This window comes from Legionella taurinensis (genome assembly GCF_900452865.1).
In the GTDB taxonomy this organism is placed as follows: Bacteria; Pseudomonadota; Gammaproteobacteria; order Legionellales; family Legionellaceae; genus Legionella_C; species Legionella_C taurinensis.
Genome location: NZ_UGOZ01000001.1, coordinates 57672 through 114652, shown reverse-complemented (window position 1 = coordinate 114652; position 56981 = coordinate 57672). Strand labels below are relative to the sequence as shown.

Sequence of the window (56981 nt, the reverse complement as noted above, 5' to 3'; positions counted from 1 at the left end):
CTTTAACATTGATTACTCCTTTATTATTTTTGGCTCAAAGCGGGAGCCATCATAGCAGCATTCACCCATGCATGAAACAAAAATGTGCAGTATGTTGTAACGTTTCTGTAAAGGAGCAATTTTTTTACTTTATTCATCCGCTTACATAACGCGTAGGGTCGATAATGCCCGCTTCATTGAAGCCTTTCCTGCGGTAGGTGCAACTGTCGCAGCGACCGCAGGCCACCCCTTCAGGCGTAGCCTGATAACAGGAAACAGTCAGACTGTAATCCGCGCCACAGGCCACTCCCTGGCGAATCGTTTCCGCCTTGCTCCAGGCAATTAACGGGGTGTGAATCACCGTTTTACGGCCCTCTATCCCGGCTTTGGTGGCGAGATTGGCCATGGTTTCAAAGGCGGCAATGTATTCCGGCCGGCAATCGGGATAACCGGAATAGTCAATCTGGCTGACACCGATGAACAGATTAAAGGCCGCAAGCGTTTCGGCAAACCCCAAGGCCACCGATAAAAAAATGGTGTTGCGTGCCGGCACGTAAGTGACCGGGATTTTGCCGTCACCGCAATAATCCGGCACAGCCACCGACGCGTCCGTTAAAGCAGACCCTTTGAATTGACCGATATCCAGAGTAAACACGTGATGCTCGATGGCTCCTAACTGGCGGGCTACGCGCTTGGCTGCCTCAAGCTCAGCGTTATGGCGTTGGCCATAATCAAAACTCAGGGCATAACAGGCGTAACCCTGCGATTTGGCGATAGCAAGGCAAGTGGTGGAATCCAAACCGCCGGACAATAAAACAATGGCCTTTTTCATGATTGCTTACCCGAAAAACCAACAAGGGCGGCCATCATAGCATACTCTGAGGCAAACCCGGGCTTAAATCCCTGATGGCCGGTGATTGCCAATTTCAGCCGGATACTGCTAAAATTCGCGCAATTTGCATGTCCATTGGATGAAGATGTCAGCACTGTATCCTGTTATCCTGGCCGGAGGGTCAGGTACCCGTTTGTGGCCCTTATCCCGTAAAAACTTCCCCAAACAGTTTTTATGTCTGCAGGGGCAACACTCCTTATTACAGGAAACCATGAAGCGGGTGACAAGCCTTGCCTGCGAGCAGATTCTGGTGGTCAGCAACGACGCACATTATTTTCTTTGCCAGGAGCAACTGGAGCAATTGCAATTGGCTCAAACGCCGCAATTGACCTACCTGCTTGAGCCCTGCGCCCGCAATACGGCACCGGCCATTACTGTCGCCGCTCGTCATCTGGTCGATCAGGCCGGTCGTGAGGCCCTGATGCTGGTTTTGCCTTCCGACCACTGGATAGCCGATGCCTCCGCCTGGCAAAAAGCCATGACCCAGGGTTGTCGCTATGCGGCGGAAGAAGACGTTATCATTACCTTTGGCATCCGTCCTGACAGTCCTAAAACCGGCTATGGTTACATCGAGGCCGGCAATGAATTGGCACCGGGTGTTTTCGCATTGCAATGCTTCCGTGAGAAACCGGATGCCGCTCTGGCCGCCTCCTTTGTAGAGGAGGGGCATTATTACTGGAACAGCGGCATGTTTGTCTGCCGCGCCGGCGTGTACTTGGATGAAATTGAACGGCATGCGCCGGATATCGCCAGCCAAAGCCAGCAGGCTTTGAGCAAGGCCCATCATCACCAGGATTTTATTCGCCTGGATGACGAATCGTTTTCCCAATGCCGCAGTGATTCCATCGATTACGCGGTCATGGAAAAAACCAGCAGGGCGGTGGTTATTCCTGTCGACATTCAGTGGAGCGACCTGGGCTGCTGGACGTCGGTCGCTGAAGCCAATACCCTGGATGAGCAGGGCAATGTCCTGCACGGCAACGTCATTGCCAAAGAAAGCCACAATTCCCTCATCAGCAGCAGCAGTGCCTTGATCACGACCTTAGGCATTAAAAACCAGATCATTGTCGCCACGCCCGATGCCGTGCTGGTTGCCGACAAGAGTTATTCGCAACAGGTGAAGGATCTGGTGAACTCCCTCACCGGCGACAATCAGCAGCTGGTGGATGATCACCAGCGCGTCATGCGCCCCTGGGGCTATTATGAAATTTTAGCGGAGGGCCCTGCCTTCAAGGTCAAACGCCTGATGGTTAAACCGGGCGCCCGCCTCTCCCTGCAGAAACACCAGCATCGCGCTGAACATTGGGTCGTAGTCGGCGGTGAGGCTGAGGTTGTAAATGATGAAAAAATCATGCACTTGGAGGCCAATCAATCCACCTACATCCCGCCCAAGACCCGCCATCGACTTTCAAACCCCGGAAAACAACCGCTTTTTGTCATTGAAGTGCAAAGTGGCCATTACCTCGGCGAAGACGACATCGAACGCTTTGATGATATTTATCAGCGCAAATTGGTTGATTCTTAGTAATTTAACCGCGTTTTACAGTAAATAATTTTTCAACAGTGTAAATTTCATATTCACAGCTTGTGCACCAAACATCTGCTATGTTATAAAATAGTACAGATTGCGCGATTAATTGTGTGCTTTTAATCACCAGTCTTCTGATTATGAGGTGATACATGAGTGCAAAATCTAACGAACTGTTATTAACCCCCCAGGCCTTATTAAGCCAGTCAGGCATTGCCGCCGCCGGTGATTTTTATAAATTCCGCACTCAAGTTAATCTTCTCACTCGTGAAGAATTAGAAAAATTACAGGATTACGTTCCTGCGCTTTTACCGTTCTACCTTACCGAACTGGCCACCATTAATTCGGCCAGCTTTAAATATCTCAACAAGACCCAAAAAAAGGTTCAACTCGACAAACTGAGGCTGATTTATTTTTTGCTTTATGCCCAATATCAACTCGACTCCGTGCAGGGCAGACAATATAAACTGCGAGGATACAAAGAGTCCATGGATGTATGCGCAGGTTTTATTGATCACTTGACAACGCTTTCTGAGACAAAAAACGACCCGCTTGAGCAGCAGCATCAGGTTGAACAGGGGTATAGCGAGAAATACCTCAAATTCAGCGGCAGACTCGTCGGCTATTGGCTTGCCGAACGCCTCCAGGAACTCTACGGTCTAAAAGATATTGAAGAGGACTTAGACAGTAACAAAGTCAACGAACTGCAAGAAAACAAAAAGCAAAAATACAAGGCAGATAGAGAAGCCTTTGCCGCTCTCGAAGGCATTGAGGCTGAGAAAGTAGAGCAAGGCGAGTTCAGAAGTGGGGTAACTGCCTACATCAAAAAACAGATGCGAGCCATTAACGAGCGTCGCCTGTATTGGGTATGGGGAGGCGGCATGCTCGCCAGCGTGCTTGACTTGTTGTCGGATGACTTCTTCAACAAACAACAAACGCAGGCCGCGGTCTCCTACCCATCACCCTTTACCGGCTACATGAGTTGGCTGCTCTACTATGCCCGCTTTGCTCTCAACATGACCTTAGTATTGAAACATACCTTTGTTGGTCCGTGGATGACTAAGGAAGAGAAAGAAGCCGCCAAGTTCAGCACCCCCTGGCAACGGTTTACAGGCGAACTCAAAGAACGCAAATATGCTTTGCTGAATGATTCCATCTGGGCAACGGCCAATCTGGTGTGTTTCTTCTGGTTAAAAGGACCCGGGGTTTTGGGTTGGGGGGGTAATATAGCCACTGCCGCCCTGCTGGCTATGGATTTAGTTCTCACGGTGATCCGTTATTTTGAAGAAGAAGCCGATCACAAAAAGCATATCATCATGCTTAATGAAGCCATTATCCAGCTTCAATTAGCGCCCGGAAATGAAGCACGGATTAAAGAACTTGAAAAAGCCATCGTCCAGGCGGAGTTTGACTGGAAATATAAAAAATACGGTACACTCACCGACATTGCCTATGCTGCCGGCTTAATGGTCGTATTTACTGCTTTCTTTTGCTGTGTTGCCTTTCCGGGACTAGTGGCGGCGCCTACCTTAATGATTCTCTCCGCGGTTGGAGCCGCTTTGTGCTTTGCCTTGACTGTAGCCTATTCCGCAGTCTCCAGCGGCATTGAGATTGCCAAAACCAAAGGAACAGCGGAGCAGATTAAAAAACAATACAATGAATCGTTTGAAGAATTTAACCGCCTGAAAAAAGATTACGATGAAAAATCTGCGCATTTACTTGATGTTGACGACAAGGAACTCGATGAATTGTGCAATAATTTACGGGTTCACTATCTGGTTCTTCGCGATCTCGAGGCGGATGTCGATTATCAGAACCGTACGGCTCGTTTCCAAAGTGTGAAACTGGTTCACTCCATTTTTGTCGATGCCTGTATACCGACATTGATTTTTGCAAGCTTCACGTTCATGCCTCTGCCCATTGCTATTGCTGTTCTGGCGGCGGGCTTGTTGTTGGCGGGATTGTCTTATCTGCTGATTAACCAGTTTAAGCCTGAACCGTCTGAAAAAGCAGTTTTAGGAGACCAGGATAAGGACTTTTGGAGCTTCCTGGAGGAACCGGTCAACCCCTTCAATAAACCAAAAACAGCAAATGCACGCGGCTTTTTCAGCCATCCTGAGGCGGTGGAAGACGAGAAAGCGCCGTTAATTGATGCTGGTAGCGAATCGAAGCCCGACCCTGACTCACCCGCCCCCGATTTATTAACCTTTTAAATCATCTCCACCTCATCCTGCCCAATAAGGAAGTTGGGTATGATGATAAAAAAGTGTATAATTGCACAATTTGTTGTTCAATTTCCTTGCGACCATGAATCTTGATAAACACTATGACGTGATTGTTATCGGCGGCGGCCATGCCGGCACTGAAGCCGCTATGGCAGCGGCACGCCTCGGGTGCCAAACCCTGCTTTTAACCCATAACATGGATTTACTGGGGCAGATGTCCTGTAATCCGGCCATAGGCGGCATAGGCAAAGGCCATCTGGTTAAGGAAATTGACGCGATGGACGGTGTCATGGCCTTAGCTGCCGATGAGGCGGGGATTCAATTTCGCACCTTGAATGCATCCAAAGGCCCGGCTGTGCGGGCAACCCGTGTTCAGGCGGATCGGGTGCTTTACCGTCAAGCCATACGTCAACGTCTGCAACGGCAAGCGAACCTCACTCTTTTTCAACAAGCCGTGGATGATTTGATTATTGAACAGGGACGCGTCACCGGGGTAGTCACCCAACTGGGTTTAACCCTGCGTGCCAAAGCCGTGGTACTGACTGTCGGCACGTTTCTTGGCGGGAAGATTCATGTCGGCATGAATAATTATGCCGGCGGCCGCGCAGGGGATCCGCCAGCCATTGCCCTGGCCCAGCGGTTACGCGAACTGGAGTTACCCGTCGGCCGCTTGAAAACCGGCACACCGCCGCGCATCGACAGCCGTTCGCTTGATTACTCCCAGATGGAAGAACAGCCTGGCGACACGCCGGTCCCTGTCTTCTCGTTCCTTGGTCATGCCGGCATGCACCCCCAGCAATTGCCCTGTTACATTACGCATACCACCGCAAAGACCCATGAAATTATCCAGGCCAACCTGCATCAATCCCCCATGTACGCCGGGGTCATTGAAGGCGTGGGCCCGCGTTACTGCCCTTCCATTGAAGACAAAGTCGTGCGTTTTGCCGACAAATCCTCCCATCAGATTTTTGTTGAACCGGAAGGGCTGACCAGCGATGAGATTTACCCCAACGGCATTTCGACCAGCCTGCCTTTTGAGGTGCAGGTCGCCTTCGTCCGAACCATTAAAGGCTTTGAAAATGCACACATCACCCGCCCCGGTTATGCCATCGAATACGATTATTTTGACCCGCGCGGTTTAACCCCCTATCTGCAGACTAAACCCTTGGCCAACCTGTTTTTCGCCGGTCAGATTAACGGCACCACCGGCTATGAAGAAGCCGCAGCACAAGGCATCATTGCCGGCATGAATGCGGCATTGCAGGTTCAGGAAAAGGCATTGTGGTGTCCCCGCCGCGATGAGGCTTATATTGGCGTCCTTATCGATGATCTGATTACCTGCGGTACTCAGGAACCGTATCGTATGTTCACGTCCCGCGCGGAATACCGTCTGTTACTGCGCGAAGACAATGCCGATTTACGCCTGACCGAAAAAGCGTATCAATTGGGCATGGTGTCACACCATCGCTGGCAGGCGTTTTGTGAGAAGCGGGAAGCCATTGAGCGGGCACAGGCCGCATTGAAAGACACACTTATTCGCGTCAGTCACAATGACCTGCTTCAGCCCCTGCTTGAAAAACCCCTGCAGCAGGATTGCCGTGCCGCCGAATTGTTGAAACGACCGGAAATCACTTATCACCAATTGCAGAGCATTGCTGCCTTTAATCTGCCTGTTTTGCCGGCGGAGGTATCCGAGCAGGTTGAAATTCAAAGCAAGTACGCAGGCTACATTGAACGTCAGCAATTGGAGATTGAACGTCTGCGCAAACATGATAATACCCAGTTGCCGGCCGACTTCGATTACAGTCAGGTAACCGGATTATCGACGGAAGTCATGCAAAAACTAACGCGCATTAAACCCGTCACTCTGGCACAGGCCGGGCGCATTTCCGGCGTGACGCCTGCCGCGTTGTCGTTGCTGTTAATTCATCTTAAAAAACAACGGACACCCGCATGAAAGCACTAAGACCACCGGCCCCTCTTCTGCGCCAGGGACTAGAACAATTGGGATTGCCTGATTTCAGTGAACCCCTGCTGGCTTATCTGGTATTGCTGGAAAAATGGAATCATGTTTACAATTTGACAGCCATCCGCGATGTGCCGGCGATGGTAACCCGCCATGCGCTGGACAGTCTGGCCATTTTGCCTTTTCTGCGCGGCCAATCCCTGATTGATGTCGGCACCGGACCGGGCTTGCCGGGAATCCCGCTGGCCATTGCCCGCCCCGACTTAAACCTCGTCTTGCTCGACAGCAATGGCAAAAAAACCCGCTTTCTTGAGGAAGTTAAAAGGCAATTGCAGCTCGATAACATTGAAATCGTACAATCCCGGGCAGAAAACTACCACCCTTCCCCTGCTTTTGATACAGTAATAAGTCGGGCATTTAGCGATTTGTCGCAAATGATTGGCTGGACTAAGCATCTGGTGGCAAAAGACGGTCTCTGGCTCGCGATGAAGGGCCGTTACCCTGAGACTGAATTGGCCATGATTGAGTTCCCATACCAGGTCCATCCTTACACAGTTCCCGGTCTTGACGGGGAACGATGCGCGGTCGTTATCAACAATCACTAATCAAGGATACAACACCATGGCGAAAGTCATTGCCATTGCTAACCAGAAAGGTGGCGTAGGAAAAACGACGACCGCCATCAATTTGTCTGCGTCCATCGCAGCGAACCGCCAGGCGGTACTGCTCATTGATCTCGATCCCCAGGGCAATGCCACCATGGGCTCAGGCGTTAACAAGAATGAACTGGTTCACAGCAGCAACGATGTGATTCTTAGGGATTGTCTGGCGGAGCAAGCCTGTTTAAAAACAGTCTACGGATACGATTTAATTCCCGCCAATGGCGATTTGACAGTGGCAGAGGTCAGCCTCATGGAAAGAAACCATCGTGAAACATTCCTTTTCAAAGCCCTGCAGCCGTTATTAAGCAACTATGATTTTATTTTGATTGACTGCCCCCCGGCTCTCAACACATTGACCATCAATGCGCTGGTGGCTGCAGATTCGGTGCTGATTCCCATGCAATGTGAATATTACGCGCTCGAGGGTCTGGCCGCCCTGATGTCAACCATTGAACAAATTAAAGCGGCAGTTAATCCCCGCCTGCACATTGAAGGTCTGCTGCGGACTATGTATGATGCGCGCAATCGTCTGTGTGCCGAAGTATCCAAGCAATTACTGGAGCACTTTGGCAACAAAGTCTACCGCACGGTTGTACCGCGCAATGTGCGTCTTGCTGAGGCGCCAAGCCATGGCATGCCCGCCCTGCAATACGACAAATCGTCGCCTGGCGCTGCAGCCTACATGGTTTTAGCTTCAGAAGTCATCAGCAAGCAGACAGTAACCGGTTAAAATCAGAGGTGCATTATGGCAGTTAAACGTGGTGGTTTAGGTCGAAACTTATCGGTTCTCTTAGGGCAGACAGCGGCGCCTGAGACTAAGAACCCCGATTCGCCTTTGACCCTGTCACCGGCCTGTCTTAAGCCCGGGAAGTACCAGCCGCGTACTGATTTTTCCGAGGACACACTCGCCGAATTGGCCGAGTCAATCCGTCAGCAGGGACTGCTACAGCCGTTAATTGTGAGGCCCCTTAACGACCAATGCTATGAAATCATTGCCGGTGAACGCCGCTGGCGTGCCTCGCAACTGGCGGGATTGACCGAGGTGCCGGTCATTGTCCGCACGGTTGATGATGAAACAGCCATGGCCATTGCCCTGATCGAAAACCTGCAGCGCGAAGATTTAAATGCACTCGACCAAGCCAGGGCCATGCACCGCCTGACCCATGAATTTGCTCTGACGCATCAACAAGTGGCTGATTTACTCGCTAAATCAAGAACCGCCGTCAGTAATTTTCTCCGTCTTTTAACCTTATCAGATGAAGTGAAACGTTTATTGGAGCATGGCGATTTAGACATGGGCCATGCCCGCGCCCTGCTGATTCTTAGTGATGAGCAGCAAAATCAGGCAGCCCAGTTAATTGTGGCTAAAAATTTATCGGTTCGTGAAACAGAACAACTGGTCAAACGAATCAAAGAAGGAAAACCTCAACCGTCAGCCGTTGCCATTGACGTTCATCCCGAGGTCAAAAATCAGTTGCACCATCTTTCACAGCAGCTGAAAGCCAAAGTTAAACTCAAACAGGGCAAGTCAGGAAAGGGATCATTGGTGATTCATTACAATTCAGATCATGAGTTGCAGGCAGTTTTACAGCAAATGTTGGGGTAGTTATGGACCTATTGGGGGTATTACTCTTCTCAGCATGACCAACCATGGCTTTTACCAATGACCCTGTATAAAAGGTAGAATCTCTGTTTTTTGCATTGGCTTTTGACCAGTCTTCATAAAAAAAGTTCTATACTCACAAGATAGGAAGAATGGTCAATCAGGGAAAGACGATGCCTTGTCAAAAATGTGATTCCACAGCAACCTATCAACTGTCTGGAAACTACCAGCTGCTCGTTTCGCCTCCACGCGGTCATTGTTATTCAAAATTAATCAATCACCTGACTCAGTGTCATTATAAATTCAGCACCAGGGAAGGGGGAATTATTGAGTTATTTTTTTCGTCCGAAGAAGCCAAAGACTTAGGCCATGCCCTGGAGTGCTGTTTTTCACAGGCAGAACTGGAAGACAGCAAGGCCGTTTTGATGCCCATGGATGCTCCCGACCGCTGTATAGAACGGGTACTGAATCACACGCACTCATTAAAAAAGGTGGTCGGTCTATGTCTGTCTCAATGGCTGGTCGAACTCATCACCAATAAGGGATTAACCACCTTCTGCCAACCCATTTTACACAGTGACACCCTTAAACCTTACGGTTTTGAGTGCCTGCTGCGAGGAAAACAAGGCGATACGGCTATTGTCTCCCCGGCAGATCTGTTTGGGGCGGCAAAATCCAGCGAGTTGCTTTTCTTATTGGATAAAAACGCCCGCATCTGCCATATAGAAAACATGAGTAAGATTGATATCTCTGAAAAGAAATTATTCATTAACTTCAACCCAACTGCCATTTACGATCCACTTTTTTGCCTGACGACAACAAATCAATCATTAAAGAAAACCGGCATTCGCCCATCCCAGATTGTATTTGAAGTCACAGAAAGTGATGAAGTGAAGGATAAAAAGCATTTATTAAAAATAATCGATTATTACAGAAACCAAGGTTATGGCGTGGCGCTTGATGATTTAGGCTCAGGTTACAGCTCCTTAAATTTACTCACGGAGTTACAACCGGACTACATCAAACTGGATTATGAATTGGTTCATCAGATTCATACCAATGAATTCAAGCAAATCATACTGGAAAAAATTGGTGAGATGGCCACAAAACTTAGGATAAAAATGATCTGCGAAGGGATAGAAAGCGACGACGAACTGCAGATAATAAAACAGTATAGCATTGATTTTTATCAAGGATTTTTATTTGCAAAACCCATGCCCTACGAACATATTCCTGATTATATCCAGACGATTGACGGATAGGCTGGCTGTCAAAAGAAACTCTTATGGGTAAATTTATCAGGTCCCAGTCGATACTCGTACAATGGCCTACCTATAAAAAAATGCCCTGACTGTTTATTTATTTTTCACACTCATTTTGGTATAATTTTGCGCATTTTATATGAATGCGATAATTATTGATGAAAATAAGCCACCGAATAGCAATCACTGCGTCTATTTCTACCTATAATTAACAATGAAGGGAGATGTAGATGCAAATTCAACCCATTCATGAAGTGAAAGTTACAATTAAGTTTGAAAATAGGGAAGTTTCATGCAGTCTTGTTGTATTGTCAGAAAACGAACTGGTCGTTACCACCACAGAGTATATTGACAAGGGAAGTCCTGTGGCCTTCATTTCTCAGTTTTTCCGTGGCGAGGCCCAGATCATTCATACCCGCTACAGCCATTACCAGTTTACCTACACCTTTGAAATTCTTCACATTAATTACCAGCCGGGCTTTCTGGTCAACACCAAACTTTAGGCGCACAGTGAGCTTGCTGCGCGCCTGGCAGGCTGCCTAGAGCCAGTAGACAAAGATGAACAGAAAAAGCCATACCACATCCACAAAGTGCCAGTACCAGGCAACCGCCTCAAAAGCGAAATGCCGTTCAGGGGTAAAATGGCCTTTGATGCACCGGATAAGAATGACAATCAGCATGATGGTTCCGATGGTCACGTGCAAGCCATGGAAACCAGTCAGCATAAAGAAGGTGGTACCATAAATCCCAGCATCCAGAGTCAGGTTCATCTCGGTGTATGCTTCATGGTACTCGTAGGATTGTAAGCCAAGGAACAGCATACCGAGTAAAATGGTTAAGACCATGCCCGCAATCAGTTGCTTGCGCTTATTGAGTTTTAATGCCCAATGCGCCCAGGTGATGGTCGCACCGGAAGTAAGCAGGATTAAGGTATTAATCGCGGCAAGCCCCCACGCCCCCATCGCTTCAGTAGCCCCGACAAAGGTTTGGTTATTGGGATTTTGCAAAAGCGGCCATTGAGCCACAAAGTCAGACCACAAGGTGTAGTGCGTAATCGGGTGCATTTCTCCGCCGAGCAGCGGAACTGACCAATAGCGGCAAAAAAACAACGCGCCGAAAAAAGCGCCGAAGAAACACACTTCTGAGAAAATGAACCAGCACATCCCCCAACGGAAGGAACGATCAACCTGGAGGTCATAAAGTCCTTTTTGATTTTCATAAATGACCTGGCCAAACCACCCGACCATCATGCCCACTAGAATGCAAAGCCCGGCAAAGAAAATATAAGGGCCATACCAGTCATCATGCAGCCATGATGCAGCGCCGACCAGCGTTGTGGTCAGGCCAATGGAGCCGACCAGCGGCCAATGGCTAGGCTTAGGGACGTAATAAGTACCGTGCGCTCCCATGGGTTTCTTTCTCCTCTTTATTATTCGCCTGGATAACCACAGTCAATCCAGAGTCAATTAATTACACGATTTGTCACATCGAATAATGTATACGACAAAGTGATTGTTTTTATTTCCGCCGGCAAGTCATTATCCAGATGAAACAGCAAAGGCATATCCATGGCTTCGTGTCCATTCAAGGTTTGCTGGGTAAAACAAAAACACTCTGTCTTTTTTAAGTATTTCGCGGCAATTCCCGGCGTAACGCTGGGTATTGCCTGCACAGTCATCCGGAAATTGCTTTTATTCTCTGCATAAAATGCAAGTTTGGCAATTTCGCCGGGGTGCACGTTAATCCGGGTTACCTTGGGGTAAAAGGCCCAGGGTAAACTGCTGTTACTGGTTGAGACAAATTGAACCGTCACGACCCTGTTTTTATCCACAAAAGCCTGTGCGCTATTATAAGCCGCTGCCTTACTATTGGTTTTGCCATTGATCCCCAACGTTTGGCAAAGGCTGTTATAAATGGGCACCAGAGCAAAGCCAAAACCAAACATGCCAAGCACAATGAGTGACAATAACAACACAATTCTTTTATGACCTTTCACTGCATTACCTGCCTGCTCGTTCATTCAACACATGGAGCGGTTAATGCCCCGTCCACACTCTAGGGAACCGTTGGCGGCGTGGTGAAGCTGTGGTACGGAGGCGGTGACGACAATGTCCACTCCAAACCATGAGCCCCTTCCCATACCCGTGCATCCAGGCGTTTGCCTTCATGGCGGCGCTTAACCGTCATGAACACGTTGTATAAAAACAGCAGCTGTGAGAAACCAAAAATGAAGGCACCCACGGTAGATACCATGTTGAAGTTGGTAAACTGCAAAGCATAGTCCGGAATACGTCTTGGCATACCCGCCAGCCCTAGGAAATGCATGGGGAAAAAGGCAATATTCACTGAAATGGCTGACAGCCAGAAATGCCATTTACCCAAACACTCGTTGTACATGTGGCCCGTCCATTTCGGCAGCCAATAGTACGTGGCTGCCATTAAGGAGAAGATGGCGCCGGGAACCAGAACATAATGGAAATGAGCGACAACAAAATAGGTATCCTGGTATTGATAATCCGCAGGCACCAGTGCAAGCATTAACCCGGTAAAGCCGCCGATAGTGAACAGAAACACAAACGCTATCGCAAACAGCATGGGCGTTTCAAACGTCATGGCGCCTTTAAACATGGTGCTGACCCAGTTAAATACTTTAATGCCTGTGGGAACCGAAATCAGCATGGTCGCATACATAAAGAACAATTCAGCACCAAGCGGTACACCGGTGGTGAACATATGATGGACCCAGACAATGAATGAAAGCAACGCAATACTGACCGTTGCATACACCATGAAATGATAACCAAACAATGGCTTACGGCTAAAGGTTGGAATAATTTCAGAGATCACTCCAAAAGCCGGCAATATCAGAACGTACACCTCCGGATGTCCAAAAAACCAGAAAACATGCTGGAATAAAATCGGATCACCACCACCTGCCGCGTCAAAAAAGCTGGTACCGAAATGTCGATCAGCCAGCATCATGGTGACTGCACCGGCCAGAACGGGCATGATCGCAATCAGTAGAAACGCCGTGATCAACCAGGTCCAGACGAACATGGGCATTTTCATCAAGGTCATGCCGGGGGCCCGCATGTTCAGAATGGTGGCAATGATGTTGATAGAACCCATGATTGAAGACAGACCCATCATATGCACTGCAAAGATCATGAAGTCTGTGCTGGGCGGAGCATATTTGGTTGATAAGGGAGCATACATGGTCCAACCGAAATTAGGACCGCCGCCACTGTGAAACATGGTTGAAAACAACAAGGCAAATGCAAAGGGCAGGATCCAGAAGCTCCAGTTATTTAACCGTGGCAGAGCCATATCTGGCGCACCAATCATCATTGGGATTTGCCAGTTCGCCATCCCGGTGAACGCAGGCATTACTACCCCAAAGAGCATGATGAGGCCGTGCATGGTGGTCATCTGGTTAAAGAAATTGGGGTCGACAAAACGATGGCCGGGCTGAAATAATTCCGCACGAATGATTAATGCCATACCACCGGCTAAAAAGAAACTCAACATCGCTATCCAAAGATAAAGCGAGCCAATGTCTTTGTGGTTGGTGGTAAATAACCATCGCTTAGCGAAACCGATAAACCCTTTACCTTGTTCTGGTCCATGATCATGGTCATCATGGTGATCGAGTTCATGTGCCAATGTTTGACTCATCGTAAACCTCCAGCTTGCGCTTTTTTCACTATTTTAGGTGCCTGAACCTCACCGGATCGTACCTTAGCCACATTGGCAGGCTGCACTTCGTCATTGGTATTATTTTCCCAGGCATTTCGCTCGTAGGTCACTACGGCCGCGATTTCCTGATCCGTCAATTGGTCTTTGTAAGCCTGCATGGCTGATCCTGGAACGCCATCAAGCACCAGAGCAATGTGTCGGCTGATGGGTTTACCGACGGCAATCGAACTGCCCTTCAACGGCGGGAACATCGGCGGCAACCCCTTGCCATCTGCTTTATGGCAGGCCGCACAGATGGCTTCGTACTTGGTTTTACCGAGAGTCATCAGTTCTTCACGGGTCATTTTAACCTGTTCTTTGGGTTTGCCCGCCCCGGCAGCATAAATATCTTCCACTTTCACCTGAGCATCGACCCATTGCTTGAACTCGTCATCGCTCACAGCCTGCACTACAATCGGCATGTAAGCATGGTTAATACCGCATAATTCAGTACATTGGCCGCGATAAACCCCCGGTTTTTCGATACGGGCCCAAGCCTCGTGCATGAATCCTGGCATGGCATCGCGCTTGATACCCAGTTCAGGTACCCACCAGGAATGAATCACATCGGTTGAGGTCACTAAAAACCTGATTTTACGGTTCACAGGAACCACCAGCGGCTTATCCACCTCCAGTAGATACCACTGTCCTTTTTTCTGTTTATTTTGAATTTGATCGTAGGGTGTGGCGAGGTTGCTGAAAAAACTAATCCCCTGATCCAGGTATTGGTATTGCCATTTCCATTGAGACCCAACGACCTTGATGGTGACGTCAGAATCACTGCTGTCTTCAAGCCGCATCAGGATAGTGGTGGCGGGAATGGCTAAGGCAATAAGAATCAGGAAAGGAATCACTGACCAGACTATTTCAAGGCGCGGGTTATCATGAAAGGCCGCTGGTTTATAACCTACGGATTTGCGATGATGAATGAGCGAATAAATCATCACGCCAAACACCACGATTCCAATCAACGCACACACAATCATCGATGTTGTGTGCAGGAAATACATGTCATGGCTTAAAGGCGTTACACCTTTGTACATATTTAACTGCCACGTATCAGCTGCAGCAGCGGCCGTTTGAGTTGTCAGTAGCCCGACTCCGGCAGCGGCAAGCAAACCGCCAGCCTTAAACCTGTTTCGCATCCCCATTCCTCACCTTATTCTTATTGGCTGGTTGCGGCAACCAGCCTGATGATTAATTTTTCTTAATAACCCTGTTTATCACCAATCGCCCTTACCACAAGGAATAGTTACCCTCTTCCTTCGATTGGCTCACCATGTATTTGATTGCTTCAATCACTTCACCTGTTGTGCAATGCTTGCAGCCCCCGTTTTTGGGATGGTATTCGCCACTTACCGTTTGCTTGATTAAGACATCCATGTTTTTCTGCAGCAGCGGTTTCCAGATGGCTTTGTCGCCGATTTTCGGTGCGCCTTGTTTGCCATCGTCATGGCACATGCCACAGTTTTCATTGTAAACATCCTTGCCGTTTGACGGGTATTTTTGTGAACCGGCATTGTCTAAATCCGTCCACTGGGATCGGGACAGCGATTTGTTTAAAATATAATCCGTGGCTGCCATGATGTCATTGTCGCTGCAGGTCACGCAGGCGCCTTTAACCGGCATGCTGTTATAGCCGTTAATGGCATGGCGATACAATCCGGTCAGGCCACTGTCTTTGAGGCGACGATACCAGTTTGCACCATCCCCAATGACGGGCGCGCCCATTTTATTATCCTGGTGGCAAATGATGCAGGCATTGACATAAACCTGCTTACCGCGTTTCAGCGTGGGTTGCTGCTCGGACGGTGAAACCCCCAGAGACTCTTCACTGACAACCGTCTTTAAATAGGTTGCAATCGCCAGACGATCCTCTTCCGTCAGATAACTTAGACTGTTGTGATTAACCTCGGCCATGGGGCCCGCGACAGGGCCGGCGCGATTGATGAGCTGCCCTTTCAGGAACACATCCGCCACTTCATAGCGGCTCGCTGAGCGCAAACCGAATTTGGTAATGTTGGGTGCCCAGTAACCATCAATGAAGCTGCCGGTCAAGTAATAACGATCCTTTGGTGCGCCAAAAATGTTGAGCGGTGTATGGCACATGCTGCAATGCCCCAAACTGTCAACAATGTATTTGCCGCGGTTCCAGGCCGGTGATTTGTCACTTTGGTAGTCAATGGTGTCTTCCTCCGGGAAGAAGAACAGCAAATTCCATCCCCATAATGAAAACCGGGCTCCTGGCACATTGAATGGGAAAGGAAGCGATTTATTTTCCTGCTTGACTGGCGGAAGACTCATGAAATAGGCATAAAGCGCGCGTAAATCGTCGTCGGTCGTCTTGGAGAAGTAAATGTAGGGGAAAACCGGGAAATAATTTCTGCCTTTGGGATCACGGCCTTCTCTCATGGCACGGATAAAATCGTCTTCAGTCCAGTTACCAATACCGGTTTCTTTATCCGGAGTGATATTAGGGCTGTAAAACGTGCCGAAAGGCGTATTGATGGGCAATCCCCCGGCAAACGCAGGCGTACCGCCCTTCACATTGGTATGGCAGGCGATGCAGTCACCCATTTTAGCCAGGTATTCGCCGTGCTCAATCAGTTTTTTCTGAACGTCATCCGCTGGTGCTTTGGTTTGGGGGTAGGCGGGGTAATACCCGTCGATCAGAGGCTCCGCGATTTTTTCCTGTTGCGTTGCTGTTTCTGTTGTCACGTCCTGCTTGGGAACCGGTTTCACTTCTTCCGGGACAATTGATTTTGCCTCGTTTGACTGTGGCTCGTTTGGCGTGGACACCGGTTCAGCCGCTGCTTTTGAGGTTTCATCATTGGCTTTCGCAGCGTACGATGCAGTGACGAATGAAATCACACTCATGAATAAAATCGCAAAAATTGCGTTGTTTTTCAACAAAGAGCGCACGCCCCCTCCTTAATATGCTTACCTTAAACAGCGACAGACAAGAAAAATAATCAAGCATTTTATACCCCTAGATGGAAAACTTGCAATGATGATTGCTGCAGTATTTATTAAATGGCATTAAATTGTTTTTTATTTACACAAAATGGTTTTTTTGACTGACTTCTTTATCCCTGGCTGGTATTCTGATGGCTTTCTTTGGAAGGAGAATCATCATGATCTGGAAGGAAGCACTCGCATTGGAGCAGTTGCAGAATCAACAACGGCATGTGGCAAGCATTGACGGCAACAAAATCCTGTTCCTGTGGCACAAGGACAAAGTCCATGCAATGTCATCGCAATGCCCGCATTTCAAACTGCCACTGACGAAAGGCAAAATCACCGAGCAAAACACCATTGTTTGTCCGTTTCATAAAAGTGAATTTGATTTAGACAGCGGCGAAGTTGCCTGCTGGTCCCCCTGGCCGCCCGCGATTGGCAAACTGTTAGGGAAAGTCAGCTCATCCAAGTCCTTAACGATTTATCCAACCCGTATTGAGGACGGGAAAATCATGGTTGGCTTTGAGTAAAGCGCTTCAAATGAGGTAGCGGCCGGCGCCCTGGATAATGGTCTCAATGAATTCCTGGTAATGGAGCGCTGGCAATTGCCAGTAATGCCAATACAGCGGCATAAGCCAGCGTTTGCCAGGGCAGATTTCCTTGAGAAGACCTTGTGCCAGTTCGCGGGTGATATCCAGGCTTGGAATAAGGCCAAAGCCATAGCCCTGGATCGCAAACTCCCTGAACCCCTGCACAGAAGGGACCATATTGTAACGCTTGGGCAACAGGGCTTTTTTAAAGAAGTGGGTAAAAAAGCGTTCATGCAGACGATCACGGCTGTCAAAAACCAGCAGAGGCGCATGGTGGAGATTGTCTTCCATTGCGGCACCATTCGCAAAGTAACGTTCGATAAACGCAGGCGAGGCAACCAGCAAATAATCCATGTGCCCTAACAGGACGCATTCACAACCGGGCAAGGCTTTATCATGGCTCGACACACAAGCAGAAACCGCCCCTTTGCGGAAATAATCCAGTGTTAATTCCTGATCATCGGTAATGATGTCAAGATTCACTTTTTCAAGAAAGCGCAAATCCGCCAGTAAATGAGTAAACCAGGTTTCCAAACTGTCACGGTTGAGGGCTACCGACAGACGAGCAGGCAAATCCTGTTCGATTTCCTGAAGAAAGTGCTCTTCCAGTAGATGGATGCGTCGAAGTAAACCCAGCATTTTTTCACCCAGGGGCGTCGCCCTGTAAGGATGAGTTCGAATCAGCAAAGGCTGCCCCATCATTACTTCCAGTTGTTTGATGCGCTGGCTTATCGCTGGCTGAGTAATAAACAATTGCTGGGCAGCGGCGGCAAAGCTTTGGGTTTGAATGACAGCGTCTAAAGCCTGCAACCCACGATGATCAAGTCTCATAAGCAAAATTTATCAATAATCAAAATTATTAATTTCTATAATAGCCTGCTTTCAGGGATAATGCCTAGATTCGCAATTTGAGGAGGAAATAATCATGTTGGTTTATTTTAATGGTTTAGTACTCGGCCTCTCCCTGATCATGGCCCTGGGCCCTCAAAATGTGTTCTTAATTCGCCAGGGCGCACAACGTCGCCATGCCGTTTTATCTGCGCTGGTGTGTTTCTGTTGCGACCTTATCTTAGTCTGCGGCAGCGTAGCAGGCTTATACCATGTCCTGGAATTGCACCCGCAACTCAAAGTAGGAATGACGTGGTTTGGTGTGGCTTTTTTAATGTATTACGGCAGTCAAGCGTTAAAAAATGCATTTCAATCACCATCGGCAACATCCGAGTTGCCCGAGAAGCAAGGCAGCAATCGCTTACAGATCATTCTCCTTGCCTTAGGATTCAGCCTGCTTAATCCTCATGCCATTATTGATTCCTTAGTCATTATCGGTACCAACAGCGCCCAATTTCCCGAACATCAAAAAGCCTTCATACTGGGAGTGGCCACCTCCAGCCTGTTATGGTTCAGTTCACTGACATTCACGACCCATTATTTTTCCGACGTGTTGTCCCGCACCGCCGTGTGGCGGCGCGTGGAATTGTGCAGCGGTTTATTGATGATCTGTTTAAGCCTTAAACTGGCGGCAAGCCAGTTTTAATCTAGGATTGTTTAGGACCCGTAGTCAGTTCGGTTATTTTTGCCATGGCATTGTCCTTGATGCTGCTCAGCAATGTATCCACACTTCCTTCACCGTAGAGACGGAATTGGGCTGAATTCATGTGTACACCTTCTGCAAGACGAAGCAATTGCCTCTCGGTTTCTTCCGAAATGTCAGTGCGCCGGCTGGTTGTGAGTTTAGCCAGCGTTGAGGGTTGCATATCCTCCTTTCTCCAGGTATGAATGGTGTCGGTATTCACCCAGGGGCCCAGTGTCACAATGAGATTCTGAAGTTCCCTGGTGCCGAGTTTGTACCACATCTTGTCGCTGTTTTTACCCATCGCCCATTGATAAACGGCAATCAAATCCTCAAGGGCTTCTTTGTAATCACTGGCATATTCTTTTCGAGAGTGGGCGCAATAACCAGCGTAAGCACTGGCCACCATTCCCACCGTCACCAGGGGGAGAAAACCGCAGGTCAACCACGAAAAGACGGCAGCCCCAGTGCCAACAAGGATATGAGCATCAACCGCCTGCAAATCGGCCAATGCTTTGCTGAAACGCTCCACCTGTTGATTGACGATTTTTATGTGTATGCTGGATTGATAATCAAAATCACTGTCCGGTTTGACAAACCGGCCGGTTTGCTGGCCAGAAACAGCCGAGTTAAAGAAGCCTGTAAAAAATCGCATGGGAATCTCCGTCCATTGAAAACCTCGATATAATCACATTATTCGGCTAAATTGAAGAATAAAGATACCAATGACGATGAGGATACGCAGAAAAATAGAAAGGGCCAATCAGTGTGTCGCCAATTGACCCAGTGGAATGACACATAGCAAGTCCAACCTCGCAGGCGAAACTATCTCACACGCAGCGCTTGATTGTCAACAATTCCAGCAGATTGCGTTTGTTGTTAACGATTCAATGCAGTAAACTCACCGTTTTGGCAAAACGAGGCAACCATGTTCTACGGCGACAATGTGAAAGACACCCGGCAGATGTTTTATTCAAGCTGGCATAAGTACCGCCATGCCCAGCCTTTACTTCCTGTGGAACAGCAGATAGTCAATGTCATTGCCGATCACCCTGAATACCAGACCATGCTGGAAAATTCCACCCCCGAAAACGAACAGGCTTATTTTCCCGAATTAGGCCAGACAAATCCCTTTCTGCACATGGGGCTTCATCTCGCAGTCCGTGATCAATTGGCCACCAATCGTCCAGCAGGCATTGTCGCGGTTTATCAGCAATTACTCACCAAATACCAGGATAGGCTGGCGGTTGAACACCTGCTGCTTGAGAAACTGGCTGAATGCCTCTGGCAGGCGCAACGCACCGCCAGTTATCCCGATGAAAACCAATACCTTCTTGCCGTCAAATTGCTGTTGTAAACTTAACTAATTGCTTGATAAAAAAGAAACTCTTGTCAAATTCAGCCATTAACCGCTATAGTGAGTCTGCCTCTTGATGTGCTGTATCGGTTAGAGGCATTCCCAATGAAAAATCGATGGAGAGATCATGAAAAAAGTAATTGCTTTATTGGCCGCTTTCGCTGCAACCGCTGTATCTGCCCAACCCAATGCTAATGCAGAAACCAGCGCTCAATCGCATGCGTCACAAACTCAGACTTACGCGGATGCCAATGCGGCGAATCCCAGTCAACCCAGTCAGCAGCAAACAACGGATACAACTCAAAATCAAGCCAATCCCAGCCAACAAAATGCACCGACCAATAACACCGGTTCAACGAATCCCAGTAATTCTGGCAATGCCAATCAGGCTCCCCAGTCTTAATCCCACCCGGTATCGGGAAACAGCCATCCGCTGTTTCCCCGCCCTCTGATTTCTTTCGAAACGCTCTTCGCTAACTTTTAACACATTGTCCATAACCTCTTTAAAACAGTCGCATTTTTTTATTGGGGAGGAAAGAAAATTTATTTTTTTTCTGCTACTCTTTAAGTGGCTTCATGTTCTTAACTTACTTTCAAGGAAGACTTATCATGAAAAAATCAACTGTTGCTGTTGCCGCTTTATTAACTGCGTTATCTGCTGCTACGGTCGCTCCTGCTGCCTATGCTAATGATACTGCAGGCACTCAAGTAACGGGTTGTAATGGTTGTAAAGGCTGCCATGGCTGTAATGGTTGCAAAGGCTGCAAAGGTTGCAAAGGTTGTAACGGCTGCAAAGGTTGCGGCGGTTGCAAAGGCTGTGGTGGTTGCAGCGGCAGTTGATTCAAGTCAGGGAAACAGTCATGGTGGCTGTTTCCCTGTGCCTATTCCCTTTTAAACGATACGACCCATGCCAAATTTTTCTCTTCCAGGCTTAAGTTCTTTTCAACAATCCCAATTGCTGCGTGCCGCAAGGCAGGTGCTTGAAACCCAGCAACAGATGACGACAGCCAGGGGCAGGAATATCATTCACTACACCCTTGAGAAAAAGCGTAAACACGTATCCATGAATCATTACCCCAAAGGTGATCGCATTGATCATCAAACGGGAGCGCAGTATTTCTACCACTGCCATCGTGAAAATTTTGAAAGCATGGAGCACGGTCATTTCCATTGTTTTCTGAGGTATAAAGGCATTCCGGCACGGATTAAACCCACCGCCTTGCCTGACTGGGATAAGTACATCGACAATCCCATGACCCATTTGGTCGCCATTGCCATGAATTGTTACGGACAACCCATCCGTCTGTTTACTGTTAACCGCTGGGTTTCTTCCGATATCATTTACGATGCCCGCCACGTCGCCGGTTTTATCCGACGGTTTAAAATGACGCTTAACGACAGCGAATACTGGCAGGTACTGGATCGCTGGGTGCAGGGCATGCTAAGGCTTTTCTCACCGCAAATTGTCTGGCTGCATGAGCAGCGGCAACAGCGGATGCGGGAATTTAGCAGCGCGTTTCCTGAGGAAAATGCTTACGAATCGAGAGACATCGAAGAACCCTCGCAAATAGAGATTGATCTTAATACACAGATTCAATGGCTGCTCAATCCGGCTTCTTTAAATCAAGCGGAAGACGCCCTGTCCTGATGAACTCGCGCGATTGAAGCCGTTCCCTTTTTTGCGCATAAATGGGTAGTGTTGCTGCACAAGCCACGATGCAGTAAATGAATAGCCCACGATTTCCCAGCTCCTGCATAAAAAATGAGGCAATAACCGGCCCCGCCATGGCTCCTACGCTGTAGGCCAGCAGCAGGGTTTGCGTTGCTGCCACAATGTCCTCCGGGGCCAATGCATCACAGGCGTCACTGACACTGATGGGATAGAGTGCAAAGGTAAGCCCGCCAAAAAGCATCATAAAACTAAACAGCCAGGCCGATGGGCCTTTAAAACCGATCAAACACAGCAGGGTCAGGATAGTCAGTACGGTAACTCGCATAAGGACCTGACGCCGATCGCCCTGATCAGACCATTTGCCTAACGGATACTGCAGCAACATACCGCCAAATATCACCGCGAACATGTAGGTCGCTACCAACGACACCCCGCCTGACAATGCACTGAGGTAAACCGGTAATAAGCCGTAGATAACACCCATAATCAGCCCTGAAACCAGCGCCCCGGTCAATCCTGGTATGGAGGCTTTCAACAACGCAATCCTGGGTACTGACGAAGACGAGGTTAACCTGGGAATACTGCGGGCTAAAAAGGCGATGGGCATGACCGAAATCACACTGAGCAGAGCCGCTAACTCATAAAGAAAAAAAGGCGATGTGTCCTTAAGACAGAGAATAAACTGGCTCACACTCTGAGCACTGTAAAACGCAATCATGTACCAGGCCATGATCTGACCGCGGTTGCGGCTCGAACTCACCGATAACAGCCAGCTTTCTATGACGACAAAAACACCAGCCGTCACAAAACCGGCAATAAAACGCAAAATCAGCCACAATAGTGGCTCATAAAAAAAACCGTGCAATAGACAGCACAGGGCCAGAATGAGCGAAAAAAGCCCATAAGCATGGCGATACCCCCACCGTAGAATCATCTGTTCCGTGCGAAGCGAACCCGCCACCACACCGATGTAAAACACACTGGTTATGGCCCCCATAAACCCGGTTGAAGCCTGCGCCAGCGTCATTTTTAAAATCAACAGGGTTGAAACAAAACCAGTGCCGAGAAGAAAAATAAACAGACTGAGCAAAGGTGCCAAAGCACACTTTATCAAGGGTGTCATTGTTTGCGCTTCAAGTGATTGCGGGACAGAATAATGAGCTTAACAAATTTGCTGAATTCAGACCACGCCTACCGGCTTGCAGGTCCATTAGTGGTCTTGAGCAAAGGATTAAATATCACTTTTATAGACTTTAACCCGATCTTTTCCGGTTTGTTTCGCTTCATACAATGCCTGATCGGCGGCTTTGATGATTTCGTCAATGGTCGCCCCATGCCGTGGCGCTTCAGCGACACCAATTGAAATGGTAATGCTGGACAACTGCTGGTTTTTATACACAATCGGCGTTTCTTTCAACACCTCACGGAACTGATCCAGCTTTTTAGCCGCTTGCACCAGTGTGGTGTTAAGTAAAGCCACCACAAATTCCTCGCCTCCAAAACGGAAAGCGATGTCCGTATCACGGAAGTTTTTCTTTAACAATTGCCCGGTTAATTTTAATACCTCGTCTCCCGCAAGATGACTGTAGGTGTCGTTGAATTTTTTAAAATTATCAAGGTCCAGCATGCCGACACACAATGTGCTTTTTTCACGGGCAAGGCGAATCAATTCCCGGGATAACAAATCGTTTAAATAACGGCGGTTGTATAAATTGGTCAGCGGATCATGCAGGGACAGTTCATTGAGTGAGGCTCGCAAATTAATGTTAGCTAACGCCAGTTTTACAATATTACCAAAGGAAATCGCCATATCCCGCTGGTGCTGAGTTAATTTTCGTTGATCAGGCGCAAACACGTGAATCACACCGATTAATTCATTTTGTACAATTAATGGCAACCCTATGGATCCGCCCCCGGGCAGGCTGATGTAATGATTGCAGGGAATGCTCTTCTGAGGATCATCCACCTCAATAATGTCTGCTTCCCGGATAACATAACAATCCAAAGGTAAGCACTGTTTCGTTAATATCTCCTGATCGCCCCATTGAATGACCGTTTCCAGCTGATTCGTGGCCTTAGTAAACACCATCAGGCCGCCGCTCAGTTCGGGAAATAATTCCTCTGCCACCAGACGAATTCGAGGATAGGCCTCCTCAACAGAAATACAGATCTGAAGGGAACGGTTAAGTTTATTTAAAAGGCTTTCGTCATGTTCCAGCAGCTTCAATTCGTTCAGGGTTTCCAGCGTTTTTTCATTAAGGAGCCGCATTTTTTCTTCATTTTGAATCCGATCGCTTACATCTTTCATCTGCAGAATAAAATTGAGCGGCTCGCCTTTGTCGTCGCGAATCAACGACAGGCTTACCATGGCCCAAATCACACTGCCGTCTTTGCGTATAAAGCGTTTCTCAAGATGGGAAATGCGCATGTCGCCGTTCATGATTTTAACCATCGATTCCTTGGTCATGCCTAAATCATCCTGATAAGTAATATCCAGAAGGTTTTTATTTTTCAACTCCTTATCGCTGTAACCCAAGATATCCTGAAGGGTACGGTTGGCGTGAATGCAGTGCCCTTCGGGCGACACCAGCGCCATGCCTATGGGCGCATTTTCAATGGTATTACGGAAATTTTCTTCACTGCGTTTTAAATCCAGCAACAGGGCGGAGCTGTAGAGTTCAAGGTAGATTGATTTCAGTAAAAACTGATTGGCACTGGTTGAGGCAAAAATAATGAGCGCAACGTAGAGGACAACGGCCAAAAAGAGCATGAGTGAAAAACTGGGAATGACTGAAACGGATAAAAAAAGCATGACCATTACGATGGGCGTCATAAAACCCAGGTAGGCGCCGAGATGGGTCAGTAATTTAGCCAGAGGGGCGCCTAACAAACCGGTTAAGTAAACGAAAATCACCATGCGGTAAAGCGCATCGTCAACGTAAAGAAACAGCAGTCCTCCCAGGGCCCATAAAATACCCGACAGGGTATTGTTTAACACAAAATAGGTTTTCCAGAATGCAGTGCTCTTCAGGCCGGACTGCGCCACCTCGCGGTTAAAATAGAAAACCATGAGGGCACGCAGGCCATGATTGACGATGATCATCAGTAAAACCCAGGCAAAGAGCAACCAGGGGCTTGTGATGACATGCCCCAGGATCAGGGAGTATAAAATAACGGCAAAAAAATCCGCTAGAATAATAAAATAAAAATCTTTATAGGACTCGCTGATTAATCTGTCTTCAAGCTGTGACTTGGCAACGCCTGGAAAGTCCATTCATTTTCCTCGCAGTGAAAGGCTTAAAAAAAACGGTAAAGCCTCATTCCAATGCCTTAGGCTTATTCTGCAGCCTCTAACTAACCGTTTTACAGACCTATCCTATTTAGTTTACACAATTTTTTTAAAAACGGGGTGTTCACGTAACAGGCACATGAAGTTAACACCAATTTACGGTAAACTTGTTTCTTTGTTTAATCGAAGGGCTTCTGATGACTCATGAGCAAAAAACCACGCATTTCGGCTTCCAGTCTGTAGCCTGGGACGAAAAGGAAAAAAAAGTCGGCGCGGTGTTCAAATCGGTGGCTAAAAATTACGATTTAATGAATGACCTCATGTCCCTTGGCATTCATCATGTGTGGAAACGCTTCGCCATTGAATTAAGCCAGGTTCGTGAAGGACAGGTTGTACTTGATTTGGCTGGCGGCAGCGGCGATTTAACCCGCCTGCTCAGCAAAAAGGCAGGGCCAAAAGGGCAGGTCATTCTCGCTGACATTAATGACGCCATGATTGACGTCGGCCGCAATCGGCTGCTGGATGAGGGTTTGTTTGATAATATTCATTATGTTCAGGCCAATGCCCAATACCTGCCTTTTGCCGACAACAGTTTTCATTGCATAGTCATGGGCTTTGGGCTTCGTAATGTCACGGATAAAAATGAAGCCCTGCGTTCGATGTTCAGAACCTGCAAACCGGGAGGCAAAGTGATGATTCTGGAGTTTTCCACTCCCACCCTGCCGGGCTTAAAACCAATTTATGATTGGTATTCCTTTGCCATACTGCCAAAACTGGGGCAGTGGTTTGCCGAAGACGCCGCCAGTTACCAGTACCTGGCGGAATCCATCCGGCAGCATCCGGATCAGGACACATTAAAAACCATGATTGAAACCGCGGGCTTTGAAGATTGTCATTATCACAATTTAAGCGGCGGCATTGTTGCCCTGCATATCGCCTACAAATACTGAGAGGGTTATGATAAAAAAATACTCGCTTAAAGCATTGCAGACGGCCATTAACGGCGCGCTGGCGCTGGATGATACCATGCCGGAAAAAATTGCCGCCCTGCATGGCAAACGGATAGAAGTGGTTGTTTCACCGCTCGACATCCATTTTTTTATTGCCTTTGAAAAGCAGCAACTCCTTCTGTTAGACAGCTGCTCAGAGCATCCCGACACGGTCATTCACAGTAATCCGTTAGGGTTAATCCGCTTGAGTTTCCTGCCGGCGTCCAAAGCCCGCTCCCTGTTTAATGATAAAATCAGGCTTTCAGGCGATACGGAATTGGGTTATCAGGTTAAGAAGCTGTTTGATGAACTGGACATCGACTGGGAAGGGCATCTTGCCCACTTTACCGGCGATGTGATCGCTCACCAGCTGGGCTCTTTAGTGAAACGCGGCCGGGACTTTACCAACCATTTTACGCAATCCATGCAGCATAATATGACCCATTACCTGCATGACGAATTAAGGCTTTTCCCCTCCCGGGAAGAAGTCGAGGATTTCTTCAAGGACATCGATGAGCTGGGACACGACGTGGAGCGCCTCATGGCACGGATTAACTTACTAGCGGCCGCGTATGAAATCGATTAAACAAATTTTTCGTCTGCTCTACATTAACTGGGTTTTGGCACGTAATGGCCTTGATCAACTCATCGTCTCCATTCATTTGTTTGCGCCGTTTCGCTTCATCGTCTACTTAAATCCCTGGACCTGGTGGCGCCGCCAGCCCTTAACGCGCGGGGAAGCCCTGCGTAAAACCCTCGAAGAGCTGGGGCCTATTTTTATTAAATTTGGTCAGGCGCTATCCACTCGGCCGGACATTTTACCGCCAGACATTGCTTTGGAGCTTTGCAAATTACAGGATAAAGTGCCGCCATTTCCCAGTGAACAGGCATTGGCCATCATTGCAGCCGCCTATGGCCGCTCGGCCTTCGATGTGTTCGCCGAATTTGATACCCAGGTGCTCGCCTCGGCTTCCATGGCCCAGGTGCACGCTGCCCGCTTAATAAGCGGTGAAGAGGTGGTGGTGAAAATTTTGCGCCCCAACATGCGTAAAGTCATCGAAAAGGACTTGAGCATCATGCACACCATTGCCAATTTTGCAGATCGGTACTGGCCGGAAAGCAAGCGCCTTAAGCCAAAGGAAATTGTCGCGGAATTTGAACACAGCCTCCTTAATGAGCTGGATTTGCAGCGCGAGGCCGCCAATGCCGGTCAATTGCGCCGTAATTTCTTCAATTCCCCGCTGCTCTACATCCCGGAAGTGTTCTGGGATTATACACGGGAAAACATCCTGGTCATGGAACGCATTTACGGGATCCCAGTCGCCGATGTGGCCACCCTTCGCGACTACAGCATTGACATTAAAAAGCTTGCCGAACGCGGGGTCGAAATCTTTTTCACCCAGGTGTTCCGCGATTGCTTTTTTCACGCCGACATGCATCCCGGCAACATCTTCGTATCCACGCAGCACCCCAACAACCCACAGTACATTTGCATTGATTTTGGCATCATCGGTACGCTCAATGAAAATGACAAGCGTTACCTGGCTGAGAATCTTTATGCTTTCTTCAACCGCGATTACCGTCGCGTTGCCCAATTGCACGTGGAATCAGGCTGGGTTGCGCGAAATACCCGCATTGAGGAATTTGAAAGCGCCATTCGCACCGTCTGCGAACCCATTTTTGAAAAGCCATTAAAAGACATTTCCTTTGCCCAGGTGGTCTTGCGGCTATTTCAGGTGGCCAGGCGTTTTCAGATGGAAGTTCAACCGCAGCTGGTGTTATTACAAAAGACATTGCTAGCCATCGAAGGCCTTGGCCGACAGTTGTATCCTGAGTTGGATCTTTGGGCTACAGCCAAACCCTTTTTAGAAAAATGGCTTAAAGAGCAAATTGGTCCCAAAGCGTTTTTCGAGCGATTGAAAGAAAACCTGCCTTTCTTTGCGGAGCAACTCCCCCACATGCCGCGATTACTGAATGACCTTCTGGTACTCAGTAAAGAGGAAAAAATACGATCATTAATGCTTTCCGCCGACAACCCCGTGCAAAACCGGCAGCATGCATGGAATAAGGGGCTGGGGGCCGGTATTTTCAGCGCCATGCTGACCCTCAGCGCGCTTAGTTTTCTTGACTTGATTGCGCCTGAGAAAATAGCCCCTGTCACTTTGATTGCTGCCCTGGTTGGCGGTATGATAATGTTAATTAACCGCACAAACAGGAGTGAATGATGGGACTAAGTGGAGTGAGTCCTTTGTCGCTGTTGCTGATTTTGTTAATCGTCGTTGCCCTTTTTGGCACCAGCAAACTTAAAAACATCGGCTCAGACTTGGGCAGCGCCATTAAAAATTTTCGCAAGGCGCTCAATGAAGACGACGAAAAATCATGACCTCAGGCGAGCTGCTGCTTACCTTAATCATTGCCCTTCTGGTATTCGGCCCGAATAAACTTCCCATGCTCGCCATGCACCTCGGCAAGCTTTTTCGCTTTCTCAATCGCCTGAAGTCCCAGCTGAATGACTTCTGGCAAGAGCAGCTAAAAGAACAGCAACTGCTTGAAAACACCAAAAAGGCGAAGCAGGCCGATGCCCTGTACCAGGAAGAAGAAAAAAAACAATGATCATTTGTTGATGTAAAAATCCGCAAAGTCAGCCAGCAACTTTTCAAGGTTAGCCACGAGACTGTCGTAATGTTCATGCTGAACCAGCGTATTGCTCAATTTGATGGTGCCGCGATTCAGGGTCATCAATTGTTTTCCTCGGTAGTTAAAGCGGTGATTATTGAATTTATCAATGGGCGCCCGCTTTAATTTTTTATCCAATTGCTCTTCCACGGCTTCTTTAATGCGTTTTTCCCCGAATCCCTTGGCTATCTTATCGGCGATTTCACACAAAACCTCGATGTAAATGGTGCCTTTTTTAGCGATGGCACGAATAACTGCCGCTGTTTTGGCGGAAACATGGGATAAATCGCCCACCGCCTCCCATATCTCGTTAGGAACCTGGGCAAAGGCCAGGTAGTTACTCAAGACAGAAGGGCTAAGGCCGAGCTTGTCGCTTAACTGTTCCTGAGTGATTTTTTCAGTACGCAGGAGCGTGGTGTAAAACATCCCTTTGGAATAATCAGACACGTTTTCTTTTTCATTTTCAGAAACGAGCACCGAAATCGCCTGATTAAAGGTTAAATCCTTAAGCACCGCCTTGACGGGAATATTGTAGAGTTTACAGGCTGACCAGCGGCGATACCCGGCAATGACAATGTATTTGGCACCCGGATCGCTTTTGGGCCGAAATTCATCCGAAGCCCTGACAATCACAATGGGCTGGCACTGACCCTTGTGTTTGATGCTGAAGGCCAGTTCCTCAATGTTACCGATTTCAAAGGCTTTTCGGTCTCTGAACTCCCACGTGTCGATTTCATTACAATTCAGTTGGATAATGCGCTCAACGAAACCAAGTTCCTCTTCTGCATTCTGCATGCGTTCACATAGAATTTCAGATAAAGAATAACTTTGCATACTTTTTCTCCAACCCTGGGCTGACCCCTGTCCACGTGTTTTATATCGGGCTTGCTGCCTATAACTTTAATCTACGCCTTGTCAAGACGGCTGAAGACATAAATTTATACAAATTTATTAAATTTTACACCAGATTGCCCAGGAATGCCTGCCAAACGCCAAAAATATCGCCTGGCGACAGGCCAATCGCTTGACTTATAAGCAAATTTACCTGCATATCCGGCTGTGCGTGCTATAGTTGATAGTAGCCGGGTCAGAATAAGGGATTGATCATGGGGCAAAAAGCATTTTCCTCAGATATCCATATCATCACGCAGCAATTGAGTAAAATCATTGACACACCCATTGAAGACAGCCTGTCCCGTCTTGTCAGCTTAAGCAAGCGCCTGTTTAATGTCCCCATTGTCGCCATCAGCCTGTTTGATGAGAAACGTCAGCGGTTTAATTTAATCAATTCCACGGAAATCTTTGGTAAAAACAGGGATTTATCGCTTTTTACCCAATACATTAATGACGACATTCTGATTGTCGAAGACACCCGTAACGATGAACGGTTTATCAAAACCCCGCTCATTCTTGAAGGGGCAGAAATACGCTTTTATGTCAGCTGTCCGATTTACAATAAAAAAAAGAAAAAGATCGGAGCCATTGTGTTGCTCGACAATAAACCGAGAACCTTTTGCCTGACCGATTTGAATAACCTCAATGACATCATTAAGCTCGCGGAAACGGAAATTAATAATTGCCGCCTGTCCAAAGCCCAAAAATTGCTTCTGGATGAAATGACTTATGATCAACGCCTGGATTTTACAGATCAAAAAACCCGGGCCTGGAATTTTACTGGCTTTAAGAAAATACTGGCCTATCAACTCGCTGAAAGCCTGGAGACTCAAAAAGGGTTTGGCTTGGTCACCGTGGACATCGATGGTTTGAAAGCCATCAATGAACACCATGGTTTCGAGGCCGGCGACGATCTTCTTAAAAAAATATCAAAAACCTTAATGCGTACCTGCCGTGCAGAGGACACCATTGCCCGCAGTGATTTTTCCGATTTTATCATCCTGATTCACACCGACGACACAGCCAACATCCGTACCGTCGTCGAACGTATTCAGCACAACCTGTCGTTGATTATTGTCGAAACACCACACGATAAGGTCCACTTCAGCGTAACGATTGGTTATACCTGTTTCGATCCTCAATCCACACAGCCAGAATGCCTGCTAACGAATGCTGAAATGGCGCTGTTAAAAGGCAAACGAGCCGGCCGCAACTGCATCCACTTTTATAACGAGGATGGCGGCTTACGCCTCCTTTCATGTTAAGCCGTTGACCCAACACGTATTCCTTGTTCATTGGCAAATCAAAAAGAAATAATTATTTACATTTCTGTGTTTTTTGAGTATGATTTTTTACAAATCTTTACTCAATTGTTACTTACCAAAGGTTTTCTTGCCATGACTTATTACCTTTACATTCCAATCCCAAGGAAAAAATTCCCCCTTGATCAGCAGGAAGCAGTAAACAAATGGGTAGAACTTGAGAAACAAAAGAATAAAAATGTCATCCTCTGTTATCAAGGGGAGAAAATACCGCCATTGCCTGCCAAAGCGAAAGTCGGCGTGTGGTTGCATGGAACACCGGGCCGCCTGCCGTCCTCCACGTTCAAGGCAGTTGATAGTGAGATTGCCAGGCATTACCCCAGTATTTCCAGCCATCTGCATCTGACTCATAAAAAAGAGTCAGTTCTTGTGCCGCAAATTGCCGATGATCTGGTCAAGGATGGTTTACTGCAACAATTCAGTGCGGACTCGCAACACAGTATGCGCATCAAGCTTTTTTTCTTTGATGCGGGAAAGCAGGCAGAAACGCTGGCCTCTGCCTTTCGTAACGCCTTAAGCAAATACGAACACTATCACCAGGGCGACATTCGCATTGATTATTATCCTGGCCAGCTGTCAGAACTTAAAACGAAGCAGAACGGTGAGCCGGCTCATAAATTTATCCGCTCAACGCAAAGCGGCGAAGAGCAGCGGGCTAAAACCATTCGACAGACCCTTTACAACAGGGAGGACGCCGCGCCGAAACTGACCATGGCGCAGGTTAACAAGGTGGTGCAACAGTACAGGGATTACAAATCGTCTCGTTTGGGCGGGCTGTCAGGACGTTGGGGATTGAATTCGTTCTTCTCAAGTGATGCCAGTCTCGCAGCCATTCAAACGCTTGAAAATAATCGCCTTTCCGACACTCAGCGGTTTCATCAGGCGGTGCAGTTTTTAAAGCGATATCCCACGACGCATCTGGCGAAATACCTGCATCCTGAAGTTGAGGCTTCACAGAAAGACAATAATCAACGGTATAGCACGCAACCCGCTTTAGGCTAATCACCAAACCTAGGCTCGGGCCGGTGGCAGTAAGGCGCTTTGCTGTGTTTGGCATAATAATCCTGATGGTAGGCTTCCGCAGGCCAGAAAGGGCGCACCTCCAGGAGCCGGGTGGCCACCTCGTAACCGCGTTGACGTAATTGCTGGATTAAACCCTCGATCGTCGCCTTTTGTTCATCATTGTAATAAAACACCGCGCTGCGGTATTGCTGCCCCAGATCGGGGCCTTGCCCCGTGCGTTGGGTTGGATCGTGAATTTCAAAAAAGCGCTTGATGACGGCGTGATAATCCAGTTTACTTTTATCAAAAACCACACGCGCCGCTTCGTAATGACCCGTGTTACCCTGACACACCTGCTCATAGCTTGGTTCAAGCACATGTCCGCCGGTATAACCGACCTCCACGTTCAAGACACCGGGCAATTGGCGCAAAAAATGATCAACGCCCCAGAAGCATCCTCCGGCGACTATGGCTTCTTCAGTATCCAGCACCTCGCTGTCTGCAACATAATCCAGAGCCACGGAATTCACACAATGACGCCGATTTTTAGTAGTAAACTGCTCACCGGTAAACACATGGCCCAAGTGTGCCTGGCAGCGCCCGCACAGAATTTCAGTCCGCTGACCGTCCGCATCCGGAACCTGTTTCACCGCCTGAACGATGTCGTCATCGAAACTCGGCCACCCACAACCGGAATGAAACTGGCTTTCACCTCGAAACAGGGCCAATCCGCAGCGGCGACAGAGGTAAGTGCCGCGGCTCACAGGCTGAGTGTATTGTCCTGTGTGAGGGTATTCAGTGGCTTTATCGCAGATCACTCGGCGGGCAAGCGGCGTTAAACTTGCAGTCTTATCGAGAAAAGTCGTCACAAAGCCTCCTTGAAACGTAAGGGCCGCACCGGCAAGCGGTGCTGGCCGCCTCGCCTGTTTACTGCACGCGGTTACAGATTTTATCCGCCATGTACCCAATCGCGCCGGCATAGTAGATAGAATTATTGTAGCGCAAAATCATTTTGTAATTGGGGAATGCCAGAAAGACCGGGCCGCCATGCGGTTGAACAATGCTGGCTTCCAACTCCTGGTAAGGCAAGGGTTCGCCTTTTTCGGTGCGAACGCCAAGTGCACTCCACTCACTGACCGGTTTGACGATGGTTTTACCTTCCAGGGTATAATCAAATTTGGCAGGCAATTTCACCCGGATAGCCCAGGGTTGACCTGTCTGCCAGCCATTCTTCTTCATGTAATTGGCAATCGAGGCGAACACATCGGGTTTACTCTCCCAAATGTCTTTACGGCCATCACCATCATAATCCACCGCATATTCTACCCAGCTTGAGGGCAAAAATTGCGGCTGGCCTGACGCGCCGGCCCACTCACCCTTGAAATGGTTCAGCGACACATGCCCGTCATTGACAATGTGCAGGGCTAAAAAGAGCTGTTTACGGAAGAAATCCGGTCGATTGGAATCATAAGCCAGGGTCGCCAAGGACTTAATGACCGGGAAATTCCCCATGTAGGTCCCATAACTGGTTTCCATACCCCAGAACGACACAATAAAGCAGGGATCGACACCAAACTGGGCAGCCACCTCATCCAGGATGGCTTTGTTTTTGGTGTAATTCTTTTTACCCATGGCAATGCGGTAATTGTCTGCGCGGGTATTTAAATACTTGGTGAACGTCAACCGATGTTCCGGCTGCGAGCGTGCCAGGCTTTTCACCTGACGGCTGGGTTCACGGATGTCGGCAAAGGCTTCATCAAATAACTCGGCTGAGATGCCTTGATCCAGGGCCTGTTTACGCACTTCAGCGACCCAGGATTGCCAGTTTTGCGGATTCGCCATGGCCGCCGAGGCTGAAAGCAGCAACCCACAGGCTGCGAGTGTGCACATCAATTTATTCATAACCTTCCCCTTTCTCATTGATCTTCTAGTCAGCCATCATTCATCGCGTGTTTTGCACCGACTAAACCATTAAAACGTAATTTACAGGCAAAAACCTTGCCTGTTTTTATTTACTTCAACACCGGTTTTAAATGCGGCCATACATTATCCAGAATGCGCTGTTGCGCCCGTTCATTGGGATGAAGACCGTCTTTTTGCATCAACTCACTGTCACCTGCCACGCCCTCAAGAAACATGGGAACTAAAATTATCCCGTACGTTTTTGCCAATTCAGCATAAGCCTTATTAAATTGGTCAAGGTAACGCGAACCGTAGTTAGGCGGCAGGAGGGTCGCAAGCACAATGACTTTAGCGCCGGTTTTCTGGCTGGCTATCACCATTTTTTCAAGGTTGTCCTTCATCTGCCTCACCGGCAGGCCACGCAGGCCGTCATTGGCCCCTAACTCGATAATGATGACCTCTGGTTGATATTTTTGCAATGCCGGCTTTAACTTTCGCAAGCCATTACTGGTCGTATCCCCGCTGGTACTGAGATTAATGATGCGGTAGGACTGATGTTCCTGCTTGAGTTTTTCACTCAGCAGGACCACCCAGCTTTTCTGGACATCAATGCCGTAGCCGGCGCTTAAACTATCCCCAAGAACCACAATGTTCTTTGCGTAAAGGGGTGCTATGATCAATGCAAAGAGAACAAGACCTGCGTGCAGAGGTTTCATGTCGGCTCCAGAGACGTTAATTCGATTACAGAATGTTTACTTCACCGTGCCAAGTGGTGATCAAATGGTGTCTATTTTGAAAGACATCAATCTGGTAATCAAGGCTGGAGCGACCATCGCCATTACTGGCGCATCAGGCTCTGGGAAAACATCGCTGCTTAATTTAATGGCAGGCCTTGATTTACCAACCTCAGGGCAAATTTATTATGACACTCAGGATATAACTATAGCGGATGAAGACCAGCGCGCCCAATTGCGTGCCAGGAATATCGGCTTCATTTTTCAATCCTTCCATTTATTGCCGAACCTGACCGCGCTGGAAAACGTGTTATTGCCTCTGGAAATTAACCGTCAATACGATGACCCCTTGCCAGTGGCCTTGGCCTGGTTAACGAAAGTGGGCTTAAGTCAGCGCGCAGACCACTACCCAACCCAATTATCAGGCGGGGAACAGCAACGGGTGGCCATTGCCCGCGCCTTTGCGATTTCTCCGCGTATCCTCTTTGCAGACGAGCCGACGGGCAACCTGGATAAACAAACGGGCCGAACCATCATCGAGTTGCTGTTTGAACTGAATCGCGCCCATCAAACGACCCTGGTGATTGTAACGCACGATGAGGAGCTGGCCAGGCGCTGTCAGTGTCATTGGCCGCTGGTGGATGGTCAACTGCAATGCTGAAATGGCCCTTACCGATTAAAGCCCTAAGCCGCGACTGGCGAAGTGGGGAGTTAACGCTTTTATTCATGGCGCTGGTCATTGCCGTGGCCTGCATCAGCGCGTTAAATAATTTTACCTATTCGGTCAACCTCCAATTGCAACAGGGGGCAGCGAGTCTGCTGGGAGCGGACGTGGTGGTCACCAGCAACGCCCCCATTGATCCTTCATGGATCAATGAAGCTAACCAACGCAACCTCACCCAAACCGTCAATCTGACTTTTCTCAGCATGGCAGAGCACGATGACCAATTGCAGTTAGCGCAGATCAAAGCCATTTCGCCGCTATACCCTTTACGTGGCTCGCTGAGAATAGCCTTGCGGATGGAGGATGCCGAAGGCCAGATCGCCCATGCGCCGCCCCCGGGCGAAGTCTGGCTCAATCCCCGGCTATTGCCTCTGCTCAACGTAGCTCTCGGTGAGACTATCCATATCGGCGCAGGCTCATTCCGGGTGACCGGCATTATCCGTCAGGAACCCGGCCAGACGGGCGACTGGTTTTCTTTTTCGCCGCGCATCCTGATGAATCAGGCCGACATCGATAAAACCCAGGTGATTAGACCCGGAAGCAATCTCATTTACAGTTGGCTCCTGAAAGGCAACCCGGACACACTCGCGCAATTGCAGGAGCGGCTTAAATCACAACTCACCGAGCAGCAGCAGTGGCTTGATAGCCAAAACAGCACGCCCGCCGTCAGCCGAACGATTGAGCGCACCTTAAATTACCTGCACCTGGGTACCCTGATGAGCCTGGTCCTTGCGGGTGTGGCAGTCAGCATGGCCTCGTTACGCTATTGTCAGCGCCATTTAAAGCAAGTAGCCCTGTTGCGTTGTTTCGGCGCGTCTGAAAAGCAGGTGATTAGCCTTTACCTCATCGGCTTAAGTCTTCTCGGACTTTTGGCCAGTTTGACAGGGGCGCTCCTGGGCTATGGGTTGCAACCCTTGCTGGTTCAGTGGCTGGGCGGGTTATTGCCGGATGTTAAACTGCAAATCCACGCAATCCCCTTCCTTTTTAGCCTGTTGAGCGGCATGCTCCTGCTGCTGTGTTTTTCTTTGGGTAATATCTGGGCATTGCGTCAGGTGACAGCCATTGCTATTTTCCGCGAACAGCACCGTATCGGGCAAAACAGCGCTTACCTGACTTACGGCTTAGCCTTGTTACTGCTTGCTTTGCTGTCTTACCTGTATACCCAATCCTTAAACATGACTGTCGCTGTATTGATGGGGTGCGTGGCCTATGTCGGCGTGGTCATTGCCAGCTTATGGTTGATTTTTGGCCTGGTGAGAGGCCAACGGGCCATCCCGCTGAATTGGCGCTTTGGGTTTAATAACATTGCCCGCAATCTCGAAGAAAGTGCCTTGCAGGTGGTGGGCATCGGCCTTGCCCTGACTGCCATTTTATCCCTGTTTCTGCTTAAGACTGATTTGTTGGCCAATTGGCGGCAACAATTGCCGGCCAATACCGCCAATTATTTCATCATTAATGTCGAACCCTCCCAAGTGCAAGACCTTCATTTGTTGCTTCAACAGGAGGGCATCCAATCGGCCGCTTTTTATCCTGTCGTACGCGGGCGATTGATTGAAATTAACCATCAGCCGGTGAAAAGCCTGTTTGGCGAAGAAATCAAAAACATCAATGCCCTGCAGCGGGAACTTAATTTATCCTGGACTGCAGAACTACCCGAGGGCAATGACATTACTGCAGGCCACTGGGCTTTAACCCTCGATAAACCCTGGGTCTCCGTGGAGCTCGGCGTGGCGAATCGGCTTAAGTTAAAAACCGGCGACAACCTGACCTTTCAGATAGGCGACAGCCAGGTTCGGGTTGAGATTAGCAGTTTGCGCAAAGTGGACTGGACGTCGTTTAAACCCAATTTCTTTATGCTGTTTAAGCCAGGCCTGTTGAATGCCTTCCCCTATACGCTGATTACCAGCCTCTACGTGCCGCCTGAGCAACAGGCAGTTCTGATTAAACTGGTGAAACAATTCCCCAACGCCAGCCTCATCGATGTGGCGAATACCCTTAACCGTATTCAAGCCATCATAACCAGTGCAGGGAATGCCATCAGTTTTATTACCTTCTTCGCCTTATTGGCAGGCCTCGTGGTGGCGGCACTGGCTATTCTGTCATTCAGCAGCAGCAAACAGCAGGAAACGCAAATCCTTAAACGATTAGGCATGCGCCGTTATGCCCTGCTTTGGATACGCAGCAGCGAGGCATTGATTATTGGTGGTTATGCGGGATTTCTGGCCAGTATTACAGCAATAGCCATTAATAGTTACCTGGCTTCAGCCCTGTTGGACATTTCATTTTCCATTCCCTGGGGGATGGTGCTTTTCGTGCCGTTGGCGACAGCCGCAGCGACCGTGGCCATTAACATTGCTGTTCAGCGAATGCAATACAATCACTCGACCCGTCTTCGCATCAATTATTGAAAACGGGCATGGTATTGGTGCAATTATCCCACAACCCTGATGTTGATCGTGTCGCCTGAAGCCGGTTGCGAGCAGAGGGATGTATCAGGAATGGTGCTGTTAGGGAGGTAGGTTTTGCAGACGACCGGACCTCCGGAAACACCGCTGCCAATCTCACTGCCTAAAACCACGATGTGCAATAGGCAGGATTGTCCCGGTGCCAGGGTAAACGGCGCGTCACATTTGCCAGGCAAACCCACCACCAGCGCAAGACCTGGCCTTGGCACCATCACCAGGGTTCTGGTAATCCGGGTGTTATTGGTGACTTGATAAATGACCTCGGTAGCGCCATCCGAGGTAATAACCGGCTGTCCCCGCTCAATCACAAAAAAAGAAAATTTAGGCTGTGCTCCCGCCAGTGCATCCATTGAGAGGAAGCCTAAGAAAACCAGTCCGATAAAATGAATTATCCCTCGCATTTCTTAATCCTTTTAGAGTAAATACGTCGCACTGAACTGCAGTTGATGGGTATAAAGATGCGTTTCCTTGAATCGATCATTCACACTCTGGCCAATGGCCGCCCCCAATTGGCTTTTGCCTAAATCGGCAAACTCATACCCCAGGCCCAGTTGCCAGTGTTTGTTAAGCGGCGCCTGCAAACCGGCACCAACTGTATAGGCAAAGGCGGTTGTGGTGTTGGAAGCAAACGGCGGTGCAGGCACCTCTTCAAAAATCTTGGGCGTTAATGACCAGTCGAAGGAATGATTGAACGCCACAGCCACACTGCCGCTCAAATAAGGGGTAACCCAATAGCCAAAATCACCCAGCAGCTTGCCTTTTAAGCCGACGCGGCCATGATTAAGCTGGTAGCGGTAAACAAAATTATTAAAATTCGGGTCGCCGTCCTCGAGAACATCACCGCGCAATTTGGCATTGCCAGCGTAAGCGGCGGCAATACCGAACTGGCTGTAAATTTGATTGGTCAGCAGGCATTGAATCCCAAAGAAAATTTCAGCCGTGCCAAGAACGCGTGTTTCGCTGTCGCCAATGTAGGTTTTTAAAACATCGGGCTGTAGTGTCACGGTCTGGGTACTTCCTGAAGAATACCAGGCCGGCCCTGCACTCAGAGTAATTACTTTTTGGCCATTGACAACCGGGTTATTCAGCAGGCCATCAGCAAATGCATGCGCACTTAAAAAACAAGCAGCACTGATTAGCCATTTCTGTTTCATCATCTCAGCTCTCCCTGCGACTAAATTAATTAATATAGACGCTATGTTCGGTTGCGCCATGCGAGATGTCAAGTAAAGTTTGCCGGCATAAGTTATTAAAAGTTAATAAATTAAGGGCAAGAGGGATGAAGCCAATCAAAAGTCGGTGTATGCTAATGGAAAGTCACTGAATTTTGTTAGCCATGGCATTATTGCACCTTGATGCTGGATTGCTCCATTCTGCGGTTATTCATGCGTGTTACACCCTCATCCAACAACGCGAATCACTGAATGCCATTAACCTGTTTCCGGTAGCCGATGGCGATACAGGTGATAACATGGCCGCCACCGCAAGAGCCATTGTCACACATGCCAAACCGATGACCGGCATGGAGGCGACATGCCGCGCCATTGCGGATGCGGGCATATTGGGGGCGCGCGGCAACTCCGGCATGATTTTTTCACAGTTTTTTAATGGACTTTTAGACGTGACGATGCCGCCGCAACTGGATACGCGGTATTTTGCAGCCATGGTCAGCCGTGCAGCAGCCAGCGTGCGCGCCGCCATTGTTAATCCGGTTGAAGGCACCATCCTGACGGTAATGGAAACCTGGGCCAAAGCCCTTGAGCGCGCGGCGGTGAAGACGTCCTGTTTCAACCAGTTAATGATTGACACCCAGCCCCTCCTTGAAGAGGCTCTGCAGGGGACCGCCAATACGTTAACGGTACTTAAAGAAGCGCATGTGGTGGATGCCGGCGCCTTAGGATTTCGGCTTTTTGTAAAAGGGTTCGCAGAGTTTTTGGCCAATCCCCTGCAAAAGCAGGAAACCACCGAACTCCTGAGCTGTGATTCACATCATGAAGAGCAACCCGTCAGTGGCCAGCCACCCGTTACCCGCTATTGTACCGAAGCCATGTTAGTCGGCGAGGGAATTGACAAAGCCGCCATCACCCAGGCCGTCCAGGACAAGGGAGACAGTATTGTACTGACTGCCAACTCCCGCATCTGCCGACTGCATCTTCATTGCAATAAACCCTGGCAGGTTTTTTCTTCCCTGCAATCGTTAGGCAAAGTGCAATACCCCAAAGTCGATGACATGCTTCGTCAATACGAAATTATCCACCAGCGTCAATACCCCATCGCCTTAGTCACTGACACTTGCGCCAATATCCCACACGACGTGGCTGATCAGTATCAAATTCATTTTATCACCATCAATGTCCATTTCGACGGCCATGATTTACTGGATCGTTATTGCCTCGATGGTGAAAATTTTTACGACCATTTAACTCAATCCGTGGTTTACCCCACCACCTCGTTTCCCGCCCCCGCGTTAATTGAAGAAAAGTTGCGGCATCTGTCAGCGCATTATGAACACGTGCTGGTTATCAGTGTGGCTAAAGCCTTAAGCGGCACGCACGATGCTATTGTCAAAGCGAGCGAGCCGTTTGCCAATGTTCACGTGATTAATTCCCGCCATGTCGCCGGCAGCCAGGGTCTTCTACTAAATCACGCCGCGGAATTGATCGCTGACGGGCACAGCATTGATGCGATTAAACAGTCTCTGCAGGATAAAATTGCCAAAACGAAAATTTTTGTCATGGTCAACCAGTTTGACTCCTTAATCCGCTCCGGACGGGTCAGCAAATTGAAAGGCATGCTGGCGCAATTTTCAGGCGTTAAGCCGATCATCACCCTGGATGAAGAAGGAAAAGGCATCATCTATGACAAGGCATTCAGCGAAACAAAAGCCTTAAGCAAACTGGTGGCGCTCATTCAGGAGCAGGCCAGTGACAAGGGTCTGGATAACTATTGCATAATTCACGCGGGCGTACCGGAAAAAGCGGAAGAATTTGCCTTGATGACCACGGAAGCCTTTGGTTATGAACCTGCCTTCATCGAGCCAGCCTCCACGGCCATCGGTCTTCATGCGGGCAAAGGCAGTGTTGCCCTGGCGGCCATTCTGAATTAGGCCGCTGCTTCCCCGGCTCTTTGCTGTGACCTTAGAATCCAGGCAAGGATTAAGCCATAAAGCGGCACAAACGACACCAGGCTGATGAGCAACTTAAACACCAGATCGACACTGGCAATTTCTAACCAGTGCTGGTTTAAAAACAGGTTGCTGCTGTGAAAAAAGGCAATAAAGAAAAAACAATACGTGTCGAGCACATTTCCCCAGGTTGTGGAAAACGTAGGCGCAATCCACCACTGCTTCTTTTGCCGCAGGCGCTGAAACAATAAGATATCGCTTAGCTGACCACAGACGTAGGCAACAAAACTGGCTAAGGCAATGCGCAGGGCCATGGCGTTGGCGGCAAACAGGGTATGGTAAGTCAGCACATTGGAAATCAGGTAGGAGCCGACCAGGCCAGGGAGCATGGCAAGGTAAATAATCCGGCGCGCTGTGGCTGCTTCGGTCAGACGGACGGTTAAATCGGATAAAATAAAAATCAATGGGTAGCTTAAAGCACCCCAGGTGGTTTTAAATCCGGCCACATCAAAGGGGTATTGCACCAGCACATTACTTAAACAAAGAATGAAAACATGGGCAACAAGAAGCAGAGTGAAGTACCGTTTATTCATGACAATTGAATGAGAATGCCTTGGCCTCTCTTTCTTCATCAACCCCCTGGAGGGAGGTCAATGTTTCTTCTATCCTGCTTTTTAATTCCAAAACCCGCGATTGGCGGCTGCTTAATCCATTGCGTGCATAAAGCCAGACATCAAGCGCATGCAAAATCTGCTGTAACGCCTTCTGTTGATCAATAATGATGGAGTTGGAATACCAGCGAATGGCTTTATCGAGTTCTTTGGTGGCATCGGAGCGCCAGGTCAACCAATGCAAATGGCTGTGTTTTTTCCACCAGCTGTAGAGTGTTTCACCACTTGATGGGAATGAAAGAACAGGTTGCTCCCTGTCTAAGGATTGCATTAACCGGAGGGGGTTGGGGTTGGGCTTTGCCTTCGCCTTGTTAACGCTGGCGTCTTCCGTGGTCTGTATTTCCTCATCAACCTTTTTAAGGAGTTTTTTGATGACCTTGTGACGATGCGACGATAATTTATTAATGAGGTGCATGTACTGCCAATTCAGGATCTGAGTCCGCAGCATTTTCAATGCGCTCAGTTTTTTCTGCTTTAATTCCTCTTCCTTACTCGCCAGTAAGACAGAAAATTCGTTGATGCTTTTATCCAGCAACCTGGTTTGATAACTGGGAAAAAAACGCCCGATGAGGGTTGGGTGTTTTACTTCTTTCCACCAACTGAAAACATTATCCCCACACTCCTTGTGATTCACTGTTGATCTTGAAGAGCATAAACGAGGCATAATTGATCATATTGGTTAAGTTAGCGCAATAATAACACAAAATTAATTTTTTACAATACTTTACTGTTTTGTTACTTTCAAACGGTTTTTTAAAAATTTGCCTTTTATGATAAGGTGTTACAGCCAAATGACGTCGCTTAATTATAAGGAAATAAAAATGTCTGGTTTTTTTAATAACGCAATCAATACCCTCAGACCCGCTGCCTACTCGTCTTCCTCAGGACATCGACACACACAGAGGGTTCAGGCTGTCACCGAAATTTTAGGTTCCGGCCTTCAGAATCTTGATGTCAAGGCCGTCATCCCCGCTAAATTCGCGCAGATATTGATCGCACTTTTTGCCATGTTCCGTACGGATACCCATGGAAGTGAAAAGGGGGTGCAATTTTTGCAGTTTGCCTTAGCAGCCACACAACTGGCCTTGATTATCGCCCTGTTTGCTCAAGACAATAACTGTGATGACGAAACGAACGAGCTTTGTAAATCAAAACTCCTGGTGGACTTGTTTTTTGAAGGGCTCCTTGCCTTTTCATTCGCTCTGGCAGAAGCGTCCAAAGACGAAACCATCACCCCGCCACAACCCGCGCCAGAGGCCACTCAAGCAGCACAGGACAGCTCTGAAACACCTGATGATGTTTCTATTACAATCAGCGGCAAGGAGAAGGTTAACCACCCCAAGCTGATTAGCGATGACGATGATGAGGAAGCTCAAAAGAGCACCCATCAGTCTGAAGATGAAGCGGACCTTGAAAGAAAAAATACATTCAAGGCGTAACTCCACCAGCCCCTTAGAGCGTTACGGCATCGATAACCGACGCATTGTCCTCATCCTCCGGATAGCCTGCACTGTCCAGGTTGACGTTGGTCAGTGCGTCACGCAGGTTATTGAGCTTTTTAAGCGATTGAGTCTCCGTCAAAAAGAAGGTTGGCTTTCCCGTTTTCTTCTTCATGATTTCAACGGCAATAAAATAACCAATCACCAGCATTAATATCCCCGCAAGGATTTCTTTACAGCCGCGATGATCTTCAAAGGTTTCGACACAACCGTTCATCAGCTGTTCGGTTTCATTTTTCAGGGTGTTTAACGCCAGCTGTTCCGTTTTATCGCTGAGATAATAATCCTGCAGTTTCGAACGAACATCGATGGCTAACTGATTAGCCTTGACGCTCGCGGCCGTTTTGCCGCGATCGTGTAGATTTTTAGCCTTTTTCTCAAGCTTCATCACTTGCAGTAAAACCGGTTCCATCGATTTCACGCGCCGCCCGTATCGCTGCTGTTGTCGGCTAAGTTTCGCCTGATGATCCTTCTCAAGGAGCCTGAGTTTCTGTTCATGATGTTGCTGTAATTCAGCAATTCTTTGAGTGGTGGCCTCGCTGCTGTCTTTCGCCAGTTTCTCATAAAAGGCATCCTGCACTTTCATTTGCACAATCAGGGTTTCATTAGCCATTTGAGCTTTTCCAAGCTCCTGCGTCAACGACTGCAACGTGAAGGCGGAATACAGTTTAGGGGCTTGCTGCAGACTGTTTTTGCCCTGCTCAATGGCCTCATTTAATCGATCAATTGCCTTTTCGTTGGCGTCTGCGCCGAGCATCAGCCAGCTGCTTTCCAACGAGGGCGTTTTCGAAACCTCGGCATAACATTCTTTTAATTTGCGCTCGGCTTCGTCTAACTGCCTGCAATAGCGTTTGATGCCCTCATCATCACTGACATATTCCGCAGTAAAATACTCACGCACCAGCCGCAATTTCTGCAACAATTCGACTGCTTCAGCCTGTAAACTGTCCAGGCGCTTTTCAAGCAGGATTTCCTTCTGGACATTTTTTAATTGGGGATCAACGCTCAATTGTTTAATAAATAAATCATCAATTCGCTTTATCGCCCGGATGTAGTTGTCTGGCAACCCTTTTAAGCCCATTATTGCCTGCACTTTCACCGAAAAGGCTTGATAAAAACTGGCATCTCCCTGCTGTAATCGGGTAATTATAGCCAACAATTGATTCTGCAGAGGCAATATTGCTTTATTTTCGTCCAGATTGTTGGCCACAATAAACGCATCATAAACCCGAAGCAGGTAGGTGGCGAAATCCAGGGCGATAACACTTTTTACCTGCCGCTCGCCCTTAACCGCAGACGCAGGCTTTGCCAATAGCTGCTTCATCAGTAAATCCGTTTTGCCTTGTTGGCTGTTTCCCTGAAGCTCGATTAAAAACTGCTTTATTTTAAGCCAGTTACCATCGGTTAATTCAACCTGCATCGCGCCGTATTTATCTGGCGGAAAGCACTGTTTCTCTGTCATTAATTTGGCCTGGTAGACCGGATCACTGAAATACAGAGAACCGGCGGCAGTGTAGACGTCTGAGGCGCCAAGCAGGGAATGCCCCTGGCCAAATTGATCCGTACCGAATTGTTCATTGGTCACAGGGGCTGACTCGCCCCATAAAAGATGCATGGCCGAGGTCGCAGGTGCACTTTGCTCAAGGCCTGCCATGAGCAATTGCTTTTCATCGTAGCGATGGAAATACAAATGGCCACTGTAGCCATTGGGGGTTATGGTTTTCTGGTTGGCATTTCGTTGTCCTTCTCCCCCCATCGCGATGTTCACGCCAAAATCACGGGCTGTTTTAAGGTAAGTGGGCAATTGCCCCGCCAGTCCCAACATCAGGCCTTTTAATTCGACAATGGCATTGGACTTGTCCCGATCCACGCCGTGGGTAGCCGAACGGGAAACCACGGCGCTGTCGTCTTCAGGCAGAGGAAAAAACGTTAAAAATTCCCGCCGGTTTTCAATGGATAACCCGTTATAATCAAAGATAATACGGCTGGCATGGGAAAGGTAATCAATGACACTTAATTGATCGGATGGAGGTTGCAGCGCCTCGTTTTTGCTCAAATAATCACGGACGCGAAACTCACCCCGGGCAATGCAGGCCGCCATCAGTTGAGCCATCTGGACGGCTCGCTTGTCGGTTTGGCTGTGCTTGAAGGTAGTAGCCCACTGTTCAGCGACAGCCCTTTGGTCCTCATCAATACTTCGTGCGACAATCTGTTCTTTTAACGGCATGGGTTTTTATTCAAATTACAAACAGATTGGGCAATATAGCAGACCCTGCTTAACTCTCCCTTAAGTTCAGGGCGAATTAATGGACATTGTTAAACCAGATGTTAATGCTTTCCACCATGGTTGGATGGGCAAACATCATGTCCCGCAGCACCGGATAGGGTAATTTCATTTCCATCGCCACCTGGAGGGTGCCTAGAATTTCTCCCGCCTCGGCACAGAGGATGGAAACCCCGAGAATCTCATCCGTATCAGCATCGATAACCGCTTTGAGCATGCCCGTGGTTTCCCCCTGGGTTTTTGCACGGGGAATCATGGCGGCCTGGATTTTGGCAATTTTGATAGCGCGCCCGGATTGACGCGCTTCGGTCTCGGTCATGCCCAAGCGTGCCAACTCCGGATCAAGGAACACGGTGTAAGGAATTAAGCGGCCATGCCGGCTGCGTTTGTTGTCAGGATGATTTAGATTGTATTTCACCAACCGGTAATCATCCCAGGATAAGTGGGTAAATTGCGCCCCGCCTTTCACGTCCCCTAAAGCCCAAATCCCATCCACTGAGGTTTCGAGGTAATCATTGACTTTCACGAAACCACGCTCATCTACGGCCACACCGGTGCGATCAAGACCTAAACCGGCGGTATTGGGGATGCGCCCAACCGCTACCAGGATGTCGCTGCCTTGCACAGTTAACGACTGCCCCGCGTGATAAACATCAAGCATCACCTGTTTGCCTTCTTTAATCACCTGATTGATTCTGGCATCGATCAGAAACTGAATCCCTTCATGCTGAAGCATGGTTTGCACCTGCTCAGCCACATCCCGGTCTTCGCGGGCAAGAAAAACCGGTGCCGCTTCAATGACTGTGACCTGCGAACCAAAGCGGCGAAAAATCTGTGCAAACTCCAAACCGATATAGCCGCCGCCAATGATGATTAAATGGGCCGGCAAATACTCACTGTTCATCAGGGTCTCATTAGTATGGTAATGCACCTGGGACAAACCGCTGATGGGCGGAATGAAGGGCAAAGCCCCGGTATTGATAAAGAGGCGATCGGCGGTGATAAGCTCTGTCTTTTTGCCTTCATGTGGCTGCCCGAACGTCACTTCAATGGTCTTGTAATCCACAAAACGGCCGCGGCCTAATAGTAAATCCATTCCAGAATCTAGAAATTGTTTTAAATTGGCATCCCGCATGCCTTTCACGACCGCCTGCTTGCGGGCACGCAGGGCCTTGAAATCCACCGGCTCAAGATTAGCCTGTAACCCGTAGGCCTGGGCTGTGCGGCAGTAATGGGCTATTTTTGCTGATTTAACCAGTGTTTTTGTAGGGATACACGCCACATTAATGCAGGTGCCACCAATTTGATTATCTTCAACCATGGCCACATGCTGGCCACTTTTGGCCAAATCCATCGCCAGGGTTTTACCCGCCTTGCCGCCGCCAAGAATGATCGCATCGTATTTGCTTACCATGGAAAGTCTCCACCTTGTTCATCAGGGTTAATGAATGACGCCGTCAATAGTCATTACGGGCCTTGAGTAATTCCTGCAACGGTTTTGGCAGCAGGGAATGTGCCCTGTCAGTGAGTGAACGCTCATGTTTCTGCCATAAGGTACCAAGATAAATAATGAGGATGCCGATGGCTGTGAGCGACACCGGGAAGAAGGCGCTGTCTTCAAATACATTCCATGCCAGGTGCCCTAAATAAAAGGCACAACCCAAGGCACCAAAAATTACAAAGACTTTTCTTACCAGCACCACACCAATACCTATCATCAGCAGATTAATGCAGAAATAAAAAAACTTGGACAATTCGCTGTCAGAACTTTGCGAGGACAACCCGCCCCAAAAGGCCATTACTCCAAACAGATATAACCAGAACGCGTAATCACCGGAATGACGTGAGCGTACATCAACCCAAAAAGCCAACAGGACAATCGCCAATCCAAAATACATGGACACCAGGGCGCGCAATTCAAAATCAAAGGTATTTTCGCCAACAATCAGGGCTGTAATGTCCATTGACAGGTACCAGAGCGTGACGGCAATGGGCATCACCATAAAGGGATAGCGATAAATCCATGCCAGAATCACTCCCACAGCCAGGGTGCCGAGCTCCATGAAAATCCAGTTCCATTGCACATAGCGATGGTAATCGCTGTAGGTGCTTTGATCAGGCCACCAACCCATGGCCACCTGCAACCCGTAAATAGCCAATGGCGTCAAACAGATCACAAAGGTGGCACAGATGCCAGCCGGAACATGCAATTCTTTTTTTTGACAAATCGCGGCAAGACAAAGCCCAAGAATGGCATAGAGAACGGACAGGTAAAAAATGCCCCAGCCGCCGAATGCCTCCCAGCTCAGATTCATAAACAGCGTCATCGCGCCAATGGCTAACAATCCGCCAAGATAGTAAAGCACATTGGTCAAATTAAACGCAGGACCCTGCTCGGGCTGCTTCTGCAGGAACTCAAACAACGCCTCCGCCTGCTCTCTGGAAATAATGTTGGCATCAACGGCTTTGTTTAACACCCCATGCGATATTCTCATCACGCCTCCAGACCAATAGAGCAAGCCCTTTTTCCTCTTTAGAGTATAGATAGCTTTATAAAAAGTGCTTGATTAATTGGCATAAAGCGAGGAATCACGTTGCTTTTTAAGTTTGCGTACTTCTCATTCATTGACTAGATTTATTATTATTTATTCATTTTCTACAAAATAAAGGATTATTTTGATGGAAAAAGAAACCCTGTGTCAGGCCTTGTTAACGGTCAGAAATACCACCGAAACCATTTGCGAACCCTTGTTGACAGAGGATTATGTCATTCAAAGCATGCCGGATGTCAGTCCGCCAAAATGGCATCTTGCCCATACCAGCTGGTTTTTTGAAACTTTTTTGTTAACCCCAAAGTGCAAAAACTATCGTCTGTTTGATCAAACGTTTGGCTATTTATTTAACTCCTATTACCAAAGTATCGGTAAACCTTACACGCGGGCGCAACGAGGCTTGTTGTCGCGGCCAACCACGGAGACCGTTTACCGTTACCGTCGCCATGTGACGGATCATCTGCTGGATTTCATCGCACAAATGCCCCCCCAGCAATTGGAGGAGCTTACCCCGTTACTGCTTCTGGGTCTTGAACATGAACAACAGCATCAGGAGTTGCTGTTCATGGACATCAAACATAATTTTTCTATTCATCCGGATTGGCCGGCTTACCTTCTGAGGCGCGCCAGCGGGGGGGAACCTCCTGGTGAACGGCCCTTAACCTTCAGTGAATCACAAGGCGGCATGGTGCATATCGGCTTTGGCGATGACGGCTTTTGCTTTGATAATGAAAGCCCTCGGCACGCCTGCCTGCTTAGGCCCTACCGGCTGGCTAATCGTCTGATCACCAACGGAGAATACCTCGAGTTTATTGACGCCGGCGGTTATCAGCAACCACAGTGGTGGCTGGCAGACGGCTGGGATTGCGTGCAGGCCAATCAGTGGCAGGCTCCTCTTTACTGGGTCAGGCAGGATAACACCTGGCAAATCTATACTTTAAGCGGGATGGCGCCGCTTCATGCTGATGAACCGGTGGCGCATGTCAGCTATTACGAAGCCGAAGCCTATGCCCGTTTTCGTGGTGCGCGTCTGCCCCGGGAAGAGGAGTGGGAGCATTTTGTAGTGAGTAAGCCATTAACTCCGGCAAACGGCCATTTCATGGAAGAAGGCCGCTTTCATCCGGTCCATGCGGAGCCTACTCACGATCCGCAGCAGTTTTTTGGTGATTTATGGGAATGGACTGCCAGTGCCTTCTCTCCCTATCCCGGCTATCGCAACAAGAGCGGTTTTCTGGGGGAATACAATGGCAAATTCATGAGCAATCAGATGGTGTTAAGGGGAGGAAGCTGCATTACGCCGCAAAATCACATTCGTGCCAGCTACCGTAATTTTTTCCAGCCCGATAAGCGATGGCAGTTCAGCGGGATTCGTCTCGCGGCCGATAACGAAGGATAATAACATGAGCCAATACATTAAGCTTATTGATGAAGCAAGCGATGAAAAGCAGCAGCTACGGGAAGACATCCGACTCGGCTTGTCGCAAACCGACAAACAAATACAATCCAAATATTATTATGACGAGGCAGGTTCCGAGTTGTTTAACCAGATCACCCGTCATCCCGATTATTATTTAACCGGGTGTGAGCTGGAAATCCTGCGTCGCTACAAGGACGACATTTCCACACGGGTAGGCAGCGACACATTCAATCTGATTGACCTCGGGCCGGGGGAAGGCATCAAGACCGGGCTTTTAATTGAGCAGTTCATCAACGACAACCACGCCTTCACTTACGTGCCCATCGATATATCCCAAAAATTCCTCGATCATGTCATTGATCGGGTCCGTGCTCAATTTGCTGGTCTTGAAACCATTGCCTTAAACTCCGATTACCTGGTGGGGATGGGGTGGCTGATGAACAATTCCAGCGAACGCAATGTGGTCTTGTTTCTTGGCTCAAGCATTGGTAATTTTGACCTGCAAAGTACCGCCTTTTTTCTGGATAGTCTGCGCACTTTTTTGCGATCGGGAGACTATGTTCTTATCGGCTTCGACCTGCGCAAGGACATTGATATCCTTATGAAGGCCTATAATGACAGCGATGGTTTAACCCGTGAATTCAATCTCAATCTGTTAAAGCGCATTAACCATGATTTGCATGGCCATTTTAATGTCGATGCCTTCTATCATTATGGCACCTACAATGTGCATACCGGCGCGATGGAGAGTTATCTCTTGAGTCTTGAAGAACAAACCGTGGAAATTGATGATTTAAATACGGCGTTTACCTTCCGGAAATTTGAACCCATCCACGTGGAGACATCTTACAAATACCTTCGCTCGCAGGTTGAAAAACTAGCCGCCGATGCCCGATTTAAGATCGTGAAAAATTACACCGATCATCGGGGCTATTTTATCAACTCACTCTGGCAAGCCGATTGATTACGGCAGGGGTTGGCGCTCGTCGGCTTGTGTTGTTCTTAATCCATCGTCTCGCAGTTCCAGCCATACGGCGTTCATGATGGCAAAAATACAAGCCATGGCCGTGCCTAAAATCCAGGAAAAATACCACATTCTTGTCTCCTAATAAGCCGTTTCACGATTTTGAATTACCGTTTCTTCCGTGACCTTGCCGCGCAAAACGCGATAGACCCAGGCGGTGTAAAGCAGGATAACCGGCATAAAGACAACGGTGGCCACCAGCATGATGAAGAGGGTTAAATGGCTTGACGAACTGTCCCAGACGGTCAGACTCTGTGCCGGATTGGTGATGGACGGCAGAATAAACGGAAACATGCTAATGCCTACCGTCGCAATAATCCCGACTAAAGACAGGGCGCTGAATACAAAAGCGGCGACGCGGCGGGAAGCTAGCACAAACGCCATGATTGCCCCTGCAATCCCTAACAAGGGAACAGCCACCAAGACCGGGTAATTACTGTAATTGGCAAACCAGGCTGCCGGAGCCTTGATCACGGTTTTATAAAACGGGTTGGAAGGACCGTCGTGAACAACCGGACTGGTCAACACATAACCATCAATCCCACTGTAGAGGGCAATGCCACCAGCAACAAAGAGTACGACCGTCAGTAAGGCAGTGGCTCTCGCCGCTTTGCGCGCGCGCTCCTGCAAAAGGCTTGTCGTCTTTACATTTAAAAAGAAAGCGCCGTGCATGGCCAGCATGCTGACTGACAGCAAGCCGCACAACAGGGCGAAGGGATTTAACAGGGCCAAAAAGCTCCCCGTGTAAAAGGGCCTCAAGCTTTCATCGTAGTGAAAGGGGACACCCTGCAACACATTGCCGACAGCCACCCCGAAAATCAAGGCCGGCACGGCACCCCCGATAAACAATGCCTTGTCCCAGGTGTTACGCCAGACCGGACTGCTCAATTTCGAGCGGTATTTAAACCCGACCGGACGTAAAATCAGCGCCAGCAAAACCAGCAGCATGGCCAGATAAAATCCAGAGAACGACAGGGCATACAACGCCGGCCAGGCGGCAAAAATCGCCCCGCCCCCAAGAATAAACCAGACTTGATTGCCCTCCCAGGTGGGCGCAATGCTGTTAATCAGTACCCGTCTTTCCATGTCAGTTTTAGCCAACCAGGGCAGCCACATGGCAACACCGAGATCAAAACCATCCATCACCGCAAACCCGATGAGCAAGACACCGAGCAGCATCCACCAGATCACTCGCAGCGTTTCGTAATCCAAAGGCATCAATGTTCTCCTCGTAGAAGGTTATCGGGACCAAGACGGATGTATTTAAGCATCAGAAAGACTTCGATGATGGCAAGAATGGTATAAAAGAGCACGAAACCGCCGATTGACGTTAAAACCTGACCCGCACTGATCGACGAAGTCCCCATCATCGTGGGTAGAATGCCTTGTACTGCCCAGGGTTGACGGCCATATTCCGCCACAACCCAACCTAACTCCGCGGCAATCCAGGGTAACGGTAAAGACCACAGCGCAACATGCCAATACCAGCGGGTGGTATGGAGGCGGCGTTTGACGGACAAATAAAACCCCACGGCGAATAAGAGAATCAGAAAAATGCCACAAGCCGCCATGATGCGGAAAGAGAAAAACAGGGGCATGACACTGGGCTTGAGATCATGGGCCGCCTGGTTGATCTGCTCCTCTGTCGCATCCACCACATTCTCGGTGTATTTTTTCAATAAAAGGCCATAACCCAATGCGTCGCCGTGCATGGCAAAATCGGTCTTGGCGGTTTCATCGGCAGGATTTTTCTGCAAACGCGACAAAGCATCATACGCTAACATGCCTTGACGAATTTTTGCTTTCCCCTGCTCAATTAATTCGTCAATGCCCTCCAGCTGCTCATTGAATGAACGGGTGGCAATGATGCCAAGAACATAAGGGATTTTTATTTCATAATCGGTGCGTTGCATGGCCTCATTGGGTATGCCGAATAGCGTCAAATCCGCAGGCGCTTTTTCGTTGTGCCACATGGCCTCAATGGCAGCAAGCTTCATCTTCTGGTTACTGTTGGTGAGATAACCGCTTTCATCCCCTAGAACCACCACTGACAGCGCAGACGCCAGACCAAACGACACCGCCACCGTCATGGACCGTTTGGCAAAATCGACATTCCGCCCGCGCAAAAGGAAATAGGCGCTGATTGACAGGACGAAAATCGCCCCGGTCACATACCCGGCGCTGATGGTGTGAACAAATTTGGCCTGGGCCACCGGGTTGAAGATGACTTCGCTGAAATCACTGACCTCCATGCGCATGGTTTGAAAATTAAAGACAGCGCCGACCGGGTTTTGCATCCAGCCATTGGCAATCAGGATCCACAAGGCCGACAGGTTGGTGCCCAAGGCCAAAAGCCAGGTGCAGATCATGTGTTGAAATTTGCTGAGCTTGTCCCAGCCAAAGAAGAAGAGCCCCACAAAGGTGGCTTCCAGAAAGAAGGCCATTAAGCCTTCAATGGCCAGCGGCGCACCAAAAACGTCGCCGACATAGTGCGAGTAATAAGACCAGTTGGTGCCAAATTGAAATTCCATGGTCAAGCCAGTCGCCACACCCAGCACAAAATTGATGCCGAACAAAATCCCCCAGTATTTGACCAGTTGCCGCCAGATTTCGCGCCCGGTCATCACGTAGACGGTTTCCATAATGGCCAGCAACAGGGAAAGACCCAGAGTCAGTGGAACAAAGAGAAAATGATAAAGGGCAGTCAGGGCAAACTGCAGGCGGGAGAGATCAACGACATCACTACCAGGAATCATGATAACCTCAACGGATGGTTAATGGGGTACGAATTATTTCATCGACTGCGTCTCATCAGGTACAGAGGCTCCCAGTAACCATTGCCGCGCATCCATAACCGGTTTTTCAACAGGCCTGAAACACACCCACCACAACAGCACAAGCAGTATGAATTTAACAAGCAGTGTAATGGATATGTCGCGTGTCAGAGGCTTCATTTTCAATCCAAACCAGGCATGGTAATGGGAAACCCCTATATTCTGTCACCATTGCGATGCTTCAACAAGTAGTGACGTTACTCACTTTGCAAAAAGGGAAGCGTGTGCAAAACTTAAGCCCTGACTCGTATCATTTTAAACCCCAGGTAGGGCATCCATGACAGAATGTATTCACATCCATTATGAGAGCAATCCAGCACCACAGGACATCCGGATTTTGGGCGATGGCATCGTCGCTTACGCGAAATTAAAAAAAGACCAACCCACGATTACCCCTTTCGCTTTTTTCCTGCGCGATGAAACCGGCACGATCCACGGGGGCTGCCATGGCTCCATGTACTATGGCTGTTTATACATCGATCTTTTATGGATTGACGAAAGCTTAAGAAATAACAAATGGGGAACCCAGCTCATGCAATCCGCGGAAGAATTGGGCAAAGCCCAGGGTTGTCTGTTCTCAACAGTCAATACCATGGATTGGGAAGCACTCGGTTTTTATCAGAAGCTGGGCTACGACGTAGAATACAAACGTTCAGGTTACCTCAATCATTCGACACTTTATTTCCTGAAAAAAGAGTTTAGTCAACCCGATTGTAAGCGCAGGGGAGAGGACCGTGGCGGGTAAACCCGTAGACTATTGGCGAAAGGAGTTTGAAATCTATTCCTCCTGGAATCATAAATCAGAGGCCAAGGCACGCATTCAGGGCACCGTGCCCTCGACCTGGTTTGCCTGCATGGCCGCCATCAAACTCTTGTGTGACTACTCCGCAAGCTTCCGTCAAAGTACCGCGGGACTGGAAGGCGGCTATGGGATTAATCGATTTTGGGCCGGACGCTGGGGTACCCATCATGGCAATGCAGTGAGGGAAGCACTGTCTGACATGGAAAAAATGGCGACGAACCAACGCTCCATTCCCTTGTTAATGACTATCCTTAAAAAGAAACTCGACGGTAAAAGGCTCGCCTGTGATGGTGATCTTACTCGTATTCTTAAGGTAATCCAGGAAAAAACCGGCGTGACGCTCCAAAACAGTGAAGAAGCTGCATTTAATCACTGCGCAATGAAACAATAGGCTCAAGCTTCGCCGCCCGTTTAGCGGGATAAAAGCCAAAAAAGACACCTGTCGCCACCGAAACGAGAAATCCGGCGAAAGGCGGCATCCAATAAAACAGGAAGGGCCAATCGCTGAAATAAGCCATGACGCGGGTGAACAACAGGCCAAGAATGACGCCAAGAATCCCGCCCAGTAAAGACAGCATCACCGATTCCATCAGAAAAAGCGCCTGAATCTCACGGTTTTTAGCTCCCACCGCCTTGCGTATCCCAATCTCTTTTTTGCGTTCGCTGACAGAAACCAGCATGACATTCATGACGCCGATGCCGCCCACCAGCAGAGAAATGCTGCCGATGACGGCGAGCAGGAGCGTAAAAATCTGCCCCTGGCTTTCCATGCTGGCAATGATTTGTTTTGCACTGCGCGGAAACACCTGCAATTTTGGCGATTGCGCGGTAATCACTTGTTTGATGTCATCAATGATCTCATCAATCGGGCTTTCGGGTTTAAGCAATAACACGGCATTAGTGACTTTGCTGTCTTTGCTGATTAAAGGCATGCCGGCTATCGGCACAATCACGGCCTGATTGATGTCTTCATTAAAAAAGCCATTTTCCTGCCACGGCTTGGCCACGCCGATGATGGTATACAGCGCCCGTCCAATCTGCAGTTGTTTGCCAATGGGATCATCCTGCGTGACTTGCCTCATTTGCCTGGCGATGCCATCGCCAATCACACAGTAATGTTCAAACGATTCGACAAAGGAAACAAAATGGCCCTGCGTCAATTCAATATGAATGATGTCTTTCAGCGACTCATCCGCGCCGATGATCGCCCCCTGCAGGGTCTGGCCGGCAAAGCTCATGGGTTGATACGCTGTGGCATAGGGGGCAATCTGCAGGATATCTGGAATACGATCAGGCAGTTGCCGCCAAACCGGCAAGGGAACCTCGCTGGTCTCGCTATGGGATTTGCTTTGTTCTTTCTGGTAAACGGCGATGGCTAACAAATCCGTGCCCAGGGCTTTAAACTGGGCTAAGGCTTTTTCCGTGGCCAACTGGCCGCAACTGATTAAGGCAACCACAGCGGCGGTGCCCACCAAAATACCCAACACGGCCAGAAAAGCCCGCAGTTTGGCAGCACCGAGATTAATTAAAGCCTGTTGACCGTGATTGACAATGCTCATTGGCGGCTCTCGGAAACAATTTGCCCATCGGCAAGGGTAATGCGCCGGGCGCATTGTGCCGCCACCTGCTCATCATGAGTCACCATAATGATGGTGCGCCCTTCGCGGTGAAGATTTAAAAATAAATTCATGACATCGGTCCCGGTGCGCGAATCGAGGGCGCCGGTCGGTTCATCCGCGAGAATGACCTGCGGCTCGCCCACCAGAGCACGGGCAATCGCCACCCGTTGCTGCTGTCCGCCGGATAATTGCGTCGGACGATGCAGGGCAAAATCCTGCATGGACACCTTCGCCAGTGCAACCATCACCCGCTCCTCGATCTCATGCGCTGGCACATGGCGGTAAATCAGGGGCAGTGCGACATTCTGGCGTGCCGTAAATCGCGGCAATAAATTAAACTGCTGAAAAACAAACCCGATTTTCAGATTACGCAGCGCCGCCAACTCATCCTCATCGAGACCGGCGATGTTGCGCTGATTAAGCCAATACTCGCCTTCATCGGCTTTATCCAGTAAACCAATGATGTTCATCAACGTTGATTTTCCTGAACCCGAAGCACCGACAATGGCCAACAAATCGCCGTGTTCCACTCTCAGGGAAACGCGTTTGAGCACCTGACTGACCACATCGCCAATCTGATAGGTTTTGACCAGATGACGGATGTCAATTAACGGTTGATTAGCCATATTCAACGACATCGCCTTCTTTCAATCCATCATTGACAATCACCTTGTCTGCTTCGGCCGCACCGGTGGTGATCACGCGTTTTTCAAGTTCCCCCTTCGGTGTGCGAACCATCACGACACTGGCGCCTTTTTCCCGTTTCACGGCCGCTATGGGAACCATCAGGCTGGTGTCGCTGTCGACACTCAACTGGATGTTGGCGCTCATGCCCACCTTGATCCAGCGGCGTTGTTCCGGCGTTAAATTTTTCACTTCCACGATGGCATTAAAGGAAGGTAGACCGCCCCCGCTGGTTAATGACGCCTGGGCATTAACAGCCACCAGTTGGCCATGCAAACTCTGTTTACCCAAAGCGACACCGGTAATCGTTGCCTCCATGCCGGTATGAATTTTATCAATATCAATTTCGGGTACATCAATTTCCACACTGATGCCGCTTAAATCACCCACCAGGGCAATGACCTGCCCGGCTTTGACATTCGCGCCCACGGCAATACGGTTGCTTTTTTCATCCGAGGATTTTGGCGGGTAAAGC

58 protein-coding genes (2 of these 58 cut by a window edge) are annotated in these 56981 nt (G+C 48.7%); 29 read left to right on the top strand and 29 right to left on the bottom strand.

The features are described from left to right. A protein-coding gene (locus tag DYE45_RS00555; protein WP_108291230.1) for a hypothetical protein crosses the window boundary here: on the bottom strand, positions 1-9 show its start. Its footprint begins 609 nt before the window's first position; 9 of the gene's 618 nt are visible here — the first part of the coding sequence; it begins with the start codon at positions 7-9; its stop codon lies off the left edge, out of view. Positions 10-133: 124 nt separating this feature from the next. Further along, positions 134-811 (bottom strand): 7-cyano-7-deazaguanine synthase QueC, encoded by a 678-nt coding sequence (queC, locus tag DYE45_RS00550; RefSeq protein WP_108291228.1) that lies wholly within the window; start codon positions 809-811, stop codon positions 134-136. Between the two features lie 145 nt (positions 812-956). Between queC and DYE45_RS00545 the strand changes: the two genes are divergently transcribed. The 8 genes from DYE45_RS00545 (at position 957) to DYE45_RS00510 (ending at position 10620) form a co-directional block, all read left to right on the top strand. Beyond that, positions 957-2396 carry a mannose-1-phosphate guanylyltransferase/mannose-6-phosphate isomerase gene (locus DYE45_RS00545; RefSeq protein ID WP_242602668.1) on the top strand — a complete coding sequence of 480 codons (1440 nt, stop codon included), beginning with the start codon at positions 957-959 and terminating at the stop codon, positions 2394-2396. Between the two features lie 155 nt (positions 2397-2551). Further along, positions 2552-4612, top strand: coding sequence for a hypothetical protein (locus tag DYE45_RS00540; protein ID WP_108291224.1), 2061 nt, complete (start codon positions 2552-2554; stop codon positions 4610-4612). 94 nt (positions 4613-4706) lie between these two features. Next, positions 4707-6581 carry a tRNA uridine-5-carboxymethylaminomethyl(34) synthesis enzyme MnmG gene (gene mnmG / locus DYE45_RS00535; RefSeq protein WP_108291404.1) on the top strand — a complete coding sequence of 625 codons (1875 nt, stop codon included), beginning with the start codon at positions 4707-4709 and terminating at the stop codon, positions 6579-6581. Further along, positions 6578-7195, top strand: coding sequence for a 16S rRNA (guanine(527)-N(7))-methyltransferase RsmG (gene rsmG / locus DYE45_RS00530; RefSeq protein WP_115300253.1), 618 nt, complete (start codon positions 6578-6580; stop codon positions 7193-7195). The genes mnmG and rsmG overlap by 4 nt, the downstream gene beginning before the upstream one ends. A gap of 16 nt (positions 7196-7211) precedes the next feature. Then, positions 7212-7982, top strand: a complete 771-nt coding sequence (locus tag DYE45_RS00525; RefSeq protein ID WP_108291220.1) for a ParA family protein — start codon at positions 7212-7214, stop codon at positions 7980-7982. A 15-nt stretch (positions 7983-7997) separates the two neighbouring features. Further along, positions 7998-8858: a ParB/RepB/Spo0J family partition protein gene (locus tag DYE45_RS00520; RefSeq protein ID WP_108291218.1), complete on the top strand. Its 861-nt coding sequence runs from the start codon at positions 7998-8000 to the stop codon at positions 8856-8858. Between the two features lie 170 nt (positions 8859-9028). Then, entirely contained in the window at positions 9029-10117 is a 1089-nt protein-coding gene (locus tag DYE45_RS00515; protein ID WP_108291216.1) for an EAL domain-containing protein, read from the top strand. A 230-nt stretch (positions 10118-10347) separates the two neighbouring features. Beyond that, positions 10348-10620, top strand: coding sequence for a hypothetical protein (locus DYE45_RS00510; protein WP_108291214.1), 273 nt, complete (start codon positions 10348-10350; stop codon positions 10618-10620). A gap of 36 nt (positions 10621-10656) precedes the next feature. Here DYE45_RS00510 and DYE45_RS00505 read toward each other — a convergent pair whose 3' ends face one another. From DYE45_RS00505 to DYE45_RS00485, 5 genes are all read right to left on the bottom strand, one after another. Beyond that, a complete protein-coding gene (locus tag DYE45_RS00505) occupies positions 10657-11526 on the bottom strand; it encodes a cytochrome c oxidase subunit 3 (RefSeq protein ID WP_108291212.1) in 870 nt (289 codons plus the stop codon). Between the two features lie 53 nt (positions 11527-11579). After that, the gene (locus DYE45_RS00500; protein WP_108291210.1) at positions 11580-12137 is read right to left on the bottom strand and encodes a cytochrome c oxidase assembly protein; all 558 of its coding nucleotides are present in this window, start codon (positions 12135-12137) and stop codon (positions 11580-11582) included. 35 nt (positions 12138-12172) lie between these two features. Next, the gene (gene ctaD / locus DYE45_RS00495; RefSeq protein WP_108291208.1) at positions 12173-13792 is read right to left on the bottom strand and encodes a cytochrome c oxidase subunit I; all 1620 of its coding nucleotides are present in this window, start codon (positions 13790-13792) and stop codon (positions 12173-12175) included. Next, a complete protein-coding gene (coxB, locus tag DYE45_RS00490; RefSeq protein ID WP_115300252.1) occupies positions 13789-14997 on the bottom strand; it encodes a cytochrome c oxidase subunit II in 1209 nt (402 codons plus the stop codon). The genes ctaD and coxB overlap by 4 nt, the downstream gene beginning before the upstream one ends. A 91-nt stretch (positions 14998-15088) precedes the next feature. Next, on the bottom strand, positions 15089-16774 hold the full coding sequence (locus DYE45_RS00485) for a c-type cytochrome (protein WP_242602667.1): 1686 nt from the start codon (positions 16772-16774) through the stop codon (positions 15089-15091). Between the two features lie 212 nt (positions 16775-16986). On the opposite strand from DYE45_RS00485, the gene DYE45_RS00480 reads away from it, so the two are divergent. Then, the gene (locus DYE45_RS00480; RefSeq protein WP_115300251.1) at positions 16987-17340 is read left to right on the top strand and encodes a Rieske (2Fe-2S) protein; all 354 of its coding nucleotides are present in this window, start codon (positions 16987-16989) and stop codon (positions 17338-17340) included. A 6-nt stretch (positions 17341-17346) separates the two neighbouring features. Here DYE45_RS00480 and DYE45_RS00475 read toward each other — a convergent pair whose 3' ends face one another. After that, positions 17347-18231, bottom strand: coding sequence for a LysR family transcriptional regulator ArgP (locus DYE45_RS00475; RefSeq protein ID WP_108291202.1), 885 nt, complete (start codon positions 18229-18231; stop codon positions 17347-17349). A gap of 94 nt (positions 18232-18325) precedes the next feature. Between DYE45_RS00475 and DYE45_RS00470 the strand changes: the two genes are divergently transcribed. Next, on the top strand, positions 18326-18934 hold the full coding sequence (locus DYE45_RS00470) for a LysE/ArgO family amino acid transporter (RefSeq protein WP_108291200.1): 609 nt from the start codon (positions 18326-18328) through the stop codon (positions 18932-18934). A 1-nt stretch (position 18935) separates the two neighbouring features. Here DYE45_RS00470 and DYE45_RS00465 read toward each other — a convergent pair whose 3' ends face one another. Continuing rightward, on the bottom strand, positions 18936-19625 hold the full coding sequence (locus DYE45_RS00465; RefSeq protein WP_108291198.1) for a hypothetical protein: 690 nt from the start codon (positions 19623-19625) through the stop codon (positions 18936-18938). Positions 19626-19898: 273 nt separating this feature from the next. Between DYE45_RS00465 and DYE45_RS00460 the strand changes: the two genes are divergently transcribed. From DYE45_RS00460 to DYE45_RS00445, 4 genes are all read left to right on the top strand, one after another. Beyond that, the gene (locus DYE45_RS00460; protein WP_108291196.1) at positions 19899-20327 is read left to right on the top strand and encodes a DUF1841 family protein; all 429 of its coding nucleotides are present in this window, start codon (positions 19899-19901) and stop codon (positions 20325-20327) included. Between the two features lie 127 nt (positions 20328-20454). Further along, positions 20455-20730, top strand: coding sequence for a hypothetical protein (locus DYE45_RS00455; protein ID WP_108291194.1), 276 nt, complete (start codon positions 20455-20457; stop codon positions 20728-20730). A 206-nt stretch (positions 20731-20936) separates the two neighbouring features. Further along, positions 20937-21167, top strand: coding sequence for a hypothetical protein (locus DYE45_RS00450; protein WP_108291192.1), 231 nt, complete (start codon positions 20937-20939; stop codon positions 21165-21167). 58 nt (positions 21168-21225) lie between these two features. Next, positions 21226-21975 carry a DUF6969 family protein gene (locus DYE45_RS00445; protein ID WP_370447876.1) on the top strand — a complete coding sequence of 250 codons (750 nt, stop codon included), beginning with the start codon at positions 21226-21228 and terminating at the stop codon, positions 21973-21975. On the opposite strand, the gene DYE45_RS00440 is transcribed toward DYE45_RS00445, so the two are convergent. After that, a complete protein-coding gene (locus DYE45_RS00440; protein ID WP_169050284.1) occupies positions 21932-23098 on the bottom strand; it encodes an MFS transporter in 1167 nt (388 codons plus the stop codon). The genes DYE45_RS00445 and DYE45_RS00440 overlap by 44 nt on opposite strands. 132 nt (positions 23099-23230) lie before the next feature. Continuing rightward, positions 23231-25273, bottom strand: a complete 2043-nt coding sequence (locus tag DYE45_RS00435) for a GGDEF domain-containing protein (protein ID WP_108291186.1) — start codon at positions 25271-25273, stop codon at positions 23231-23233. A 212-nt stretch (positions 25274-25485) separates the two neighbouring features. On the opposite strand from DYE45_RS00435, the gene ubiE reads away from it, so the two are divergent. From ubiE to DYE45_RS00410, 5 genes are read left to right on the top strand one after another with little or no spacing between them, the layout of a single operon-like run. Further along, positions 25486-26238, top strand: coding sequence for a bifunctional demethylmenaquinone methyltransferase/2-methoxy-6-polyprenyl-1,4-benzoquinol methylase UbiE (ubiE, locus tag DYE45_RS00430; protein ID WP_108291184.1), 753 nt, complete (start codon positions 25486-25488; stop codon positions 26236-26238). 7 nt (positions 26239-26245) lie between these two features. Then, positions 26246-26863 (top strand): ubiquinone biosynthesis accessory factor UbiJ, encoded by a 618-nt coding sequence (locus DYE45_RS00425; protein WP_108291182.1) that lies wholly within the window; start codon positions 26246-26248, stop codon positions 26861-26863. Further along, on the top strand, positions 26850-28502 hold the full coding sequence (gene ubiB, locus DYE45_RS00420) for a ubiquinone biosynthesis regulatory protein kinase UbiB (protein ID WP_108291180.1): 1653 nt from the start codon (positions 26850-26852) through the stop codon (positions 28500-28502). Before DYE45_RS00425 ends, ubiB begins: the two co-directional genes overlap by 14 nt. After that, the gene (tatA, locus tag DYE45_RS00415; RefSeq protein ID WP_108291178.1) at positions 28502-28660 is read left to right on the top strand and encodes a twin-arginine translocase TatA/TatE family subunit; all 159 of its coding nucleotides are present in this window, start codon (positions 28502-28504) and stop codon (positions 28658-28660) included. The genes ubiB and tatA overlap by 1 nt, the downstream gene beginning before the upstream one ends. After that, positions 28657-28890 (top strand): twin-arginine translocase TatA/TatE family subunit, encoded by a 234-nt coding sequence (locus DYE45_RS00410; protein WP_115300250.1) that lies wholly within the window; start codon positions 28657-28659, stop codon positions 28888-28890. Before tatA ends, DYE45_RS00410 begins: the two co-directional genes overlap by 4 nt. Here the strand turns inward: DYE45_RS00410 and DYE45_RS00405 are convergent, their stop codons facing one another. Further along, entirely contained in the window at positions 28891-29787 is an 897-nt protein-coding gene (locus DYE45_RS00405) for a ParB/RepB/Spo0J family partition protein (RefSeq protein ID WP_115300249.1), read from the bottom strand. A 272-nt stretch (positions 29788-30059) separates the two neighbouring features. Between DYE45_RS00405 and DYE45_RS00400 the strand changes: the two genes are divergently transcribed. Continuing rightward, complete coding sequence (locus DYE45_RS00400; protein ID WP_108291172.1) at positions 30060-31112, top strand: sensor domain-containing diguanylate cyclase; 1053 nt, start codon at positions 30060-30062, stop codon at positions 31110-31112. Between the two features lie 132 nt (positions 31113-31244). Beyond that, entirely contained in the window at positions 31245-32171 is a 927-nt protein-coding gene (locus DYE45_RS00395) for a hypothetical protein (RefSeq protein WP_133138165.1), read from the top strand. Here DYE45_RS00395 and DYE45_RS00390 read toward each other — a convergent pair. The 3 genes from DYE45_RS00390 to DYE45_RS00380 all read right to left on the bottom strand — a co-directional run bounded on the left by DYE45_RS00390 (position 32168) and on the right by DYE45_RS00380 (position 34789). Continuing rightward, positions 32168-33040: a bifunctional methionine sulfoxide reductase B/A protein gene (locus DYE45_RS00390; protein ID WP_115300247.1), complete on the bottom strand. Its 873-nt coding sequence runs from the start codon at positions 33038-33040 to the stop codon at positions 32168-32170. The genes DYE45_RS00395 and DYE45_RS00390 overlap by 4 nt on opposite strands. 58 nt (positions 33041-33098) lie before the next feature. Then, the gene (locus DYE45_RS00385) at positions 33099-34013 is read right to left on the bottom strand and encodes a lytic murein transglycosylase (protein ID WP_370447875.1); all 915 of its coding nucleotides are present in this window, start codon (positions 34011-34013) and stop codon (positions 33099-33101) included. Positions 34014-34183: 170 nt separating this feature from the next. Then, a complete protein-coding gene (locus DYE45_RS00380) occupies positions 34184-34789 on the bottom strand; it encodes an arylesterase (RefSeq protein WP_108291166.1) in 606 nt (201 codons plus the stop codon). Here DYE45_RS00380 and DYE45_RS00375 point away from each other — a divergent pair. Both DYE45_RS00375 and DYE45_RS00370 read left to right on the top strand, forming a co-directional pair. Further along, positions 34788-35468, top strand: coding sequence for an ABC transporter ATP-binding protein (locus DYE45_RS00375; protein WP_108291164.1), 681 nt, complete (start codon positions 34788-34790; stop codon positions 35466-35468). The genes DYE45_RS00380 and DYE45_RS00375 overlap by 2 nt on opposite strands. Then, on the top strand, positions 35462-37939 hold the full coding sequence (locus DYE45_RS00370; protein WP_108291162.1) for an ABC transporter permease: 2478 nt from the start codon (positions 35462-35464) through the stop codon (positions 37937-37939). Before DYE45_RS00375 ends, DYE45_RS00370 begins: the two co-directional genes overlap by 7 nt. A 23-nt stretch (positions 37940-37962) precedes the next feature. Here DYE45_RS00370 and DYE45_RS00365 read toward each other — a convergent pair whose 3' ends face one another. Further along, positions 37963-38397, bottom strand: coding sequence for a hypothetical protein (locus tag DYE45_RS00365; RefSeq protein ID WP_108291160.1), 435 nt, complete (start codon positions 38395-38397; stop codon positions 37963-37965). Positions 38398-38409: 12 nt separating this feature from the next. Next, positions 38410-39153 (bottom strand): outer membrane protein, encoded by a 744-nt coding sequence (locus tag DYE45_RS00360; protein ID WP_242602666.1) that lies wholly within the window; start codon positions 39151-39153, stop codon positions 38410-38412. 179 nt (positions 39154-39332) lie between these two features. On the opposite strand from DYE45_RS00360, the gene DYE45_RS00355 reads away from it, so the two are divergent. Further along, the gene (locus tag DYE45_RS00355; RefSeq protein ID WP_108291158.1) at positions 39333-41102 is read left to right on the top strand and encodes a DegV family protein; all 1770 of its coding nucleotides are present in this window, start codon (positions 39333-39335) and stop codon (positions 41100-41102) included. On the opposite strand, the gene DYE45_RS00350 is transcribed toward DYE45_RS00355, so the two are convergent. Together DYE45_RS00350 and DYE45_RS00345 are read right to left on the bottom strand one after the other, a co-directional pair. After that, entirely contained in the window at positions 41099-41713 is a 615-nt protein-coding gene (locus DYE45_RS00350) for a 7-cyano-7-deazaguanine/7-aminomethyl-7-deazaguanine transporter (protein ID WP_108291156.1), read from the bottom strand. The two genes, DYE45_RS00355 and DYE45_RS00350, sit on opposite strands and share 4 nt — an antisense overlap. Beyond that, complete coding sequence (locus tag DYE45_RS00345; protein WP_133138164.1) at positions 41706-42455, bottom strand: hypothetical protein; 750 nt, start codon at positions 42453-42455, stop codon at positions 41706-41708. The genes DYE45_RS00350 and DYE45_RS00345 overlap by 8 nt, the downstream gene beginning before the upstream one ends. 157 nt (positions 42456-42612) lie before the next feature. On the opposite strand from DYE45_RS00345, the gene DYE45_RS00340 reads away from it, so the two are divergent. After that, positions 42613-43230 carry a hypothetical protein gene (locus tag DYE45_RS00340; protein WP_108291152.1) on the top strand — a complete coding sequence of 206 codons (618 nt, stop codon included), beginning with the start codon at positions 42613-42615 and terminating at the stop codon, positions 43228-43230. Between the two features lie 13 nt (positions 43231-43243). Here the strand turns inward: DYE45_RS00340 and DYE45_RS00335 are convergent, their stop codons facing one another. The 3 genes from DYE45_RS00335 to DYE45_RS00325 all read right to left on the bottom strand — a co-directional run bounded on the left by DYE45_RS00335 (position 43244) and on the right by DYE45_RS00325 (position 48069). Next, positions 43244-45517, bottom strand: a complete 2274-nt coding sequence (locus tag DYE45_RS00335; protein WP_108291150.1) for a hypothetical protein — start codon at positions 45515-45517, stop codon at positions 43244-43246. A gap of 76 nt (positions 45518-45593) precedes the next feature. Next, entirely contained in the window at positions 45594-46988 is a 1395-nt protein-coding gene (locus tag DYE45_RS00330; RefSeq protein WP_108291148.1) for a mercuric reductase, read from the bottom strand. Positions 46989-47031: 43 nt separating this feature from the next. Further along, positions 47032-48069 carry a DUF2157 domain-containing protein gene (locus DYE45_RS00325; protein ID WP_108291146.1) on the bottom strand — a complete coding sequence of 346 codons (1038 nt, stop codon included), beginning with the start codon at positions 48067-48069 and terminating at the stop codon, positions 47032-47034. Positions 48070-48253: 184 nt separating this feature from the next. On the opposite strand from DYE45_RS00325, the gene egtB reads away from it, so the two are divergent. After that, entirely contained in the window at positions 48254-49522 is a 1269-nt protein-coding gene (gene egtB, locus DYE45_RS00320) for an ergothioneine biosynthesis protein EgtB (protein ID WP_108291144.1), read from the top strand. 4 nt (positions 49523-49526) lie between these two features. Further along, the gene (gene egtD / locus DYE45_RS00315) at positions 49527-50507 is read left to right on the top strand and encodes an L-histidine N(alpha)-methyltransferase (RefSeq protein WP_108291142.1); all 981 of its coding nucleotides are present in this window, start codon (positions 49527-49529) and stop codon (positions 50505-50507) included. On the opposite strand, the gene cydX is transcribed toward egtD, so the two are convergent. Genes cydX through cydP form a run of 4 tightly spaced genes read right to left on the bottom strand, consistent with a single transcriptional unit; the run spans position 50508 to position 53521 of the window. After that, on the bottom strand, positions 50508-50639 hold the full coding sequence (gene cydX / locus DYE45_RS00310) for a cytochrome bd-I oxidase subunit CydX (protein WP_108291140.1): 132 nt from the start codon (positions 50637-50639) through the stop codon (positions 50508-50510). 9 nt (positions 50640-50648) lie between these two features. Next, positions 50649-51785, bottom strand: a complete 1137-nt coding sequence (cydB, locus tag DYE45_RS00305) for a cytochrome d ubiquinol oxidase subunit II (protein WP_115300245.1) — start codon at positions 51783-51785, stop codon at positions 50649-50651. Further along, the gene (locus tag DYE45_RS00300; RefSeq protein ID WP_108291136.1) at positions 51785-53323 is read right to left on the bottom strand and encodes a cytochrome ubiquinol oxidase subunit I; all 1539 of its coding nucleotides are present in this window, start codon (positions 53321-53323) and stop codon (positions 51785-51787) included. Before DYE45_RS00300 ends, cydB begins: the two co-directional genes overlap by 1 nt. Positions 53324-53356: 33 nt before the next feature. Then, positions 53357-53521: a cytochrome oxidase putative small subunit CydP gene (gene cydP, locus DYE45_RS14740; protein WP_165481678.1), complete on the bottom strand. Its 165-nt coding sequence runs from the start codon at positions 53519-53521 to the stop codon at positions 53357-53359. Positions 53522-53678: 157 nt separating this feature from the next. Between cydP and DYE45_RS00295 the strand changes: the two genes are divergently transcribed. Both DYE45_RS00295 and DYE45_RS00290 read left to right on the top strand, forming a co-directional pair. Beyond that, positions 53679-54146: a GNAT family N-acetyltransferase gene (locus tag DYE45_RS00295; RefSeq protein WP_242602665.1), complete on the top strand. Its 468-nt coding sequence runs from the start codon at positions 53679-53681 to the stop codon at positions 54144-54146. Further along, positions 54136-54594, top strand: coding sequence for a hypothetical protein (locus DYE45_RS00290; RefSeq protein ID WP_108291134.1), 459 nt, complete (start codon positions 54136-54138; stop codon positions 54592-54594). Before DYE45_RS00295 ends, DYE45_RS00290 begins: the two co-directional genes overlap by 11 nt. Here the strand turns inward: DYE45_RS00290 and DYE45_RS00285 are convergent. The 3 genes in view from DYE45_RS00285 to DYE45_RS00275 are tightly spaced (each overlapping or abutting the next) and all read right to left on the bottom strand, a layout consistent with a single transcriptional unit that may run on beyond the window. Further along, positions 54569-55762: an ABC transporter permease gene (locus DYE45_RS00285; protein ID WP_108291132.1), complete on the bottom strand. Its 1194-nt coding sequence runs from the start codon at positions 55760-55762 to the stop codon at positions 54569-54571. The two genes, DYE45_RS00290 and DYE45_RS00285, sit on opposite strands and share 26 nt — an antisense overlap. Then, complete coding sequence (locus DYE45_RS00280; RefSeq protein WP_108291130.1) at positions 55759-56448, bottom strand: ABC transporter ATP-binding protein; 690 nt, start codon at positions 56446-56448, stop codon at positions 55759-55761. The genes DYE45_RS00285 and DYE45_RS00280 overlap by 4 nt, the downstream gene beginning before the upstream one ends. After that, on the bottom strand, positions 56441-56981 hold the 3' portion of the coding sequence (locus DYE45_RS00275; protein ID WP_108291128.1) for an efflux RND transporter periplasmic adaptor subunit. The gene runs 602 nt beyond the window's last position; the window shows 541 of its 1143 coding nt (coding positions 603-1143); the start codon falls outside the window, past its right edge; the stop codon is at positions 56441-56443. The genes DYE45_RS00280 and DYE45_RS00275 overlap by 8 nt, the downstream gene beginning before the upstream one ends.

Excerpts from the sequence above, each read along its gene's own strand:
- queC (WP_108291228.1), bottom strand. The coding sequence starts at position 811 with ATGAAAAAGGCCATTGTTTTATTGTCCGGCGGTTTGGATTCCACCACT.
- DYE45_RS00545 (WP_242602668.1), top strand. The coding sequence starts at position 957 with ATGTCAGCACTGTATCCTGTTATCCTGGCCGGAGGGTCAGGTACCCGT.
- DYE45_RS00540 (WP_108291224.1), top strand. The coding sequence starts at position 2,552 with ATGAGTGCAAAATCTAACGAACTGTTATTAACCCCCCAGGCCTTATTA.
- mnmG (WP_108291404.1), top strand. The coding sequence starts at position 4,707 with ATGAATCTTGATAAACACTATGACGTGATTGTTATCGGCGGCGGCCAT.
- rsmG (WP_115300253.1), top strand. The coding sequence starts at position 6,578 with ATGAAAGCACTAAGACCACCGGCCCCTCTTCTGCGCCAGGGACTAGAA.
- DYE45_RS00525 (WP_108291220.1), top strand. The coding sequence starts at position 7,212 with ATGGCGAAAGTCATTGCCATTGCTAACCAGAAAGGTGGCGTAGGAAAA.
- DYE45_RS00520 (WP_108291218.1), top strand. The coding sequence starts at position 7,998 with ATGGCAGTTAAACGTGGTGGTTTAGGTCGAAACTTATCGGTTCTCTTA.
- DYE45_RS00515 (WP_108291216.1), top strand. The coding sequence starts at position 9,029 with ATGCCTTGTCAAAAATGTGATTCCACAGCAACCTATCAACTGTCTGGA.
- DYE45_RS00510 (WP_108291214.1), top strand. The coding sequence starts at position 10,348 with ATGCAAATTCAACCCATTCATGAAGTGAAAGTTACAATTAAGTTTGAA.
- DYE45_RS00505 (WP_108291212.1), bottom strand. The coding sequence starts at position 11,526 with ATGGGAGCGCACGGTACTTATTACGTCCCTAAGCCTAGCCATTGGCCG.
- DYE45_RS00500 (WP_108291210.1), bottom strand. The coding sequence starts at position 12,137 with ATGAACGAGCAGGCAGGTAATGCAGTGAAAGGTCATAAAAGAATTGTG.
- ctaD (WP_108291208.1), bottom strand. The coding sequence starts at position 13,792 with ATGAGTCAAACATTGGCACATGAACTCGATCACCATGATGACCATGAT.
- coxB (WP_115300252.1), bottom strand. The coding sequence starts at position 14,997 with ATGCGAAACAGGTTTAAGGCTGGCGGTTTGCTTGCCGCTGCCGGAGTC.
- DYE45_RS00480 (WP_115300251.1), top strand. The coding sequence starts at position 16,987 with ATGATCTGGAAGGAAGCACTCGCATTGGAGCAGTTGCAGAATCAACAA.
- DYE45_RS00475 (WP_108291202.1), bottom strand. The coding sequence starts at position 18,231 with ATGAGACTTGATCATCGTGGGTTGCAGGCTTTAGACGCTGTCATTCAA.
- DYE45_RS00470 (WP_108291200.1), top strand. The coding sequence starts at position 18,326 with ATGTTGGTTTATTTTAATGGTTTAGTACTCGGCCTCTCCCTGATCATG.
- DYE45_RS00465 (WP_108291198.1), bottom strand. The coding sequence starts at position 19,625 with ATGCGATTTTTTACAGGCTTCTTTAACTCGGCTGTTTCTGGCCAGCAA.
- DYE45_RS00460 (WP_108291196.1), top strand. The coding sequence starts at position 19,899 with ATGTTCTACGGCGACAATGTGAAAGACACCCGGCAGATGTTTTATTCA.
- DYE45_RS00455 (WP_108291194.1), top strand. The coding sequence starts at position 20,455 with ATGAAAAAAGTAATTGCTTTATTGGCCGCTTTCGCTGCAACCGCTGTA.
- DYE45_RS00450 (WP_108291192.1), top strand. The coding sequence starts at position 20,937 with ATGAAAAAATCAACTGTTGCTGTTGCCGCTTTATTAACTGCGTTATCT.
- DYE45_RS00435 (WP_108291186.1), bottom strand. The coding sequence starts at position 25,273 with ATGGACTTTCCAGGCGTTGCCAAGTCACAGCTTGAAGACAGATTAATC.
- ubiE (WP_108291184.1), top strand. The coding sequence starts at position 25,486 with ATGACTCATGAGCAAAAAACCACGCATTTCGGCTTCCAGTCTGTAGCC.
- DYE45_RS00425 (WP_108291182.1), top strand. The coding sequence starts at position 26,246 with ATGATAAAAAAATACTCGCTTAAAGCATTGCAGACGGCCATTAACGGC.
- ubiB (WP_108291180.1), top strand. The coding sequence starts at position 26,850 with ATGAAATCGATTAAACAAATTTTTCGTCTGCTCTACATTAACTGGGTT.
- tatA (WP_108291178.1), top strand. The coding sequence starts at position 28,502 with ATGGGACTAAGTGGAGTGAGTCCTTTGTCGCTGTTGCTGATTTTGTTA.
- DYE45_RS00410 (WP_115300250.1), top strand. The coding sequence starts at position 28,657 with ATGACCTCAGGCGAGCTGCTGCTTACCTTAATCATTGCCCTTCTGGTA.
- DYE45_RS00405 (WP_115300249.1), bottom strand. The coding sequence starts at position 29,787 with ATGCAAAGTTATTCTTTATCTGAAATTCTATGTGAACGCATGCAGAAT.
- DYE45_RS00400 (WP_108291172.1), top strand. The coding sequence starts at position 30,060 with ATGGGGCAAAAAGCATTTTCCTCAGATATCCATATCATCACGCAGCAA.
- DYE45_RS00395 (WP_133138165.1), top strand. The coding sequence starts at position 31,245 with ATGACTTATTACCTTTACATTCCAATCCCAAGGAAAAAATTCCCCCTT.
- DYE45_RS00385 (WP_370447875.1), bottom strand. The coding sequence starts at position 34,013 with ATGGCGAATCCGCAAAACTGGCAATCCTGGGTCGCTGAAGTGCGTAAA.
- DYE45_RS00375 (WP_108291164.1), top strand. The coding sequence starts at position 34,788 with ATGTCGGCTCCAGAGACGTTAATTCGATTACAGAATGTTTACTTCACC.
- DYE45_RS00380 (WP_108291166.1), bottom strand. The coding sequence starts at position 34,789 with ATGAAACCTCTGCACGCAGGTCTTGTTCTCTTTGCATTGATCATAGCA.
- DYE45_RS00370 (WP_108291162.1), top strand. The coding sequence starts at position 35,462 with ATGCTGAAATGGCCCTTACCGATTAAAGCCCTAAGCCGCGACTGGCGA.
- DYE45_RS00365 (WP_108291160.1), bottom strand. The coding sequence starts at position 38,397 with ATGCGAGGGATAATTCATTTTATCGGACTGGTTTTCTTAGGCTTCCTC.
- DYE45_RS00360 (WP_242602666.1), bottom strand. The coding sequence starts at position 39,153 with ATGATGAAACAGAAATGGCTAATCAGTGCTGCTTGTTTTTTAAGTGCG.
- DYE45_RS00355 (WP_108291158.1), top strand. The coding sequence starts at position 39,333 with ATGGCATTATTGCACCTTGATGCTGGATTGCTCCATTCTGCGGTTATT.
- DYE45_RS00350 (WP_108291156.1), bottom strand. The coding sequence starts at position 41,713 with ATGAATAAACGGTACTTCACTCTGCTTCTTGTTGCCCATGTTTTCATT.
- DYE45_RS00345 (WP_133138164.1), bottom strand. The coding sequence starts at position 42,455 with ATGCCTCGTTTATGCTCTTCAAGATCAACAGTGAATCACAAGGAGTGT.
- DYE45_RS00340 (WP_108291152.1), top strand. The coding sequence starts at position 42,613 with ATGTCTGGTTTTTTTAATAACGCAATCAATACCCTCAGACCCGCTGCC.
- DYE45_RS00335 (WP_108291150.1), bottom strand. The coding sequence starts at position 45,517 with ATGCCGTTAAAAGAACAGATTGTCGCACGAAGTATTGATGAGGACCAA.
- DYE45_RS00330 (WP_108291148.1), bottom strand. The coding sequence starts at position 46,988 with ATGGTAAGCAAATACGATGCGATCATTCTTGGCGGCGGCAAGGCGGGT.
- DYE45_RS00325 (WP_108291146.1), bottom strand. The coding sequence starts at position 48,069 with ATGAGAATATCGCATGGGGTGTTAAACAAAGCCGTTGATGCCAACATT.
- egtB (WP_108291144.1), top strand. The coding sequence starts at position 48,254 with ATGGAAAAAGAAACCCTGTGTCAGGCCTTGTTAACGGTCAGAAATACC.
- egtD (WP_108291142.1), top strand. The coding sequence starts at position 49,527 with ATGAGCCAATACATTAAGCTTATTGATGAAGCAAGCGATGAAAAGCAG.
- cydX (WP_108291140.1), bottom strand. The coding sequence starts at position 50,639 with ATGTGGTATTTTTCCTGGATTTTAGGCACGGCCATGGCTTGTATTTTT.
- cydB (WP_115300245.1), bottom strand. The coding sequence starts at position 51,785 with ATGCCTTTGGATTACGAAACGCTGCGAGTGATCTGGTGGATGCTGCTC.
- DYE45_RS00300 (WP_108291136.1), bottom strand. The coding sequence starts at position 53,323 with ATGATTCCTGGTAGTGATGTCGTTGATCTCTCCCGCCTGCAGTTTGCC.
- cydP (WP_165481678.1), bottom strand. The coding sequence starts at position 53,521 with ATGAAGCCTCTGACACGCGACATATCCATTACACTGCTTGTTAAATTC.
- DYE45_RS00295 (WP_242602665.1), top strand. The coding sequence starts at position 53,679 with ATGACAGAATGTATTCACATCCATTATGAGAGCAATCCAGCACCACAG.
- DYE45_RS00285 (WP_108291132.1), bottom strand. The coding sequence starts at position 55,762 with ATGAGCATTGTCAATCACGGTCAACAGGCTTTAATTAATCTCGGTGCT.
- DYE45_RS00280 (WP_108291130.1), bottom strand. The coding sequence starts at position 56,448 with ATGGCTAATCAACCGTTAATTGACATCCGTCATCTGGTCAAAACCTAT.